Raw genomic sequence first — 54,619 nt, 5'->3', positions numbered from 1 at the left:
CGGTCTACCCAGACCACCCCCGCGCCAGTGCTAGCTTTGCGTACCGTCACTTATTGCACTGAAAACGAGGAGACCCCCTGTCCGCCCGAACACCTCCTTCTGCAGCGACACGGGCTGAGCGCTTAAGGTCACGATCCCCACTTCTACTGGGCCCGCTTTCTGTGGCGGTGGCGGCTCGCCGCAACCCGCAAGCACCACCCCTATGGCGATGAATGCACCGTATGGAAGAGCTAGCCGAGCCTGCGGCTCGGAAGGAGAAATTGGTGAATTGAGAACGATCATTCTCAATTATTATCATGAGCACATGAATAGCTCTGTAAGACAACAGGCAATGGCCTTAGACCCGGAACGGAAATCCTCGAAAAGCGATCGTTATGAGGAGCGTAGAAGCATGATCCTGCGCCAGGCGCGTGCGTGTGTGCTTGAGCATGGCTTTGCCGGCTTGACGATGTCGCGGCTGTCGGAACGCACGCGCCTGAGCGCTGGGCAGATTTACCGCTATTTCGACAACAAGGAAGCCATCGTTCACGCCATCATGGAAGGCATAGCAGCCTGGCGGTTAGAACGTATCGAGGAGACAGGTCTGCGGATGGATTGGGCGCATGTCTTCGCCTCTCGGATGGCGAATGCGGACACCGAGAGTGTGGAAAATCAGTTGCTCGTGCTTCACATGACTGCGGAAGCATTCCGCGATCCGGCAGTCGCCAAGATCGTCTCCCATTCGGACGCGCAAACCTATGCAGCCTGCATGAGGATTTTCAGGACAGCTTATCCAGACCTGGTCGACAGTGAGTTGGCTGCCCGCTACGAATTGATGACTGTGCTCGCGCAGGGCTCTGTGCAACGTCGCATTGCTCCAGAGCCCATGGATGTGAAGGCTTTTGAACACTGTCTGAGGACAACGCTTGCAGGGATTCTCCCAACGTAGCGCGTGCCTTTTCAAGAAGCCTGACGGCTTCGCCATTGCTCGATAGCTTTGTCCTCACACCGCGTTTCCAATTCGCTTCGTGTGATCGAGGCAACTGCGGCTTTGTATTTGGTCTCTAGTTCAGAAGTACTGCGCACGGAGAATTTCAAGTCCTTGATGAGCCCGTCCTTCAGACCGTAGCACCACCCGTGCACAGCAAGCGCTTGCCCTTGCTTCCACGCATCGAGTACTACGGTCGTCTGTGCAACGTTCATGACCTGCTCTACGACATTGAGCTCGCATAGTGCATCCAGGTGATGTTGGGGATCGAGTCTCTCGATCAACTCGTGGTGCCGATCTCGCACGTCTTTGACGTGGCGGATCCAGTTGTCTGCCAATCCAACGCGGATGTTCTGAAGAGCGGCCTGAACACCACCACAGCCATAGTGTCCAACCACCATGATGTGCTCAACGTGCAACTGATCTACAGCGAACTGAATGGTCGACAGGCTGTTCAGATCCGTTGGCACCACGACGTTGGCCACATTCCTGTGGACGAAGATCTGGCCTGGATCCAAACCCGTGATTTGATTCGCGGGAACCCGGCTGTCCGAGCAACCGACCCACATGAACTTCGGCTGTTGCTGCTTCATGAGGTCAGTGAAGAATCCCGGCCTCTCGCGCTCCATGCGACTGGCCCAGGTGCGGTTGTTGACGAAAAGATCGTCGATGGAAGCAGTCGACATATACGCCCTCATCAGTATTTGGACATCTTGCAGCCATGAGGCTGTTCGGCCTTGGCGGGAGCAATCTGGCGCACCACACGGAAGCCATAGCCCGAGCCTTCGACGTCGAACTTGACGCCGGGCGCGCCCTTCCTGTCCATCACGCCCACTACCAGCGCCTGCTGGAACTGGTGGTCCGCCGCGCGCATGCTGCCGCCCTGGCCCGAGAGCTGCACACTGGCCTTCTCCATCTGGCGCGCCACGGCCACCGGGTCGGTGCTGCCCGCGCGCTCGATGGATTGGGCCAGCGCTTCCACCATGAGCTGCATGCGCATGTGCACGTAGTCGTCCTGCGGCTTGGGAAAGCGCTCGCGGAAGGCCTGGTAGAAGACCTCGCTCTGGGCGCCCGGCACGTTGGGCAGCCAGTCGGCCACGGCCACCACCTTGCCGATGCCGGCGTCGCCGATGGCTGCCGGAGCGCCCAGCGCATTGCCGTAGAAGGTGTAGAAGCTGCCTTCGTAGCCCACCTCGCGCGCGGCCTTGACCAGGAGCGTGAGATCGTTCCCCCAGTTGCCCGTGACCACGGCCTGCGCGCCGCTGGCCTTGATCTTCACGGCGTAAGGCGCGAAGTCCTTCACGCGGCCCACGGGATGCAGTTCGTCGCCCACCACGGCCACGTCGGGACGCTGGGCCGCCAGCTGCTTTTTCGCCTCGCGCAGCACAGCCTGGCCGAAGCTGTAGTCCTGGCCGATCAGGTAGACACTCTTGAGCGCCTTGTCCTCGCGCATCACCTCCATCAGCGCGGCCATGCGCATGTCGGCATGGGCGTCGAAGCGGAAGTGCCAGAAGCTGCACTTCTCATTGGTGAGGATGGGGTCCACCGCCGAGTAGTTGAGAAAGAGCACGCGCTTGTTCGGCTCGCGCTCGTTGTGCTTGTTGATGGCCTCGATCAGCACCGCAGCCGTGGCCGAGGAATTGCCCTGCAGCACGATCTGCGCGCCATCGTCGATGGCCGCGCGCAGGGCCGACAGGGCCTCTTCGTTCTGGCCCTTGCTGTCGTAGCGCTCCAGCGCCAGCGGGCGCGGGCCGCCGGCGCTGGTGGGCAGCGCCACGCCGCCGCGCGCATTCACGCGCTCCATGGCCCAGTAGATGTTGCGGTAGACGGCCTCGCCGGTGTTGGCGAAGGTGCCCGAGAGGCTTTCGATCAGCGCCATCTTCACTGCTGGCGCAGTATTGCGTTCCGCTGTTGTTTGCTCAGCTGCATATGCCGCAGCTCCAAAATCTGTCAGTGCAATGCACGGAAGAGCAATCGCGAGAGCAATGCGGCGGCATGTCGTAATGCCATATAGAAGCACATCAATGAGTTTCAGCATACTTGTCTCTTTCTTACCTATGCAAAAGCTGGCTGCCCTGATCGATAGCCATCAACCAGAGGCGGGTTTCCGTGAATTACAATCCGTTTTGTACATATCTTCCATAGTGGTTTTCGATATGTCGATGCGGGCAATGACGACCGGCAGATTCGGGATTTCGAGGACTGCCGGCATAGTCGCCCCCCCGTAAAATTGACCAGCGCAACGCACGTCGACAACGTGCAGAGTTTGAATCTAGCTTCACAGCCCTTGGCTGTGGCCGCAGTTCTGCGGCATAGCCACTTAGGTTTACATGAGTACCAAGAAAAAAGCACTGCCCATGGCGGAGGATGATCAGGCGAGCATCGCCGATACAAGCCCAAGTTCCTCACGGAACAAGCGTAGCGAGCTTGGCGAACGTGCCGCCCAGCACCTGATAGATAGCCGCCGCCTCTTCTACTTTTCGCAAGTCGCCAAGATGGGGAGCTTCACCGCTGCAGAGGCGGCGCTGGACGTGGCACAGTCGACTCTCAGTCGCCAGATCCAGCAGTTGGAAGAGGAACTGGGCGCCCCGCTGCTTTTGCGAGCAAGCCGTGGAGTCACCTTGACGCACGCCGGCGAAGTTCTGCTGGGCCAGGCCGAACTGATCATTCGCGAGATGGAGTCTGCACGCGAACAGATCAGCATGACGAGGGGAACGACGCGAGGCCGAGTCACCATTGCGGCCCCGCGTCCTTTTTCCTCGCGATACTTTCCAGGTGTAATCCGCCGTTTCAGGGAGGAATTCCCCAAGACCAAGCTGACTGTGCTGGAGGCTTCAAGCGGCCATGTCCACCAGTATCTGGCGGACGGGGCCGTCGACTTGGCCGTGGTTCTCCACAATCCGAACTCGCAGAAGATTGCAACCCGCAAGATCATTGTTGAACCACTGGAGTTGACGATGAGAAACGACCATCCGTTGGTCGGCGAGAAGTTGATTGATCGATCAAGACTCAGCGCGATCCCGGACCTGCTGCTTCCTGCCGCCACCCACGGAACACGCTTTGTGATAGAGCGCTATCTGCAAGACGGCAACATCGAGCTTGACCCGATGGTCCGCATGGACAGTGTCTCGCTCATGCGAGGGATGATTTCTCAAGGCTTTGGCTGTGCAATTCTTCCTGCAATGGCCTGCCAGGAACAACTTGAATCCGGACAATTCGTTGCAAAGCCACTGCGTCCGGCACTCAGCCGGACGCTCTACATGGCAAGGCTTCGCGAAAGAAATCAATCCCCTGAAGCCAAAGCCATGGAGGACATCATTCTGGGGGAGGTGACCTCCCACGAGAATGAGCCCTGGATGATGAACGACGAATAGGCTCGACAACCAACTAGAAGCCGACGTTTGAACGCCCCTTCAACTGGAGCATCGATCGGACGTCATCGGGTGTTGCCACCTCGATGCCGAGCTCATCCAGCAAGCGTTTGATCTTGCCAACCTGTTGCTCGTTCGATTCGGCGAGGGTCCGGCGGGCGATGAAAAGACTGTCTTCCAATCCCACCCGCACACTGCCTCCCATCACTGCGCTCTGGGTTGCGAATGGGATTTGGTGGCGGCCGGCAGCCATGACCGAAAACACGTAGTCGTTTCCAAACAGCTTGTCCGCCGTGCGCTTCATGTGCGTCAGATGCGCGGGATCTGCGCCAATTCCACCGCGTACGCCGAAGATCATCTGCACGAAGAACGGCGGCTGGGCAATTTTCCGATCAGCGAAGTCCGCCAACGTGTAGAGGTGGCCGAGGTCGTAACATTCGAACTCGAACCGAGCGCCGTGCTGGTGGCCAAGTTGCCTCAGGATGCCGTCGATGTCTCGGAAGGTATTGCGGAAAATGACGTTGTCACTGCCCTCTACATAGTCCTTCTCCCAAGCATGCTTCCATGTGTCGTACTTGGACGCCATCTGAGAGAACACGAAGTTCATCGAACCCAGGTTCAGCGAGCACAACTCAGGCTTCGCCTGAAGCGGTGCAGCCAGACGTTCTTCGAGCGTCATGCGGGTGCTACCACCGGTGGTGATATTCAGAACTGCGTCCGTGCGCGCGCTTATCTCGGGAAGAAACTCCATGAAGACATCTGGCCGAGGGGTTGGGCGTCCATCGACCGGATCCCGCGCATGCAAGTGAATTACCGCTGCACCTGCCTTTGCGGCGGCCAGACTGGAGTCGACAATCTCTTTCGGGGTCACCGGCAGAGCCGGCGACATTGTCGGAGTGTGTACAGCGCCTGTGATGGCACACGTAATGATGGCCTTGCGGCTCACGGAGGTAGTCATGATGCGAAAGCCTCTTCGATGCGCCCAAGGATGTACTCGTCAGTCGGGTCTCTGCGCAGGGGGGTGACGGAGATAGCGCCTGAGCGAACGGACGCCAAGTCAGTGCCGGGCGTCGCGGGTACTTCGTGGGCATAGTCCACATGAACCCAGTACAGCGGAATGTTGCGCCCATCGCGGCTTTCCACAGGGAAGAACGGCCTTCGGACACGACGGCCTGCAGGGACTACATGAACGCCTGTCACTTCGCCGCCAGGATTGGCAGGAAAGTTCACGTTGAACACCAATCCATCCACGAACGGTTGCGAAATCAGCTTTCTAAGGACTGGTTCCAGGTGTCGCTCCGCGACGTCGAAGTTCGGCATCTGACCGAGTTCACGCACCTGGCTGAATGCGATAGCAGGGATGCCGAACTGCGCAGCCTCCATCGCCGCACCCGAAGTCCCCGAATATGCAAGATCATCGGCCAGGTTCTCACCATGATTGACGCCCGAAAGCACAAGCGTGGGCGGAGAGTCCTTCAGCAGGTGTCCGAGCGCAAACATCACGCAGTCCGCTGGCGAACCTTTGACGGCGAATCGACGCTCATCCAATTGCCGGACACGCAGTGGCAGGGAAAGGGAGATGGACTGCGAAGCGCCCGACCGCTCTTCGTCGGGAGCAACAACGAAGACTTCGCCGCCAAACTTCGCGGCGACCTTCTCAAGCAGGGCCAGGCCGCGGGCGTGCACGCCGTCGTCATTCACGACAACGATGCGGCGTGTCAAAGCTTCAATCGACTCATTGGAGGTCATACCGCTTGGCTCCCATAAAGCTCGAGTTCGATCTCACCAAATCGCAGTTGAGCGCTGGGCAGCTTCGTCGCCAGGATGAGTCGTGACACCTCTTCCAGCTCTGGGCTGGAGAAGAGCGGGTAGTCGCGTCGCACGGCGCCGGCGGCGCGCATGCGCACCAGGTCGGCTTCCGGAACAAGGGCCCGCAACAAGAGTTCGTCGTCGTCTTCCGTGCCGTGGCGCTTCCTCAGTTCCTGGATGGTCGGCTGTTCGGGAGGGTTGGCGACGACGTGCTTGGCACGCGGGTTCGACATGATCTTGTCGAGAACGTTTGGCTCGATGGGCGCAACCATCTCGCCGTAGTGACCTGCGGCGTATGCGATCACCTCATCCGAGACGATCGAGTAGCGCTTGCCAGTGACGATGTTCAGAACAGCCTGGATGCCCACGATCTGACTGAAGGGAGTCGCCATGCCGGGGTATGCAAGCTCGCGCCGCACAACCGCAGTTTCGCGGAGCACCTCGTCCAGCCTGTGCTCCATGCGGTGCGTGGCAAGATTCGCCTTCAACGTACCGACCATCCCCCCAGGGATCTGATGCTTCACAGCAAGCACGTCGTACTCGTTGTTCTGATTGATCAGATAGCCAGCGGCGCGTCCCACCCGTTCGAAGTGAGTGGCGACCGGCTCGAGAAGGTCAAGATTCAGGTCGTGGGTGTGCCCCATCACCTCCAGGTTGTGGGCAAACATCTGGACCGAAGGAACGGCAGGCCCATTGGCCAGCGGCCTAGAAGAGGTGTGAAGGATGGTGACTCCGAGCTCGACCGCATCCAGATAGGCCTTGCCCGATTGGCCCAGGATGTTGTTGGCGTGAAGCTCGATCGGCTTGCCGCGCGAGACCGCGAGGATTGCCGGGATCAACGTGCTCAGGCGCTCTTTTTCCAAGACACCTGCAGTGTCGTAGATGAGGATCGAGTCAATATCGTCGGAAGCCGCCAGCTTCTTTGCCTTGTCTGCGTAGTAGGCATCGGTATGCACAGGCGAAAGCGTGAACATCAGGGCTCCCGCGCAGGTCGATCCGAACTCCTTGGCGACCTTGGCGAGACGCAGCATCTTGTCGATGTTGAAAAGTACGTCGTAGACCCAGAAGCTGCGCAGCCCGTGCACGTTCAACTGGCGCATCCACGCGTCCATCAACGCGTCAGGCGTGATGGAGAAGGTGACCGCTGCGTTGGAGCGCATTCCCGCCCGCTTGGGTGTCCTTGGCATGGCTTCCACCAGCAGGTCCAGGCCTTCCCAGGGGTTCTCCTGGCAACTGCGCGCCAGTACCTCAAACAGAGAGGAAGCCGTTGTATCAATGACGCTGTAGCCGGTCCTGTCAATGATAGGAGCGACTGGGAGCGCCATTCCAGCCTTCATCCGCATACCCCACAGCGCTTGCTGTCCGTCGCGAATTGTCGTATCCAAGATGTGAATGTGTGCCATAGCAGTACTTATTGAGCTTGAAGAAATTGAGGCATGAGTACGCGCTCAGCCCATCGGGTATCGACGTCGTTTTTCAAGACGTCCGGGTGCGCAAGGAGGAAGCGCAGGAGTTCGACATTGCTTCGAATGCCAGCAATGCGGGCCCCCTGTACCACCGAAAGCATGGTTCGCATGGTCTCGTCTCGGTTGTTGCAGTGGACGAGAAGCTTTCCGATCATGCTGTCGTAGTACGGGGGAACAAGGGCACCAACATGCATCGCGCTATCCAGGCGGCGACCATCACTGTTCGTGTCGAAGTGCCATTCCGTGAGACGGCCAGGGCTTGGCTGAAAATCTCGGCGCGGGTCTTCCGCCAGGATTCGCAACTCCACGGCATGGCCATTGAAACGGATGTCTGATTGTTGAAGCGGAAGCTTTTCAAGGGCGGCGACTTGAAGCTGCAACTCGATCAGATCCACGCCGCAGATCATCTCGGAGACGGGATGTTCCACCTGGATTCGAGCATTCACCTCCATGAAGTAGAACTCGTCTCGATCCGGGTCGAACAGGAACTCCACCGTTCCAGCATTCCGGTACTTCAACGGCTTCAGCAGACCAATTGCAGCCGCATGAATGCGCTGTCTTGCACCTTCCGAAAGGGCAATTGCAGGCGCCTCTTCCATCATCTTCTGGTACCGACGCTGCAGGGTACAGTCACGCTCTCCAAAGTGAAGAACTTCACCGTGTCCATCGCCCAGTACCTGCACTTCAATGTGGCGCGCTCGTTCAACAAAACGCTCCAAATAGAGCGTTCCATCTCCGAATGCCTCAAGCGCTTCTTGCGATGAGCGGTCGAAAGAATCCCGCAGTTCGGATGCATTGCGCGCAACCCGCATGCCACGGCCGCCACCGCCAGCGGACGCCTTGGTGATTACTGGATAGCCGATTCGCTCAGCGGTACTGAGCGCTTCCTCAGTGGACGAGACCTTGCCAGTTCCCGACACCATTGGAATTCCGGCCGTCGTGGCCAAGCGACGCGCGGCAAGCTTGTCTCCAACTGCTTCAATGGTTTCGGATCGAGGTCCTACGAACAATATGCCCTGGTCCTCGCAAAGCTTGGCAAAGGATGCCCGCTCCGAGAGAAAGCCGTAACCTGGGTGCAACGCGTCGCACCCAGTTGTCACCGCAGCATGGACAAGAGCCGGCCCATTCAGGTAGGAGGAGCGTGCAGGAGCAGGTCCTACCACCACGACCTGGTCGGCCTCCTTTGCCGCCATGCTCTCGCGATCAGCAGTGGATACGGCCAGTACCGAGTGAATGCCAAGCTTTTTCGCAGCCCGCACCACACGAAGCGCGATTTCTCCGCGGTTGGCAATGAACAACTTCCGGATCACTGGAGGCCCTTTCAGGATTCGAGCTGCACAAGGAACAGCGGCTGATCGAACTCGACCAATGAGCCATCGCTCACATAGACCTCGCGAACGATGCCTTCTGTTCCTGCCACGAGGGGAGTGAAGAGCTTCATCACTTCGATGAGACAGACCTCAGTGTCTTTGGATACACGCGATCCGATCTCGACGTACTTCTCGGCACCTGGCTTTGGGGCGCGATAGAAGGTTCCCAGGTTCGCCGCACGGACGAAGACGTGCCCATCCGGGGCAGCACCAGACACTGCCGCTGCCGCTGCGGGGGCCGCTGCCTGCGTTGCCTTTTCAGCGGCGGGCGGTGTCGTGGTGGCGGTAGGAGCCGGAGTCGCTGGGGCAAGCGCTGCGGGAGCTTGCGACGGGACGTCAGAGCGTCCCTTCCAAATCTGCCGCACACCGTCAGCGTTCTTGGAAAGTTGAAGTTCGAGATTGCCCGCAGCGACGCGCATCTCTCGCGAGCTGCTGCGCTCGAAGGCCTCGATGAGAGCAGCGATATCTTGGGACTTGATGTTCAGCACGGAGTGTTCCTTGGGTAGAGGTGGATAGAAATGGAAGGATGGTTGGCGGCTCCGAGCCGCAAAATTCAGCGAAGGGCGCCGGCGACTGCGGCGACGAGAGGAGGAAGAACCGGATCTGCGACAACGAAGTCCAGGCCATGCCTGACAGCCGCGTGAATCCCTGCATCGGTGGCGATGGCACCGCCTTTTGCCCCCTTGTAGGAGCCGCCTTTCAGGAGCCGCGCGAGTGCTGCATCCACGGTGTCCGCGTCACAGGCTTCCTCATCCCCATCCAAATCCAGTACAGGCTGGGCAGTGGAGTCACCAATCCGCAAAACGCGAATTGGCGACCGCGCCGCAGCCCAAGACAACAGCTCACCAAGCACAGGATCGCTGCGTTCATCAGCGCGCTCAACTTGAAGAGCTTCGTCGTAGACGGTCCCGTTCTGGCCATCGACCGTAACAATGCGACCTGTTAGCTCCCGTAGCCTTCCAGCACCGCACCCGACGACACACGGGACACCGAGCGAACGGCTGACCACGGCCGCGTGAGAGGTGCTTCCTCCCTCCTCGGTCACGACCGCTGCCGCACCAATCATTCCGTGCAGATCGTTTGGACTGGTGGTGGGGCGAAATAGCACGACGCGCTCTCCGCGCTGAATGAGGACTTCAGCCTGATCCGCATCGTTGACAACGATGCCGATACCGACGCCAGGGCAAGCGCCTTCACCTTGGGCGACTGGCAGTTTTCCCTGAATGGACGAGGCGGGTATCTGAGGTGCAAGCAGCTGACGCAGTCGGTCAGGTGTGACACGCTTCAATGCTGCCTCCCGCGAGATCCGGCCTTCCTTCACAAAGTCAACGCTCGTCCGCGCCGCCGCCTGCGGAGCCAGCTTCGCAGATCGCGATTGAAGAATGAACAGCCGACCGTCCTCCACGGTGAACTCGATGTCCTGTACCTCTGACGCGGCTCGCTCCAAGGTCTCGGCGGCACTCAGCAGCTCTTGGTGCGCACTGCTTAGTCTCTGCTTCAGGTCATCCAAGGGCTGCGGCGTGAACCGGCCTGAGACCACATCCTCACCCTGCGCCTTGCTCAGGTACTCGCCGAATGGCTGACGCTCTCCGGTAAGTGGGTTACGGCTGAAGAGCACCCCAGTCCCGGAGCGCTCATTGAGATTGCCGAAGACCATTGCCTGGACAGTCACAGCCGTGCCTAGGTCGTGCGGGATGCCATGGTGCTCGCGGTACCGCTTTGCCCGCCTGGAGTTCCACGATGCGAACACAGCCTCGATTGCCGCATGCAATTGGGCATAGGGATCTTTCGGCACGCCCACGCTCCGGTTGATGAGGGCTTGGCGAATGGATTGCAGTTCTGTCGAGTGACCTTCCTCGATGTCCTCCTTCAACACCACGCTCGCAAACAGCTGCAGGAATCTCCTGTGCGTGTCATTTGCAAACGCCGGGTCGCCGCATTCCTTCGCAATCTCCGCCTGCACATCGTCGTTCATGCCGAGGTTGAGGACGGTATCCATCATGCCCGGCATTGACACAGCCGCTCCGGAGCGGACCGACACGAGAAGCGGCCTCGGGCCTCCTCCGAACACTCGCCCGCTTTGACGCTCCAAGTAGCCGATGCCCGCCTGGATTTCTTCGAGAAGCGAGGGCCATAGCCGACCCTCTTCGAGATACCTCGCATTGGATGGCGCAGTGATCACGAATGCTGGGGGCACCCTCAATCCAAGGTGCATCATGTGGGCGATAGACCACGCCTTTCCGCCCACAAGACTTCGCTCCGGCAGGTTCGATCCATCCAGCACCAATGTCGAAGGTGCCTCTGTAATGGCAATCATGGCTTCATTCCTTGCGTTGCTCGCCCAAGAGGCACAGGAGGTCTTCGTGGAGCTCGAACCAGACGGTGTGGTAGCTGTCGGTTTTTGCGTCACTGACCCAGGCCAAGTCTCCTGACTCGGCCTTGTCCAGTGCCTCTTCGAGCTTCTCGCTGTACACCTTCATGCGAGGCAAACTCTGAGCAAGTGCAGCGAGGATGCGCTTCGCATGCTCATGCAGCTTTGAGAGCCGTGACAGGATCTTGTCGTCATAGGCCTCGTCGCTGTGATCGTTGGGGACCAACTTTCCAGCGACTTTCATCGTCTGCCAGTCCGTGATCAAGGACTTGAGGTCGTGGTTGATCTTCTCGAAGTCCAGATGCGCGTCACGGAACGCTTTGTCGTTTCGCAGCGCTCCGTAGAACCGGCTGTAGTTGGCGTGAAGCGACAGGCGAGCCGCCGGCGAAACTGCGAACTTTCCACCGACGTCGATCACGGTCCCTTTGGCCACGCCCTCGTCGACGACCTGCTTCACACGCCCGGGAGGTAGATCCAAAAGCGATGCAATCGCATCGGGGTGCGCATACTTCTTGATGGCAAGGCCGTGAAGTACCAAGTGTTGTTCAGCGTTCATGGCTCATTCGAAAGTCTGTGCGTTGATCTCATCGCGCGTGACACGCGCTCCCTTGCCTTTGAGAGTCCTCGATTGCCGCTGCTCGAGCTTGTAGAGCTCATCGGCGAGAGGGCTATCGAAGTGGTACTTCACCCATGTGTCGTCCAGATACCGGAAAGGCTCCTTGCACAGGGCGGGCATGAACTCTTTGCAGCGCTTGTTCAACTCCTGCAGCGTGAGGTCACCCTGGGTCGTTCGGTATTTATCGACCTTCTCCGGCAGGTAGGTGACCCCCGGATGAATCCGGTTGCCAACCGTGGGAACACAGCCGTCGTCGACCGAAGCTGCAGCGGACAGCGGAGAGTAGGTACGCTTGGGCAGATTGGAGTGCTGCATCATCACGTAGGGACTGACCTGGTGACTTGGGCAGGACAACGGCACAAAGAGCGCACCCAGGATCTGGTTGCCGTACTCGTCGTTGAGCAGTGGACGGAAGCGATCCGCGCGTTCGTCGATCTTGTTCCAGTCGTCGGCCTCATAGCAGCCGGCAACATGCGCGAAATCCTTGATGATGTTGTAGTACGTCAGTGCGCCCGCATCCATCAGTTGCTCGCGGTGGTAGGAGGCGAAGCGTTTCCACAACTTGGCCGTCGTGTCTTTGAAGATGTTGGTGAGTTCCACCAGGGTCTTCGTGAGTTCTTCCTTGCTTCCCATGCCGATTGGGATCTGGGTCTCCGACAGTTCGTCAGAGGTATAGAGGCCTACCCCGCAAAGATTCTCAGCCTTGTACTCAGGCTTCGATTCGAAGCTCCCCCAGTCGTCGACAATGTAGAAGTGGGTGTCTTTCACCGCAGTGGTTACCGTGATCCGGCCATAGGGCACCTCGGTGGCGATGCCATCCAACCATGGCATGTCGCCTTCCGCCAGGTCGAAGAAGTCCCGCACCAGCATCTCGCGGCCATTGCCCAGGTTGTAGGGCCCGTGGTTGGTCATGCATACCCGGCTCTCGCAGGCCACCAGAACGGCGTACTGGGACAGTGCCGCGAGGAATTGGTCCGTTGCTGTATGGAGCTCGTCCCCATGGGCGCACTCATACATATCGGCGTGGTAGACCTGGATGCGGCGTTCTGCCAGGATTTGGGAACGGTGCCCGGCCTCCTTGCACGTCAGGCGTCCATCTTCCCGTCGACGCGCCAGTTGAAAGCGGCGCCAGAAGTTGAGCACGTAGGCAAGGTCTTCCGCAGCGTCGTGCGGGCGGATCACACCCATGTTGATGAGCATCTCCCGGCCCAGGAGATAGAAGTTGATCATGCACCAGTTGATGCCCATCGACTCCAATTTGGTGGTGCAGTTGCGGATGCGATCAGCAATGTCCTCCGGCGACATGTGCGATTCGATTTTTCGCAGCAGTGCCGGATAGCGGTAGAACGCATTGAGGTATCCCAGCATCACGTAAGCCGACACCGGGAAGAACTTGGACTCTTGGACGGTACGCGTGACGCCGAGGTAGTAGGTCTCCTCGCCGGCGGCACGCATGATGTTGTTTGTCTCCAGAATCTGGCTGTAGGTCAGGTTTGGACGGGGCATGGCTGTCTCCTTCAGTTTTGATTGATTGCGCTATCAGCGAGCGATCTTCCAAACTCGCACAGACATATCGGTGCCCGACTGGTAGGCCTCGGTTGTCTTTGCTGGAGCACTGACCTCAAGCTCCACCAGGTCGCCATTCCTGATCCCCTTGATCTTGGAGTTCATGAGGCAAGGTATGCCGTACTCACGCGTGAGAATTCCCAGATGGGAACGGACAGTGCCGCCTGCACAGATCACCCCGGCGAACTGCTCCAGAATGGGCGCGGTCAACGTGCCTCCGCTGTCGTCGATGACGGCAATGGTGTTCACAGGCACGCCGCCGGCGAGCGCATCTGCCACGTCCTTGATCGACCGGAAGTAACGCGCAGTACCTCGCACGTTCTTGGGGTGCTCGACCACGTTGTCGCCCTGGCCGCAAAGCTGTCGTCCGTCTTGGTCGGCCGCTGCGATGTTGGCCTCGCCGTGCTCGAACGAGAATTCGTCGGGATTGCCTTCCGCGCCTGGGATGGGCAGGTAGGCGTTCGGGCGTTCAAGCGCGGAAATCATGGCGGAGCTGGTGAACCGGTATCCGTTCGCCAGGACTTGCGCCTCGATCGACTTCATGTCTTCGGCCGTAATCAGCTCGTAGCTTGCGCCGAACACGAATTCAGCCCAGGTGCACTTTCGCTCCTCCAGCCTGCGCCTGATGAGGTCTTTGATTGCACTGTGGTACGCCTCGACGATAGGGGGGCCTTCGCCGTCGTCGTACTTGTTGGTGTCCATGAACAGGGTGGCCATTGCGTCTCCTCATTGAGTAGTTCAGCTACGTCACGGCCTATCCGCTGTTCGCGTCATTCAGCCGCTGGGGCCCATTGTAGTTGCAGTTTATACATATCTAATATTGGTGTTTACGATATGTTTGGCTGATCTGGTGTTGCCCGAGCCCATGGTGCTCCCTGCACTAGACCGTGTAGGTCCGCAGTACGCTGGCGGTGCGTCTTTTTCTCGCTTGATGTGTTTCGACTGGGTGTCGCGCTTCAGCAGATGTGGCGGAAGCACTGGCTCTCTCGCATGCCTGTTTGGCATGCGCACCCTGGCGGTGGGACCGGCATGCCTGGCCGGGGTGACGGTGTAACTTTGTGCTACCAACCATTGGACGCGGGAGGAAATCTGCACTGTTTCGCAAGGCCCGCAGGTGTGCGCCTGGTTAAGTGCTCAGTGGCTTGACTCAAGTGACTTGGCAACCCGTTCTCGCTCTTTGCGCCGGCCATTGCCGTCGACCATTGCGTGGAATTCAGCGAGGAAGCTGCGGTGTCTTCGCTTCGGATGTTGATGCCGCCTGCAGGGCGAGGATCGTCGATCTGCCCAACCTGCAGACGCTGCTCACGCGTAGCTCTTCGCGATGAGGCCCAATTGGATCTCTGCTGCTCCTCCAAAGATCGTGAAAGCCCGGCTGTTGCAATATTCAGGAACCAGGGACATGTTTTGAGGCTGGGTGGCGTCCGAGAAGGGCGATTCACTGTGCCATCGCAGCCCACTGCGACCTAGCGCTCGTTGTCCTAGAGCGCCGATTGCCTGCTTGAGGCGGCTCGCGCGCAGCTTCAGCACCGACGCCACGGGTCCTGGACTCGATCCGGGCGCCAACGAAGCCATGCTGCGCGCTTCAAGCCATTCGAAAGCGTCCAGATCAGCATTCAGATCTCCGAAGGCCTTGTGCAGAAGGCCATCGCCAGAGCCTGTCGACGGCAATACGCTGGCCACGCGCTTGAGCTGGGATCGCAGGCGCGGGCTGAAGATGCCTGCACCACGCTCGAACTCGAGCAGATACTTGGCATACTCCCACCCGGCGTTCTCTTCCCCAACACGTTGAGAGACAGGAACGCGCACATTGTCGAAGTGGACCTCATTCACATCGTGGTCTCCTCCGATGGTGTGAATCGGCCGCACGCCGACGCCAGGCAAGGACATGTCAATCAGCAGGAACGAGATACCGTCTTGCCGGCGTCCCGCATTGCTGGTGCGTACCAGAGCAAACATGCGGTTCGCGAAATGCGCGTGCGTAGTCCAGATCTTGGAGCCATTGAGCACATAATCTTCTCCATCCCGGTCCGCTCGAAGTTGCAGCGCCGCGAGGTCCGACCCTGCGTTGGGCTCAGAGAATCCCTGGCACCAGTAGTCTTGGCCAGACAGGATTCGCGGCAAATGCTCGCGCTTTTGGGCGTCAGTGCCGAACTTGAGCAACACGGGGCCGACCAGTCGAACACCCATCGGATGAACCAGCGGTGCACCCGCAAGCGCGCATTCTGTTTCGAAGATAAAGCGCTGGAATGCTGTCCAGCCGGTGCCACCCCATTCCACGGGCCAGAGCGGAACAAGCCACCCACGCTGATTGAGTAGATGTTGCCAAGGACCGGATACGTCGGGATCCGGATACATCGCTGTAGTGCGTAGCTGTCCAACACGCAAGGTGTCTGTGAGATGCGTCGACAAGAATTCCCGCACCTCCTGCCGGAACTTCTGGTCTTCAGGGCTCAGTTCCAAATCCATCACAGGTCTCCCAATGTCTGGCTGATCGCGTATCTTTGTGAGGTGTGAGCGTGCTCACCCAACCATTGCGCATGGGCATCGGCTGAACCGTCCTCAACTTCGAAAGCAAGCAGGTATCGAAAAGTGGCGGCAATGGGAAGTTCTTCGCAAACGCCCATGGCGCCGTGCAGCTGCACGCAGTCCTGCGAGACAATGGTTCCCGCACGCGCAACTTTGCTTCGGGCTCCGGCAGCTACGGCCCTCAGGCCCTCTCCCTGGATTCGGGTCATCCGCATGGAGGCAAGCTCGCACGCAGCTTGCGCTTCGAGGCAAAGCACTCCCATCTCCGCAAGGCGGTGCTGGACGACTTGGAACTGGGCCAAGGCCTGCCCAAACTGGTGTCGCTCAGCGGTGTAGCGCCGGGTCTGTTCCAATGCTGCCTGCATGGCGCCAGTCGCCTGCCAACAGGCAGTAACGATGCCCCAGCAAACCACAGACTCCAGCGCATTGGTACTTGTGTTGCCGTCACCCAGAACACTCGCCATTGGCACCAGCGCGCCATCAAAGTACAGATCCGCCGCACACGCCCCATCGCTCGTGCGGTACCCGTCTATACGGACGCCCTCCTGCTCTCTCGGCACGCGCAGCAGAAGTTGCTGACCGTTGTGTTTTAAAGTAGCCGATACAAGCCAGTGGGTAGCGCCTGCTGCCCCACGAACGCCCTGTTTGGCTCCCCTGATCAGTATTCCCCCCCCTGTGTGCTCTGCGGTGCAGGCTCGGGCGTCAAACGGGCTGACCTCACCAGGCTCCGCGTGGGCCCAGGCCAACCTCTGCTGTCCTGCTACCAGTGGTGGCAACCAGCTCAGGCGCTGTGCAGAGGTTGCGCAGCGGTCCATCGCCTGCATCGCCAACACAACATGTGCCACGTATGGCTCGACAACCAGATGCCGACCCAGAGCTTGAGCTACCAGTCCAACGGAGATCGCGTCGCCAGCCAATCCGCCAATGTCCTCCGCCAGAGGCAGGCCCAACCAGCCAAGGTCGGCGAGGGCTTGCCACACCTGCAAGTTGCCACCTTCGCAATGCACACTCGCCGCGCGCTGATGGAAATCGTAGTTGTCGCGCAGCCAATCAAGCGCGCTGTCCTGAATAAGCTGCTGCTGCTCGGTGAACGTGAAACGCATGAGACTCAGTCCGCTTTGATGTTGGCTTTTTTGATCACACGCGCCCACTGGTCCACATCGCGACGCAGAAAGGTCGTGAACTCGGCAGATGTGTTGCCGATGATGTCCAGCCCCCAGCCCTTGAAGCGCTCGCGGATGTCCGGCTCTTTGAGGATGGCGGCGATCTCCTTGTGCAGCCGCTCTACCACGGGTGCGGGCGTTCCGGCCGGCGCCACCAGGCCCAGCCAGGGCATGGCCTCGTAGCCCGGCACGCCGGACTCCGCCACGGTGGGCAGTTCGGGAATGGACTCGGAGCGCTTGGCGGTAGTTACGGCCAGGACGCGCAACTTGTCAGCCTTGATGAAAGGGCTTGAGGAACCCAATGCATCAAACATGACGTTCACCTCTCCCGCCACCAGGTCGGTCAGCGCCGGCCCGCTGCCTTTGTACGGAATGTGCACCATGTAGGCGTTGGCCATGCTCTTGAACAGTTCCCCTTCCAGATGGGTCGAAGTGCCAGTCCCGGTAGAGCTGTAGTTGAGCTTGCCTGGGTTTGCGCGCGCGTATTCGACCAGGTCCTTGACCGACTTCACAGGGAGCGCCGGGTTGACTACCAGCACGTGCACCACCGAGGCCACCTGGGTGACAGGGGTGAAGCTCTTGATTGCGTCGTAGTTCACCTTGCTGTAGATGAGTGGAGCGGTGCCCAATGAGGACGCAGCCAGCAGCAACGTATAGCCGTCTGCAGGCGCCCTCGCCACGATGTCGGATGCCAACACGGTGCCAGCGCCCGGCTTGTTGTCCACGATCACAGGCTGTCCCAGCCGCGGGGCCAGCTTGTCAGCCAGCGCCCGCGCCAGCAGGTCCGTGACGCCACCCGGGGGGAACGGCAGCACCATGCGAATGGGTTTGTTGGGGTAGCCGTCCTGAGCGATTGCAGGGGCCGCTACGCCCAACACGGCAGCAGCCACCAGTGCAGAAGCGAATTTTGTGAAGAGGTTTGCCATGCTTGTCTCCTTATGATCCTTGTGAAGTGGGAAATAGTCAGCCCTGGACGACGACCAGTGCATCCAGGGCGAATGCGCCTTGCCCCTGCGCTCGCACCTGCAGAGGATTGATCTCGATCTCCTGCACTTGAGGGCCCAAGGCAGCCTGGGCGCGTGATAGCGCGGCAATTCCTTCGCATGCACCGTCAACGTCAGCCAGGGGCCGCCCTCGAAAGCCGTCCAGCAGCGGCCAGGCGCGCAGCCCGCGCAGCATGGTCTGCACCATGGCGGCATCCACGGGCAGCAGCCGGTGGCTGGCGTCGCGGTACAGCTCGGTCAGCACGCCGCCCAGGCCCACGGTGAGCGCGGGGCCGAACACCGGGTCGTGCGTGATGCCAGCGATCAGCTCGGCCACGCCGCCGCTGGCCATGGGCTGCACGAGAAAGCCGTCGATGCGCGCCGCAGGGCTGTGCCGCTGCACGCTGGCCAGCATGTCGGCGCAGAGCGTGCGCAACGCGGCATCGTCGGCCACGTTCAGGCGCACGCCGCCGACCTCGGTCTTGTGGGCGATGTCGGCGCTCAGGATCTTCAGGGCCACGGGGTAGCCCAGCTGCCCGGCGGCCGCCACGGCCTCGTCGGCATCGCGGGCCGGCAGGCCCTGCAGCGAGGGCACGCCATAGCCCGCCAGCAGCAGCTTGGTGGCATGCTCGTTGAGCGCTGCGGGCAGCGCCGGTGCCGCGCCCTGCTGAACCACCGCCTGCGCCTGGCGCAGGGCCGCCCAGCGGGCCACGTCCTCGTGGCGCGCCAGCCACTGGCAAAACGGGGCCAGCGCCTGCGTGGCACGGCCGATGTCGTCGAACACCGGCACGCTTGCCTGGGCGAGCTGATCCCGGCACCGGGCGGCACCGGTGTCGATGGCCACGAAAAGCTTGTTCCACTGGCCGCAGACCTCGACCAGCGGCTCGGCCATGCGGTCGAGCAGGTAGCCCGGCGCATAGACCACCACGGTGTCCACCTGGTCCGACTGCGCCAGCGCCCCCAGGATGGTGCGCACGAACTGCGGCGAGTTGACCACGTTGCCCGTCACGTCCACGGGGTTGGAAACCATGCCGTAGTCCGGGATGCCCTCGCGCAGGGTGTGCTGCAGGTCCTCGCTCAGTGTGGGCACCTCCAACCCCGCGCCGATGAACTTGTCGGCCAGGATGGCGCCCAGCGCCCCCGACATGGTGACGATGGCCACGCGCGGCCCGCCCTGGCGCGCGCGAAAGCCGCTGAGGTAGGCCAGGTCGGCCATCTGGGCGAAGTCCGTGCCGCGGATCACGTTGAGCTGCTCGAAGGCCGCCTTGTACAGCGCCAGGTCGCCGGCCAGCGCGCTGGTGTGCGAGCGCACGGCCTCGGAGCCCTTGTCCGTTTCGCCCGCCTTGTACAGGATGAGCGGCTTGCGCTGGCGCGCAAAGGCCAGCGCCGCGTCGATGAAGCGCGGCCCGTCGCGCAGCTGCTCCACATAGCCGACCACGCACTCGGTGGACTCGTCCGCCGCCAGGTACTGCAGGTACTCGGAGAACTCCACGCAGGCTTCGTTGCCGGTGTTGATGAAGTGGCTCACCGGCACGCCCAGCCGGCGCGCCAGGGCGAACACGGCCGAGCAGACATTGCCGCTTTGCGTGACGATGCTGGCCCGCCCGGGGCCTGTCTGCGGCGGCACGTTCTTGAACACCGAGGCAAAGGCCGTGTAGGCGTGCAGGTTCAGGTTGGCAAAGCCCATGCAGTTGGGGCCGGCCACCACCATGCCGCTGCGCTGCACGAAAGCCTCCAGCGTGCGCTGCAGGGCCTCGCCCTCGCCCGGCGCTTCGGCAAAGCCGGCGGCGTAGACAATCCCGGCGGGGATGCCCCGGGCGTGGCAGCGCTCCAGCATGGCCGTGACCTCGGGCGCGGCAATCGCCAGCACCACCAGGTCGCAGGCCTCGGGCAGGGATTCGATGTCCGGGTAGCAGCGGTAGCCGAATACCTCCTGGTACTTGGGGTTGACCGGGTAGACCGCGCCTGCAAAGCCGAAGTGGCGCAGCAGATCGAGCGGCATGCCGCCGATGCGGCCCGGGTTGTCGCTGGCACCGATGAGGGCGATGGAGCGCGGGGCCAGCAGGGGTTGCAGGCGCTGCGGGTGGTGGGCGTTCGTTGTCATGCGCGGGCCCCCTTGGCGATGGCGCTGGCCAGGCCAGCTTCCTTGGTCTGGCGGTACTCTTCGCTAACATGGCTGAGCTGGTGCAGGTCGAAGTGGGCCGACAGCGCCTCGCGCAGGCCGCGCACATCCACCGAGCGGTTGAGCGACTTCTTGAGCACGCGCAGCGCAAAGGGCGGCGCCTGGGCGATGCGCTGGGCCAGCGCCAGGGTTTCGGCGTCCAGATCGGCCGTGGGCACCACGCGGTTCACGAAGCCGGCCTCGCGTGCCTGCTGCGCGCTCCAGCGCGCGCCGGTGAACAGGAACTCCTTGGCCTGGCGCAACCCCATCACCCAGGGGTGGATCAGCACCTCGGTGGCCGCCGCGCCCATGGTGTGGGTCACGGGGTCGGAGAAGAAGGCGTCCTCGGCCGCCACCACCAGGTCGCACATGTTGGCCAGCATGAAGCCCGCCGCCATGCAGGCGCCCTGCACCTGCACCACCGTGGGCTTGGGGAAGTCCCAGATGCGCAGGCAGTAGCCGTAGTAGTGCTTTTCTTCATAGGCCCAGCGCTGCTCCACAGTGAACTCGGCGCGCTCGGCCTGGGCCTGCTTGAGGTCATGGCCGGCCGAGAAATGCGCGCCCCGGGCGGCCAGCAGCACCACGCGGATGGCGGGGTCGTGCTCGGCCTGGGTGAAGGCCTGGTCCAGGGCCTCCAGCATCTGCTGGCTCTGCGCGTTGCGCGCCTCGGGCCGGTTCAGCCAGATGCGGCGCACGGCGCCCAGTGTTTCGGTGGAGATAGGTTCTGAGGATTGATGCATGTGGATGGTCCTTGGCAATGCATCGATGGTCCGGTAACAATGTCCACATGACAAACATCACTGCAAAGAAATCCCACATAGTGAGCAAACCTCTGGAAACCCCGGGGGCCCAGAACATGCGGCGGGCACTGCAGATCCTGCGCGTGCTGGGCGAGCACCATGAGCAAGGAATGTCGGTCAGCGAGGTTGTAGCTGCCACCGGGCTGGAACGCTCAACTGCTCATCGCCTGATGACCTGCTTGGTGGAAGAGCACTTCGCCGACCGCAACCCGCTCACGCGCCGCTACAGCTTGGGCCTGGAGGTCATGCGCCTGGGCTTTGCCTCGCTGAGCCGGGCACCACTTGTGGCTACCTACGGCGGCCTGATGCGCCGACTGGCACGCATCTCGGAAGACACTGTCTTTCTGCTGGTGCGTCAGGGTGACTACACGGTCTGTCTGCAACGCGAAGACGGTGCGTTTCCCGTCAAGATTTTCAGCACGCGCGTGGGCGACATCAGGCCTTTGGGCATTGGTGTGGGCGGTATGGCCTTGCTGGCCAGCGCGGGGGAACAGGACATTGCGCGCATACGCAAGCAGCATGCCGCAGCCTTCGACGCGGCAGGCTTAACGGCAGAGCGCTTTGGCAAGGTGGTATCCAAAACACAGAAGCAGGGGTATGCCGAGATGGTGGACACCGTCACGCAGGGGGTGGCGGGCGTAGGTGCCACAATCCCTGACCCAGGCGGCGTGCCATTCGCGGCGATCTCCATCGCGGCGATCAAGCCGCGCATGACACCATCGCGTAGGGCAGAGATCGGCCAAGTCCTTGTGGATCTTCTGAGCAAGCCCGAGTTTGGGATGTAGGTGCAGTCCACCTGCAAAAGCGCTGGGCCTGGCATGGTCGGGCATACCAGCGGCCTGCGTGATCCAATTGATCGCCGGTCTTCACTTGCGACGGCAATTCTTGAAGGCGATCCAGATGTTTATGCACGAGGTCTGGCGCGTACATGCGCGAGACCAAGGCATCCTTCCCGTCCGGGGAGGTGTTGACCATCTGGCGGATGGGGCGGAGGGGGTGCGAGGTGGGCACGAAATCGTCGCGCTTGCGGATGGAGCATGTCAGCGCGGCGATCTCGATTTCGCCAAGTTCGCCTCAGCTATTGAAGGCAGGGGCGATGCACTGAGGTCCGATCTCGCCTAGGTTGCGTACACCCAGCATCACCATGTCGCGGTCAATCTCGGCGGCCATCAGATCAACAGCCTTTTCCACCCCTGCCTGGCCTGCCGTGGCAGCCGCATATGCGAAGGGGCGTCCCAGGAAAACGAAACTCGCTCCCAGGGCCAGGGCTTTGAGCACGTCGGTGCCGCGGCGGATGCCCCCGTCGATCATCACAGGAAGACCGGGGCAGGCGGCCAGCACTGCGGGCAGCATGTCGAGCGGCGCCACGGCGTCGTCTAGCTGGCGGCCGCCGTGATTGGAGAGCACAACGCCATCGGCCCCCAGTTTGTGCGCCTGGGCCGCGTCTAGCGGGCTCAGCACGCCCTTGATCACCAGCCGGTATGGCCACATTTCGCGGATGCGCGCGAAATGGTCCCAGCTCAGGTTGCTGCGGTCTGTGAAGCTGCGCTCAACGTCGCGCGCGATGATGGCCACCCCGCGGGTGGCGTAGTTGTTCTCGAAATGCGGCATCCCATGCCGCAGAACGGTGCGGGCGAAGACGCCGCAGCTCCAGGTGGGATGCGTCAGTCCCTGCCACAGCAAGCGTGGCGTAACCTGCAGCGGACTGGTGAAGCCGGCGCGAAGATAGGCTTCCTTGTTGGGGTAGGCCGGAGTGTCCACCGTGATCACCAGAGTCCTGAAGCCGGCGCGCAGGATGCGCGCCACCAGGGCCTCCATCTTGACGCGGTCGCCCGGCACATAAGCCTGAAACCAGGCCTCGGGATTCAATGGCGGCACCTCCTCCATCGAAATGAGCGAAGATGAGCTCATCACCATAGGGATGCCGCGCTGCGCCGCCACCTTGGCCAGCATGCAGTCACCACGGTAAGCGAAAAGCGCGCTCAAGCCTACCGGAGCCATGCCGAACGGTTGCGAGCAGGCTTGGCCCATCAGCTCAGTGGCGGGACTGCGGCTAGTAGCGTCAACAAGCACCCGCGGCACAAGCCTGTGTTTGCGGAAGGAGCGGTAGTTTCCGTCGAAAGCCAGCCGGTCTTCCGCCGCGCCGTGGACATAGCCGAAGATCGGCCGCGGCAACACCGCCTCGGCCTCGCGCTCAAAATCGTGAAGGTTGTGGCAACGGTCAAGTCGTTGGGTCATGGAAGGCAGGATAGGCAGATGTTGCTGCGACCAAGTGCAGGCACGGAATCAGCAAGAGCAAGCCCGCGATATGGCGCGAGCACTGCCTCGCATCCGCAGTCCTTCTGCACTTGTAACGAGCAGTAGTTAAATCCGGATAAACGAGTACAAACGTTATGAAGGTCAGCCTGAAACTTTCAACGTCAGGTTGCCGGCGTACTGTTCTTCGGTGACATGTTCCATCCAATTCACGTAACTGCCGTTGACGCTTTCATGAACAGCTATGTGGGTCATTCCAGTAGTCGGGGAAGCCCCATGCCAGTGACGGACCCCGGGGGGGCACCACACAACATCCCCGGCCTGGATTTCTTCCACTTCGCCACCCTCGCACTGCGTCCATCCGCACCCGGAAACAACGATCAGTGTTTGCCCCAAAGGATGCGAATGCCAAGCAGTCCTCGCACCTGGCTCAAACGTCACGCTGACCGACGACGCTGTCGCTGGCTCGGGTGGTGAATTCAACGGATCCCAACAGACGGCGCCAGTAAACCACTCGGACGGGCCCGGCGAGGTCGGCCGAGTACCTGCACGTTTAACAAGCATAGAATTATTTCCTGACATACTTCACCTTGAACGGGCCACAGGCCTGAATTATTTGATGTCAGATTGTCTGGCAGCACTCATTGTTCATGGTCTAAATTTGCGCAACGTAGCGTTCCAAAATATCGCACACCTGCAGACACCGACCCCTTTCATGCTAACCAGCAAGCTCTTTTCCATAGAATTCACAGATCATTTCTATGAATTTCTCTGCAGCAGAGTGAAGGGTGCGGCCATTGCGTTTTGCAATAATTATTGATCCCGTGAAGTCCATCGCATCGGAAAGCGGCACAGCAACCAACTGACCTGCGTTTATCTCAGATCGAGCTGTAAGTGCCGATGCAAATGTGACGTAGTCACCGCTGGCAACGAGTGTTCGCAAAAGCCAAAAATTATTGGAGGATACAACTGGAAGAAGACGCAGCCCCACTGCATTAAGAGTCAAATCAAGAGATTGGCGTATACCGAAATCAACGTCAGGTATAACCACCTTTGCGCTGACGGCTTCTCGAAGTGGTACAAAGCTTCGCGTTGCAAAAGGATGGGACTTGCTTACGAGCAGTCCGATCGGAGCCTTAAATTTTTTTATAACATCAATGCTAGGGTGGCTTGCCATACTGTAAGCAACTCCGATGTGCGACCGAAAAGCTATCAGCGACTGCAAAACATCGTCAGAACTGCAGATGAGTGCACGAAAACCGACTCCCGGATGCATCTTCTGGAACTCTGTGATCAGTGCCGGCAGCGCAGATTCCGCACCACTTACCACGATTTCCCCACCCAGTGCCCCGGTGAGTTCTGCAATCCGGCTTTCAGCATCTCTCATCTGCTGGAGTACCCCTCCCAATTGATGGAAAAGAATTTCCCCAGCTGGGGTCAGCTTCATGCCGCTCGCGCGCCTCTCGAACAATGGTGTTTTGTACCGATGCTCAACTTGACGCACCATCCTGCTCACTGCGGAAGCCGAAACATGCAATTGCTCTGCGGCCAAACGCACCGAACCGGTGCGTACAACTGCGTAAAAGTATGACAAGCTGGTATCGAGGTGCATGCAACAAGTGATATGTACTATTTTGGGGCAGTGATAGCGCAAGGATCGGGCCTGTTGTGGTTTTGGCAACGCTGCGTGGATTAAATGTTGACCATGCAGCGTTTTATTTTATGCATACTGAAGCCACACCCACTACCGAGTTCATCATGTCTAAGACTAGCGTTATCCCTCAAAATTCCCCTGTACCTCTTGCACCTTATTCTCCCGGCACGCGCGCAACGGGTGAGGCAATTTACATTTCGGGAATGGTCCCCATCGACGATGATGGAAAGAGCTTCGGGATTGGTGATGCAGCGGCCCAAACGGTCAACGTACTCGAATCTATCAAGAGTGTCGTCGAGGCTGCTGGAGGAAAAATGGAGGATATTGCCTTCAGCATGATATTTCTCAAGAGCATGGATGACTATAAAAAAATGAACGAGGTGTACGCAAAATATTTTCCAAAAAATCCACCGGCGCGATACTGTATTCGTGCTGATTTGGTTCGTGACGAATTTTTGGTTGAAATTTCTTGTATTGCCCATGTTTAAAATCATGAAAACCACGCTTAACATCGCACTGCTTTCTGCGGCCACAGCCTTTTGTATTCCTGTGAACGCCCAAACCGAGTGGCCTACACGCCCGATCACTATCGTGGTCCCTGGAGGGCCAGGTTCCGTTGCCGATAGCCTCGCAAGAAAACTGGGAGAAAAAATATCTGGAGACGTGGGGCAGCCCATTGTTGTCGATAACAAAGCAGGTGCGGGCGGCATCTTGGCGTATGAATACGTCTCCCGTCAGAAGGCAGATGGGTACACTCTGTTGCTCGCAGTCGGCGGCCTGGCTACCGCACCGGCGATCTACAAGACGCTCAAATTTGATCCCATCAGAAGCTTTACCCCTATCGCACAAATATCGGTCACACCCATGATCATGGTGGTGGGCAAAGATTCAAGTCTCAGCTCGCTCGCAAACTTGGTCGCACATGCAAAATCCGAGCCTGAAAAGATGACGTATGGTTCATTTGGTTCCGGATCTACCGCTCACTTGGTAGGAGAGAGCCTGAACAAAATGGCCGGCGTCAAACTCGTACATGTTCCTTATAAGACGGGAAGTGCTTCGATTCCGGATTTGATCAGTGGTCAATTGGATATTGCTGTGTTGGATCCAATTACAGCCCTCCCGCTTGTCAAAAGCGGGCGATTGCGCGCACTTGCCATTGCCGGGCCATCGCGTGTGAGTGACATCCCGGATGTCCCAACGGTTGCGGAGGCAGGCTATGCGTTTCCTGCCACCGGTTGGCTCGGCCTTTTTGCTCCTGCTGGCCTTCCTGACCAGATCACGCTGAGGCTCAACACCTCGGTACAAAAGGAAGTTCAGCAAGCTGAAATCAAAGATTTTCTGACAAGGACCGGTTCAAGCATCCCGGAATCGCAAACACCTTTGCAGTGGAAAGAGAAGTTTCGCGGGTATGTAGTGAACTATGGAAAGATTGCACGCGACAGCGGAATGGTGGCGGACTGAGTTTTCAAATGAAATACGACGACTTTAAGAATCAGGTAAAAGTGACGCGCGACGTGATTTTTGGCGAAGCAGTGATTGATTATCACGGCATACCCAAGAAGCGTCCGCTTCTTCTGGATGTATACGAACCTGAGGCCAAAAACCGGAACGGCACTTGCTCTCCGGCGATTATCACAATATTCGGTGGCGCTTTTCACTTCGGAAACAAGGAGGATGACTCCTTTACCGCAGGAGAGACGTTTAATACATCGGCAAGCGCATATGCGTCGTATTGGGCTACGCGCGGCTTCGTAACATTCAGCGTCGGCTACCGCCTGACGTCAGAGGACCCCGCTCCAGGCTCAACTCCCGCACTTGCATCTCATGATTCCATAGCGCCAGATCGCATGCACCGCGCTCGAGAAGTTCTTGGCTTGCCTCCCGCCAGTCTGCATGAATTGGCTTGCGGCATTGAAGCCGCTGCGGACGATGTCGCCATGGCCACTCGCTTCGTTCAAGACAACGCTGATCGATGGAATGTGGACCCAACGCGTGTAGCATTGTTCGGCTGGTCAGCCGGCGGGCGTAGCGCGCTCAACGCAGTATTTGCCGAGGGTGTTGATGTTAAAGCGGTGGTGGCGGCTTCGGCATTCCTGCATTCAGATGACTTGCGAGCAAACGTCCCATTCATTCGCCAAAGCCCTAGTTTGATGGTGGTGACCGCCGAACGGGATTTACCACATATTGTCGAACAAGGTAGTATCGTTCCGGATTACCTAAGAAAAAGACTTCCGATTGTTGAGTCCGTGTCAGTTCCGGAAGTCGATCATTTTTACCCGGCTTCATCCGTCGTGTATCAGGATAAAAAGCAATCGACGCTCCTAGAAGTTATTACCCAATTCTTTGAACGCAACATTTAGTAGCATTCGGCCAATGCTCGCAAATGCATAAATAGATCATGTCCGGCGCACGCAGTCCATGGTCAGACGCATCCGGGACTTGTCCGCGAGAAGCACACACGGATCCCAACCATTCATCCCCTTTCAGGTAAAAGAAAGCAGAAGCGGCGGTCGATGCAGGCTCGGCCTGACGGTGCGTACCGCCGCTTGACGGCCAGAGGCACAGGAATCGTTTCGAGCGCATGCATTGCGGTCCTCCTGCGTGTCCGCCAGCGGGGCAAAGTTTGCTGTAAGAGCCGGATGGGAATAGGCGGTTGGTATTCACGCATACCAGCCTTGGTGGCATCACACCCGTGTCCCTGATGTAGGGGCTTGGCACAGGACAACTGGCATCCGGGTAAGACAAGGCCCACGCAAAGTGGTGAAGAAATGCTGCAAACCCACAATCACAGGGTTCGCAAAATCCGATAAGGCCATTCGTGTTGCGGCCACGGTCAGCACATCAGTCTTAAGGAGATTCCATGACTTCCCCAAACGATCCCACCCCCGCATCCAAAGCTGCGCAAGCAACCGTTCCTGAGCAGCATCCCGCCCAAGGCGGTCATCTGCAGGAAAGCATAGGGGAAGCGACTGTTTCGCCCCAGCCTGCGACCGACTCTGTGGGAAGCAGCGGTCACATTCCACAGCGGGAGGAGATACACCCCGCCGCTGGCAGCGATACAGGCAGCCCTGGCGCCGATGCGGACAGTCAAGCTGATCGCCAGGGCGATTGAAGCATTTTTCTCGCAGGCGCCGCCGATTTTCGTGCGCTCCGTTCGCATTGCTTGACGCGCGTGCGCCAGGAGGTATGAGCCAGGTCGTGCCCTGAGCAACTCCGGTGGCCCTCATTGCCCCGTTCGCCCGAGGCGCACACCAGGCCTTGGGTGGCCTTCCACCGCTTCCCATCGAAACCATGCTGCGCATCCCCTGCCTGCAGCTGTGGTGTAGCCTGAGCGATCGGGCCATGGAAGAAGAACTGCAGGAGCGGCCCCTGTACCGCCGCTTTGCAGGCCTTGATGGTGCAAAGTGGCGGGCGAAATTGACCGCATTCAGCAGCACGGACTGGCATTGGCAAGTTCAAAATTTCAAAAGGCCTGTTCGCGACGCAGTACATGCTGCGACATAGGGATTTCAGGGGCCGCGAAGAGGTCACATCAGATAAACCCTTATTAACTTGTTTGAGGTTTCTGCGAAATCGCACCTTTCCGTTGCCGTACATAGTATGTAATATCATGGTATGTAATACGGTACGAAAAAATCGGAGGATGCCATGGCCAGAGCCGGAATCTACAAGTCTGAGGTGTTGCGAGCCAGGGATAGGCTGATCAGCCAGGGCAGGTACCCGTCCATCGATGCGGTGCGCGTCGAGTTGGGCAATACCGGCTCCAAGGTGACCATCCACAGGTACCTCAAGGAAATCGAGGACGAGGAGGCCACCGCCACGGCACCGAAAATCAGCATCAGCGATGAGCTCGCCGAACTGGTAGGCCGCCTGTCTACCAGGTTGGAGTTCGATGCCAATGCGAGGGTCGTTGCACTGATGGAGGAGTTCAGCGCCAAGGAGGCGCAGTACAAGGCCAGCCTGGAGACCTCCAAGAGCGAAACAGCCGCGGCCAGGCGGCAGCTAGAGCAGACCCAACTGGAGTTGGCCAGGGAACGCGAATCCCACGAGCAAGCAGGCAGGCAACTGGCCGCCAAGGCGATCGAGCAGGCTCAGTTGGTCGAGCACGCAACCCAGTTGCAGACCCGGCTTGAGAGCGCACAAGCGCACAGCCAGTCCCTGGAAGAAAAGCACACCCATGCCAGAGAGGCGCTTGAGCACTTCCGCGAAGCGTCCAAGGAGCAGCGCGAGCGCGAGCTACGCCAGCACGAGCAGCAGCTGCAGTACCTGCAGACGGAGCTGACCAAGGCCAATGCGGCTGTTTCGGTCAACCAGCAGCAGATGCGCAACGACCACCAGCAGAACCAGGCGCTCGCGCGGGAGCTGGGCCAGGCCAGGTCGCAACTCCAGAGCTTGGAAACGCAGCTGCAGGCGGCGCAGCAAACTGCCCTCGGCCTTGCCGAATTGCCACAGCAACTGGAAGAATTGACTGCGAAGGCCCTGAGCCGCGAGCAAGAGCTCACCCGCCTGCAGACTGAACTGCATGGGGCCACACAGCGCAACCTGGAACTGGAGCGGCAGCTCGCCGCGGCCACCGCGGCCGACGCAGTGCGCCAACAGATGACTGAGGATCTGATGCGCCGCTTGGACACGTTTTCCGCCGGCTCAGGATCCAGTCGGAGTCTCTGACGAGATCCACCTGGCAGCAGCATCGCGTGTCGATCTGCGCGGTCTTCGCCGGCAACCTGCTGAAGCACAAAGAGCAAGGCCCACCGCATGGGTGGGCCCGAAAAAGGTGGGCGACATCGCCGCCCATAGATTAGCCGCTGCCTAATCGTCCCAAATTTTGCCCTTTACGAGCCGACCATGGGGGGTGCTACGCGGGCCTCTTCGTATGTTTAGGGAGCAGGGAGGCTCAAGCACGCTCGAGGCGAATCCTAGCAGAACCGCGACCCAGCATTGGTGTTGAGCCCGCTTGCACGTGGGCCACATGCATCAACGGTCGCGCGGCTTGAAGCCGCGAGCCGCAACAGCTTCGGCGACCAGGCCCCGGCCGGAAAACCCGCGAGGGGACAGCAACCCATCCTGAGGCGATGGGGATTCTCCAAGGCTCAAGCCATAGAAGAACGGAAACTCATCGAGGCTTAGAAGGTTGTTGGCAAGCGTGCCGTCAGGCATCGTGCGGAGATGCAGCAGTCCAGACGGCCCGTGCTCTGCAATGACATTGACGCGCTGCAGCCCGCGTTGCACATAGAACCGCACCTTGCCATCCCACTGCAACTGCGCCGCGCTGCGCATCTCCAGGTGCCACATGGAGGGCGAATGCCCACCCACGTACAAGATGGGATTGAAGGGATCGTAGCGGGGGTTCTTCTTGATGAAGCTGATTTCGATGCTGGGAGCCAATGACATGGATGCCTTTCCGCCCTGAGGGCACGCGTTAGCGAAGAAAGGCAACTCGAAACACAGGAACTCAACGATCTGCTGGTCTTGCCTGGCGGGGACTATATATGGTGTTCCTGCATTCACCAAAACACCATAGGTAGCGTTGACATAATTTGCAAACCGTGAAACCTGTTGATAAAATCAGTGGTTTCGGTGAAGCATTGTGGTCCGGCAGTGTGGAAGGCAAGGCGGACTGGGGAATGCGTATCCATGGAGGATGGCCAATGAGAATCTATGCATCGGGCGAGGCGCAGCGCCTGAATGTCCCTGGGGAGTTTTTGTCCCCGAATCCGTTCGGGCGCGTGGTCGGTTTGATCGACCTCGGCGACAACAATGGCGCCAATGACTTTGGCTGGACCGGCTTGAAGGCTGTCATTGACGTCGAAGGAGAGGAGTTCGTCTTGGACTTCCCCGAGTTCAGCCGCGTAGAAACGGATGACGGGATCGAAATTGCCAGCGGCGATGCGGGCTCCATTCTGAGCTGGTGGCCATCGCGAGAAGATGCCCAGCGCTACGACTTGCGCATGGTCCCCGCATAAAGCGGCAGGTCCCGGAGCACGGCCGGTCTTCGCTACCGTCACCATCGCACCCTCGGGCAGTGGGACTTGATCTCGCGGTCCGTCCATTGCGCTCAAACATGGGCGTGTTAGCTAGCACGCCCATGTTTGAGCGCCAATGCCGCAGCCCTCAATCCATCCCATCCGAGTCGTTTCGGCAGTGTCAGGAAGAACTCGATGCGGGTTCGCTCAACGCGCGAAACCATAGTGAATTTCTGAACCCAGACCTGACGACCGAAGGGTGATCGAACCCTCGTCGCCGTGCGCCCCGGTGGCTGCGGAAAAAAAAGGGCCCGAAGGCCCTTCTTCGGATCCTCCCAACGAAAGATCCTTACGAGGCTCTGTTACCCCTGCGGATATGCAGGACCTGGTCACACCAGGCAGCAGGCCCGTATCACACTCGCTCTCGGGCCGTCTTGCATTCATTTTAGCGCTGCCAAAGCGTGCGTTCAGATCCCCATTGGCAACAGACAGCAATGCAATGACCATAGAGGAAGGGCACGATGGCCAGCCCGCTGCCGAACACGAAGGTGCCGGCATAGGTGAAGTAGGCCGCAATCTGCCCAAGCTTGGTCCAATCCATCTGCTCCAGCCCTAGCGAGGCGGTCAGCGGCGAGGCCCAGGCCAGGCTGTGAAGCCGTCTGCCGGTGCGCTTGAGCGGCCCACGGACGGCCCATACCAGCAGGCCAGCCCCCAGGAACACCCAGATGACTTCGGATTGCATGGCGATGGTCACACCCGCGCTGACCAGGTAGATCGCCCACAGCAGCCGGTCCTTGCCAATGCTCTTGGTGGTGAGCTTGTAGGCGCTCAGGGCGATGATGCCGATCACCGAGGCGCCGACGCCGTAGAACACGGCCTGCATCCAGGAGATGCCGCCGTAGGCCTTGTAGGCAACGCCCAGGGCAACCACCATCACGAACGATGGCAGCACGAACGCCAGGCCCACCAGGGTGGCGCCCCAGAGCCTGAAATGCACGTAGCCCAGGTAGATCGCCAGTTGCGCGGCCAGGGGGCCGGGCATGAGCTGGGCCAGTGCCATGCCCTCCTTGTAGTCGGCGTCCGAGATCCAGTGGCGCTCTTCCACCAGGTCGCGGTACATGTAGCCCACCAGCGCCACGGGCCCGCCGAAGCCGAGCGTGCCCAGGCGCAGCATGTAGCGCACCATCTGCCACAGCGTGTAGCCGGGCAAGGTCGCTTGCTGCTCGATGGAGGAAAGAGAGGGGGGCGAATTCAAGTCGAGCTCCTAACTGGGTGCAGTGACCCATGATCAGGAGCAGTACTTGGGACCGCGAGTGTCCTGGTGTCCGGTGCGGTGATTCTGACCACGGTTTGCACCGCGCCAGCACAGCGAATTCCGACAGGCAAAACACCGCGCTCCCGAACGGGTAATTGCGTCGTTTGTGATTTGTATCTTGGGCGTTACATTTCGCGCTTTCCGGCCTGCGTGCCACGGTGTTCAACCTTCAGCGATTTGCTTGCCCATGACTTCTCGACTCCAACTACAGTGGCTTTTTGCCGCTGCCAGTCTCGCTCCCGCATTGGCACTGGGCCACTCGGGCGGTACGGATGCCAACGGCTGCCATGTGGACAGCAAGACCGGCATTCGCCATTGCCACACCCCGCCACCTCCGCCCGCTCCGCGGCCTCCACCTCCTCCCGCCCCGGTGCCGGCGCCTGCTCCCGTTCCAGTACCCGCCCCGGTTCCTGTGCCTGCCCCTGTGCCTGTTCCCGCACTTGCGCCAATTCCGGCACCCGCACCCACTCCCGCGCAATGCGTCGGGGCAACTGTCGCGTACGTCATCGATGGCGACACGCTGCAAGTGAACACCCCCACGGGCCCAGAGCGCGTGCGCATCAGCCAGATTGACGCACCCGAGCGCAGCCAGCCCTACGGCATCGAAGCCACCCTGTGCCTGGCAAACCTGGTGCAGAACCAGCCCGTTGCGATGTGCCGCGAGGGTGTTGATCGATACGGCCGGACCATCGCGGCCGTCGCAACTGCTGCAGGCCATGTCGGCACGGCCCTGGCAACGCAAGGATGCGCGTGGGCCTACGCTCCTTACCTTGCAGCGGGCAGCACCTTGCCGCAGGCGCAGGCTGCCGCCCAGTCGGCTGGGAGGGGCTTGTGGTCACTGCCCACTCCAGGCCAGCCCTGGCAATACCGTCCAGCTCTGGGCCCAGTGCCAGCAGCCAACGGGGTCCCGGCCGTGAACATCGGCGGTGCTACGACGGCCGCCGTACATGACCGCATCTTCGACTGGGTGGAGCACAAGTTCCCAGAGCACGCGATTGGTGGGACTTCCACAGTCGTCACTGGAACCACTTTCTTCAGATGCTATGCCGGTAACCTGTGCGTTCGCATCGAGGCTGGGCAACTGCAGTTGGTCAGCCCTGGTGGCGGTGTCACGAACTTTGGCTTCCATGGGGATTTCCTCCCCATGATCGAGGCAGATGGCTTCTAAGGCCTAAGATCGGTGCCGCCGCGCAAGACCGCGCAGCGGCACCCGCAGGGTGGGCGGTGGCTCCAACCATGGCATGTCCAGACCGCCTCCCGAGCGGTGCACTCACTCGATACCGGTAGGCTTGATCAGCTTCTGGTGGCTGATCGGTGCGCTGACCGTTGACCTAGAAACCGGCTCGGCTCGGCTGGGCGCAGTTCGTTCCGTTCAGGTCTGCACGCTCTTGGTGGCCCCCCAGGACACTCTCAGCGATACATCAACGGGCTTGTACCGGATTTTGCCGATCGGGGTCTTTTTCGCAAGCTGGTGAAGCCAGAATTCCTGTTCCTGCTGCGTCATCTTGCCGAACAACGCCCGCTCGCTCTCGTTCAGCAGATGGCCAAACCGTTCGAGGCGGGTGCGTTTCTTGGCCGGCTGTACCTTGACGCCAGGCGCCGCAGAGTCCCCCCGTTGACCATCGGAGCCTTCACTGAAGTCGATGAACTTTCCGCTGAGCCACAGGTGGGTCGGCGGAAAGAAGGACAACTTTTGGATACGGTCATGGGCCTCTTTCAAGGTCGGAATGACTGCACCGAGATAGCGATAAAGGCGGTAGTTCTGCATGTCATCCAGTGCAGTTCTTACCAGGTCTTCGGGAGCCTGTATGTCGGCGAGTACGGTACCGGTTTCTTCGTCCCGATGGTAGGCCAGCGCCTGCCATAGGTCCCCGGCCGCGAGATACCACCCATCCTCACATTCAGCGTAGTCGGTGCCCAGAGAAAGTTCTTGCGCATCCTTCACGTCCATCGCGAACACAAACCCGTGGGCAAATGCCGTCTGTGATGCGACCGACGCTGGCTGACGCTCGGCAGCTCGATCCAGAACGCTATGAAGGGCCGCTGGAAGCGGCTTCTTTTGAGAAAGGGCAACCGTTTGAGCCCGGCAATCGGTCACATGCTTCCAATGCGCATAGCCGTTGTGTTGGGCGACGATGGTTTGGGCGGCGCGCAGTGGTGTGCCGGTGGCTTTGCTGAGCGTCTTGGCCTGGCGCTGGAGCTTTTCGACGGCAGTCGCCGTGGTGGAAATGAATTCCATGGTGCATTCCTTCATGTTGCCGCGGATCTTCCCGGTGCTCACTGCCGTGCTCCGCGAAACATTAGGAAGCTTGGATGAAGGTCTTCACGTCTTTCCGGCGAACCGGATGGGCCATGGTGAGCAGCAGGCGTCGACGAACGCACATGCACAGTTTATCGGACCGCAAGCCAGCTGAGAAGTCCTGCACGCCGTCTCGGGCCAAAGCAGTCGCCCCGAAATCGGTGCTGCCCGTCTCGGATGCCAAATTTAAGTTGCTTGGCCGCACTACGCATCGCCAGCAGCGAGCGCTCGCGGGCATGGGCATCCAGGGCCTCGCCGCGTGCCGCAAGGGCCGCGAACCGGGCCTGCAGTTCGGTGGCCAGGGCCTGCGACTGCACGGTCTTGCCCATGAGCCGCAGGGCCTGGGCGCGGCGCAACAGCACGGCGTCGCTGGTGGGCTGGGCCTTGAGCACATCCAAGGCGGCGGCCGGGCGTCCCAGGCGCAGCAGCAGGTCGGCATGGGCCAGGGCGGTGTACCCGTCGGGCGCCGCAGCCAGGCTGCTGAGGTAGGCGGCATCGGCCGCATCGTCGCGGCCGGCGCGTTCCTCGCTCTCAGCCAGCAGCGACAGCAGCCAGGCACGGCCAGCCGGATCCGCTGCCTGCCCGATGAGTGCGGTGAAGCCACTGCGTGCCGCGTCGCTCTGGCCCTGCAGCGAGCGGCTTTCGAGCAGGCAGGCCGTGGCGTGCAGCGCCGCCCCATTGCGCGCGACGTTGCGGCAGGCGGTCTCGGATTCGGCATAGCGGGCGGCCACCCGCTCCAGCGTGGCCAGGGTCAGCCAGCCCTGCACCTGTGCAGAGTCGACCTGCAGGGCGCGCTTCAATGTCGTGCGCGCGGCATCGAATTCATGGCGGCCTTGCTCCACCGTGGCCTGCAGCACCGCCAGTTCGGGCGGCGCGTCGGGCTTGCCCCACCACAGGGCCAGCACGGCCTGGGTGAAGCCGCGAGCTGCGACGGCCTCGGCTGACGAAGTCCACCCGGCCGGGACTGCCGAAGGACGGGGCCATCAAGAGAATACTGCACTCTCTCCCGTACTCTCCCAGGCGCTCGGCCACCCCCAGACGAGCTTTCAGACGACGAAACCTAATGGGACGATTTGCACGAAGAAAGAGTTGACTGTTTTTTTGGTAAGTTGCTAAGTTGTTGATTTTATTAATATTTAGGCAACGCTAACGGGACGATCTGCACGCAAAAAGAGCTGGAGTTTTGACGGATCTCAGTCCTAACCCGTTGAATTGGTAAGCCCGAATCGCTCATTTCAGGACCGCCGCACGCGTCTTGGGCTGCCGCTGAATGAGCGCATCGGTGTACGAATCGAACTTGAAATCGATCGACCCCCTGAAGTTCACGTGCTCAAAACGGCCGGGGCTGATATGACGAATCCAGTTGTCGTCAATCGGGAATTTGAGCGCTTTCCACCGGTCCACAACCTCCTGCATCTTCATAGTGTTCCAACTGATAACGACATTGGTAAGCAAGGTATGAGCCGTCGAGATCGCGCGCAATTCATCAAGTCGACGACCACGTGACACCCCGACGCGTCCGTGATACACCGCGCGCTGAAGCAGATGAACAGACTCACCGCGATTCAAGAGTGCATGCATTTCGCGGCGGAACTGGGGGTTCGTGAAGTAGTCGCACAGAAAAATCGTACGCAGGAGCTTGCCCAGTTCATCTGCAGCCGCATGCACTGGATCGCCCTTGGCAGCGCTACCGAGCCGGGCGATGGCCTCAGCGGCAGTCAACCGGCCCTGGCGTATGGACGCGATCAAGCGGAGCAAGTCCATCCAGCCGGCGCGAATTTTCCGCAGCGAGACCTTGCCAATGGCAAGCCGCTCCAAGGTTTCGGGCGGATTCGTGCCGCGGGCTAAGAACATTTTGCGTTCTGACAACTTGCGCAAGCGCACACAGAGATCGAAGCCCAGCAGCTTTGCGATCGCCATCCCAGCGTTCGTGTAGCCGTGAGTGTCGACGGCAAGAAGAGACAGTCGAATCTGATCTTCTCGTCGCGTGCAATTGTGGGCTTCGACACCATGCACGGCCGGCGCTGCTTGGCGATCGTTAATCACGATGGGTTGGTCGTGAAAAAGAGCCCAGGTATCGAGCATGTGCACGTAGATGCCCACTCCAGGTTGCTTGCGACGGTGTTCCATGCGCGCTGCGTGCAGGTGCCGAGAGGTGTCGAGGGTCATCGAATCCGAGGATGCCTTGTCCCCGTGGCCCCAAAGCTTGGCGATCGGCATGCTTTGCTGGAAATCTACGATGCGCGTATTGGCCTCTCGCAGGCGACCATTGGCTTCGATTGCACGCAAAGCCACGGTGATCTGGGAGACCTGCATACCGGGGACCATCGCGCAAACCCCTTTGGCGTTGTTCTCTGTCCCGTGCACGTACAGCGCACAGTAGACCGCCTTGAGCTCGCTCACATCCTTGGCCGCCCGGCCAAGCAGCGCTTGGCTAAAGCGGGTCTTGGCGTCGATTTCGACCAGCATGTTGCCGAATTGCGCATTGCCGATCTTCGCGAACATCATCTCGCTCGTTTTGCTGACCTGGGGTGCAACCTCCAACGCATGGATTGGGGCAATGTGAATATGCCCTTGGGCATCAATGGTTAGGACACCTTCCTCGACCGCTTCCGCAAGTTGGGCCATGCCAGCGTCCACACTCGCCAACAGCCTTTGCAGGAACTTCTCCGGATCGTCGGTAAGACTGAGGGCCCGGATAAGCGACTTGCTCTTTTCGGCCCACTCGTTTTTGGGTATCAACTGGTCTGCACGACTGCGGTGACGACTACTGTGCTCCAACCACAGCCTCCCGCCTTTGATAGCTTTTCGCAGTGATGAGGCTGCACTGGCCTTGAGGGCTGCGAATGCGAGCTTACGGTCCTTGCACTGCAGCAACGAGTGCCAGCCCGGGTCTGCCATAGAGACATCGAAGCCTTCTGGCAACATGTTTGCGCCTTGCTTGATCAGGTCTCGCAGCGTCTCCAGTTGCTTCAGCGCTTTGTCCGATTCCTCTCCCTTGATCTCCAATACGCCCAATGAATTAAGGAGCGCGGTCACGCGCGGGGCTTGGTCTTTGGCCATCGCTTCGCGGACGAGTTGTGCGCGTGTTCCCCCAAAGTCCGTTTCGTCTCGGGGCATCAGCTCGCGCATCGCAGCCACAATCTCTCGATCTGTCATGCTACCGTCGTAGAGAACTTCCCTGAGCTTCGAACGCTCGGCGCGAAGATCGACGGAGCTGTCGGCCTGCTTTTTGAGCACCTTGCCCGAGGCCTTTTGATACAGGTCTGTCAGGCGACGTGCTCCGATCTCAGCGGCGAGATCAGTCTGCTCGAGCAGAGTCACATGCAGGAACGAGACCACCTGCAATTCACGCTGTTCGTCGGCAAGAATTCTGGTCGCGGATGGCGGCCGATGGACTACCTCCTGGCTGTAGGCCTTCAGGCGGTTTAGAGCAATCGCGGACAGATTCCATTTATGAACGTGAAGTGCCTTCAGGCACTCGACCTTCTTGCAGACCTCGCTCAGGGTAAACTGGCCGTGCTTTCCTGGTGGCGTTCGCAGCCATTCCAACACGGTGTGCCCTCCAGGCCCTGACCGTTTGGAAAATGCATGTGTCACTGCAGCATGAATCTGCCTTCTGGGCACGCTGGTTCGAATTGTCTCTATGGCCGCCCGTTCCTGTTCGGCAAACGCCCCGCGCGCCATGTCCCTTAACAGCCGATCACCGGGCAGTACGAGGCGGCGGTCGAAACACCATTGTTCCGACTGTTGGACCAAGTCATCCACAGAGATAGCAGATCGAGAGAGCTCACCCAGGGCATCGGCGAGCAGTGCTTTGGCTTCCTCATCCACGGGCTCAAAGCCCGCTTGTTGCCGCGCCCAAAGCTGATGCTCATACTTGGTCTTTCTGTCCTTGTACAGCGACTCGATGGAGGCGATGTCTGTCGGGTTCATGCCCAACGTAGACGTCAGGTGCCGCAACAATACAGATGGAAGGCCCGTGAATGCATCGGGATGTCGCCCGGTGGCTCGCAACATTACCAATTGCACAGCGGCGCCAAGGCGGGCAGAGCCCCGAAATCGAGGCGGTCGCAACTCCTGAATGTCCTCAGCGCTCAGCCCAAAACACTCTTCGGCCTCGCGCGTTGACAGCGACTTGGGAAGCGTATTTGAACCGACGAACCGCAAGTAAAAGCTTGGCACGCTGGATCCTTCCATGGCCTGGAGACTGCCAAGCCGTGCCAAAGTCTACGAACTGTCCTCGCGGACTCCAAGCAGAATGTCGATTTGCGGGTTAACCCTAATCTGCTAACGGGACGTTTTACAGGGAAAGCGAGATCACCCCAATGGACCGCGCTATGCGGCTCATCCGCGAAGTGTTTGATGATCGGCACATTGCCGTTTTGGCGTACAGCGGGGGCAAGGATTCGAGCGCGACGGCTTGCTTGTTGCTCACAGTTGCTGCGGACTATCGGCGTAGGGGGCTCAGCCTCCCGCCGATCTATGTGACTCACAGCTCTACCGGGGTTGAAAATCCTGTTGTCGCAACCCTGGCGATGGCCGAACTCACAAAGATGAAAGCCTTTGCTGCAAAGCACGACTTCACACTCATTGTGCTAACGGGCGAGCCGGATCTGAACTCAAGCTGGGCTGGGCGCGTACTCACGGGGCGAGCCCTTCCAACCTATCCGTCATCACCCACGATGGACTGTAGTCAGTCATGGAAAGTTGACGTGGGCCAGCGATTGCTTAAAGAGGCAATGACCAAGGCTGACGGCCACAAGGGCTGGAATCGACCAGTCGTGATGACTGGGGTTCGTTCTGGCGAATCTGCAGCGCGCGACGTGCGAATTGCCGCACGGCGCGAGCATGGGGATGGGATCTGGTCAAACGCTGATGGAGATCTTCGATTGACGCCCATCTTCTCGTTCAGCACGGACGATGTGTGGGAAACCCTTGGCTATGCTGCTGCAGGTCTACTGGAGTCCTACTCGGACTTTTCTGAGGTGATTGAGTTTTACCGAGACGCCGGCGGCGGCTGCGTGGTGCTCTCTGCTGATGCAGTACGGGGCTCTTCGACTCCCTGCAGCACCCGCACGGCTGCTGGTCATGCACTCGGGCTGGGAAGACTGATCGTTCTGCAGAGCAATTGGTCGAGTCGAACCCAACCAAGTACGGTCAACTGAAGCCGTTGAATCGGCTTAGAACTTACCTGGTGAACATTCAATACGACTGGTCGCTACGGAATCATCTTGGGCGCACCATTGCCAAGGATGGTCACATTGAAGTGGTTGCCGACGCCTTCTCACCGGAAACGTTACGCAAACTACTGATTTACACCTTGACTGCTGAGAGGCTGTCAGGTGTACCGATCATCTCGGCTGCTCAGCTGATCCTGATTGACGCCAAATGGTCTGCCAGTGCATTTTTCCCCCCCTTCACGGCCATCAAGACCTACTTTGATGTTGTGGATCGGGGGATGTACGAGCAGGCGCCTGAAGTGCCTTATATGCCACCATCACCAGTACCAAGAGTCGGCCGCATTTTCGTCGGCGAGGATTGGTATCAAGTGACGGGTATCAACAGCATGGCTGGAATGCGAGATCCGCTCATGGAGTTGCATCACGAGTCTTGTGACATCAAGCTGAAGGCGTTGAAGAACGGGGCTCTTGTCTGCGACTATGAGGAGGGGCGTAAGCTCGCCGTGGACGAAGATGGAGCCATGGACTTCCTGGCCTTTCTTGCGGAGGACTACATTCGGGATTACTGTCGTGACGACAACCCGGATTGGACAGAGGGGTACCGCATTTACCAGCGGCTAGGCATCCTCACCAATGGGCTTGGCCACAGCCGCATGATGGACGAGATCCTGAGGCGTAGCCAATGGCTGCAGTCTAAGGATCTTCATGGCCAGCGTAGCGTGGATGAACTCAAGGCTCGCTGCACTGTGCTTTATGAGTCCCAAGCAGCTCTTTTCGATTGCGTATAAGCTATCGAATGTTGCTTTTACTACCAATATAAAACCGGCGCACCACTTACGTGGGCGCCGGTTTTTTTTCGTCTGTACAAGTAATAAGAAATTTGGATTACATGCACCGGCCATTCCCGGCGTTAAATAGGTCGTCAGTTGTAGGGACTTACAACTAAATCAAAGCATTGATCGCAATAGGGGCATTGCACAACACCCGCAATTGCGTGCAATCTTACAGGTCAATTGAGGCTCTTACCCAAAGCGCTTTTGCAGTAGCGGGTGGGCCCTCTGTCGTGTTCTCGCAATTGCTCCTAGCACAATAAGTCACGACAATTCAGTTGATCATGAATTCCAAAGTCGAATTGAGCGCAGATGAGTTTTTCGAGCAATGGCTAGAGCATTGCTCGAATGATGACCAGAGGGCCATCAACGACTTTGTTTTCTACAGGTACTTTTGGATATCGTGGACCAAGTTTTTGACAACCGGTGGGGACAAGGAAAACCCCAGGTGGGTTCACTGGACTGATGCAGACCCCGTACTGGTCAAGGGTTATCTCGCTTCCGGTATCGAGTCTCGCGCCAACGGCGACACCAAAATCAGCGTGATCACCGAGCGTCGGTACTGGCGCCTGCTGGAGCGGGTGTATGACTACGCTGTGGAGCGCGGGTTGGTTGCAGAAAATCCTGCTGCTGGCATTGCCGACAAGGAAAAGCCTCCTTCTGAAGATCCCAAGGGGGCCATCTTGTCGCCCGTTGTCTGGGAGCAGTGCTTCAAGATCCTTCGAGATGGCTCCGAAGATGCTGCGGGCCTGAAGGCCATCGACATCCGCAACCGAGCGCTTTTGCTGGTGCTCTTTGAGTTGGGGCTCACCTCGGCTGAAATCCGCGCGCTCACAGTCGAGTCCTTCGTAGACGGCGGGGCAGGGAAGGGCGCCTCGATCCGCATCACCTCGGGGGGCGTCAACCAACTGCGCACGATGGTCGTGTCCGACGAAGTGCGCTCGGCCATCAAATCCTGGCTGCAGGTGAAGGCGACAGCGGGCAAGCACGCTTTGGCACCAGCACTTTTCAGCTCGCAGACGGGCAAGCCGATGACCGACGAAAACCTCCTGGTGCTCGTGCGCGCGCACCTGCTTGCTGCCAGTCGAGCTGCTGGCCAAGATGACCCGGTTCGCGCTGGGCCGCAGATCGTCAGGAACACCAGGCTGGTGCAATGGATGCTGTCTGGCATGCCCCAGCCGGAAGTGGCACTTCGCGCTGGTCTCAAAAACGTCCGGGGGCTCCTGCATCTTCGCCTGCATCTGCCTGACGGTCCCCGCCTGGAACTCGCACGCGCGTCCAGCCGAAAAGACGACGAACCGCTGCGCCCCGTTCTCCAGCGGTTGGCCTGAGCAACCCGCTGGGGCTCAGATACTGGTCTTCATCTTGTCCACCGCCCTGATGCGCTCTCCCATGCCGGCCTTCACATAGATGGCGGTGGTGTTGATGTTCTTGTGCCCGAGCAACTCCTGCACCACACTGAGGTTTCCACCAGCCGCCTCCAGCGCTTTGTGCGCGTAGGTGTGGCGCAGCCAGTGGGTCGAAGCCCGCATGAAGGGCGCCTTCCCTTCACCCGCCATCTCGTGGGCATTGTCGGAGCAGATTTTGAAGAAGCTCTTGAGGATGGTGTACAGCATGTGACTGGACAAGGCCCCATGCTCATTGACCGTGTACTTGATCTTGCCCACCTCGGCCTCGCGTTCGATCTCGATGGTGGGCAGCGCCTTGTTGGAGCGCAAAGCCATCTGCGCGCGTTCAATGGCCAATCCCTTGTCTCTGGTGGAGATCCATCGATCATCCAGCACTCCGATCAGAGGCTGGTCTTCAGGTTTGACCTGGGTGAATAGCGCGAGCTTGCCCTGAGCCATCAGCTCTTCGCGGTCCTTGCGGTGCTCACGCAGCGCTTGCATCGTGGCCGCGTTCAGGGGGACCGTGCGTTTGCGCATGCCTTTGCCCAAGACTTCCAACACGCGGGACTCCACGCCACGTTCCAGGGCTCGGTCGGTTTGCACATGGGCCCACCGCGCTTGCGCCACTTCCGCCCGTCGCAGCCCAGCGTTCTCGATCAGCCGAAACAGGGCGCGCAGTCTGCGCTTGGCGGGTCCATCCGGTAGATCTGCGAACGTGTCACCCACAACCTGCAGGTCAGCCTCCGTGAAGGATCGGAACACATCCATCGTCACCTCATCGCGCTTTTGCCCGTCCACCGCCAGGGCTGCGTTGGCACTGATGTACCCTGATTTCTTCCAGTGCGTGTACATGGCCCGCACGGCGGAAAAAGTCACGTTCAGACTCTGGGCGTTGAGGGGGCCACGCAGAGGTCTCCATCCGTCGGTGTACTTCTGCTTTGTGCCTTTGGCCACTTGCACCCAATGCTCTGGCGGGTTGATGAGGAATTTCTTGAACGCAAAGAAATCGTCTTCCGTGAGGGACGACAGCGCCCGCTTGCGTTCATGAATGGCCCAGAGGATCAAGCGTTCTATGGCCCGTTGATAGGCTTCTTGGGTGTGGGGTGACTTTTGCTGGATCTTTCTGAACCACGCCTGTACCGCTTCAACATCATTCGACGCTTCCATCGTATTGGCGGTGAGTGCCCGGAACTTTCCGTCGCTCCCGTCCAATTCTTCTGGCCACAGCATCGATGTCAACGGCTGCATCTCGTAGGGCGAAGAGACCTGCAGTTCACGGCTGTTGGCCAGCGCGGGGAGTCGCGAAAGACCTGGTGCCGGCGTCAGCGTCCAGCGATGCAGCCACGCCAGCAGGTTTTCTGCCCGCCTGACGCCGTAGCCAGGCAGTTCGTCGTACCAGCGGTCGCCCTTCAACGAGATCCAGTCCACCAGGTTTCCCAGCGTGATCACGCCCGCCTTGCCCAGTGCCTCCTTCTGACTACCGGACATTACAACCCACTGTTCGACGCGGTGAGCGCGCTCGGGCTTGGTGCCCAGGTGTTCATCCAGCCAGTTGATCGCATGCAAGACATCCGCCATCCGCTCGGCCGCACTGCGGCCTGCCTGAAGCACCTGCACAGCCCCGGTCTGTATTGAGGGTTCTGTCTCGGGCGCGAGGGGGATCTCTACCTGACTCGGGGAGGGCGCCAGGTCGGGAGCAGGTTCGGCCCTTGCTTCTGCCAGGGCCTCCTCGTACCGCTCGATCAGCTCAGCCTCCGAGAACATGTCCGGGTCGAACTGGGCCGCGAACTCTTCCAAGCTGAGCACCTTGGGTGCCTGCACCGTCACGGGTTGGGCCTGCACGGCGATGTCCACTTGTCCACTGGTGGGCGCTGGAGGCTCGGTGTTGCTACCGGGTGACCCAACCGGCACTGCGCTCACTATGGTCTGGTGGTCCCTGAGGACCCTCACCATAGCGCGGGCCTCTTGGGACTGCTCGATGCCGTTGGCTGCAGCCTCGATCCGGTCCAAAAGTTCCTGGTACTTCTTGACGAGCGCTGGACGCTCGGGCGCACGACCCGGCCACAGCATGTACTGGCGAGCTGCTACAGTGAGATCCACACCTTGGGCGATGGCGCGCAGCATCGCGAACTCGTCGGCCGTCGCATTGTTGTGGGCGATCCGGGTCTGCGAACCTGGTGGGCGTCCGCGTCGGCGAGCCGGTTTGACGCGCTGCGCGGGCTCCAGCGGCTGGCCACCGTCCAGATCCACCACCGCCAGTTTTCCGGGCTCGGCGAGGGCGCCGGATTCGGCGGGCGGTTGCGCATCAGGAATTTCGGGCGTAGAGTGGGTCATGACCTTGAAAGACGAATTGTCCTCGTGCACTGGCGGCTTGGCCAACTGGCCCCAGCGCCAGCCCAGCCGGAACAACTAAGCGAAAAAGGAGCGGGATGTCCCCTCCTCTTTTTTTGAGCCTCGTTTAATGCTCCATAATGGATATTATGGGACAGTACACATTAAATGTAAAACGATTCCGAAGCGCCAAAAAATTAACGAAGTTAACGGATTGATCAGATGTACTCAATTCAACGTAGCTATCTAATCTTGCGAAGTTTTCAGGAGCGATGTACATTTCCCCATGGAAGCACGGCCTGGCCGATGGATGTCGGCCGCGTGACCACAGGAGATCGAAATGCTTGTTTGTATAGACGGCCCGAGTCTGCCCAGAGCGCCTTCAGCGCTAGATCACTACGCGATCATTCGCCGCAACGGCTGCGTGGTTCCGTTCGAACCGCAGAGGATTGCGGTAGCCATGATGAAAGCGTTCCTGGCCGTGCATCAGACGATGCGGAGGTCATGCACATGGCACCCCTTTTCCTACCCGATGAGCACTCTGTCGAGTCGCGTCTCGCAGTGGTACAGCCACGAACGCCTGGAAGTCCGCTTCCCGAAGATGGGCGGTGGTGTGCGCCTGAGCGCACGGTGCCGCAACAACACCGACCTTCGCGACGGATCTACTTCTGGCTTCTTCTCGGCGGCAAAGCCCAACCTGCGCAACGCGCCATAAGCGCACCACGGTTTGAAATCCCCATGAACACCCTGTCCATTTCCTCACCGTTTGCCCACCGCAATGCCCCAGACCTCTCGCAGGCGTCTCCTGATCCCTACGCGACAGCGGCCCAGTCTGCCGCTGTCTTGCGCTCGGGGGCGCAGTACCGCCGCGAGCGCATGGAAGCCGACGACATGATCACGACCGACGACGCTGCACTGCTGGCGGGCGCCAGCCGGGTGACCATCAACGCCTGGATCAAGTCGCGCCGCTGCATCGGGGTTTCCCACCTGCGCCGGGGTTTCAAATTGCCACGCTGGCAGTTCGAACCCAACCTGTGGCCCATCCTGCAGCCCTTGGCATCGGCCCTTGGCGCGTCCGATGGCTGGCAGGTGCTCACCTTCCTGGAGACGCCGGCATCGGCGCTGGACGGCCAGACACCGCGCGCCGCTCTTGAGCAGGGCGTCCCAGCGAAACACATCCTGGCATTGGCAACGGCTGAGGCTCACTGAATGACCTCGCCCCATGAACCTGACAGACCTCAATCCGCCATTCATTGAACTTCCCGACCGCCAAACTTGGCACCGCATCCAGCGCACCAGCTGGCGCAAAGACAGCGTGCGCACGCGCGGGTTCATCCTCCCGCCCTTCGGTGTTCCCACCGGCCGCTTCGATCTGTCCGACGAACCCACCGCCTACCTCGCCGATAGCGAGTTGACCTCGTGCTACGAGGCGCTTTTTAGGCGGGACACGCGCAGCTACACCCTGGATCAACTCCGGCAACGCTCACTGGTCGCCTTTCGCACGGCTGCAGGCATGCGCCTTGCCGATCTGCGCGGGCTGGAGGAGAACTACCCTGTGCTGCAATCTCTGCGTTACGAGACCACGCAGGCCTTTGCCGCCGACGCCCGGAAGGCCGGTGCCCATGGTGTCATGTACGCATCCGCCCAACACCCGTACCACGCCTGCATCTGCCTGTTCGAACGCGGCGTGGCCAGCATGACCAAGGTATCAAGCACACCGCTCGTGCAACCCGGCAGTGATCGCCTCCACCTCAGTGTTCTGCGCGCAGCTCTGGGCTCTCAAGTAGCCATCGTCTCGTGAATCAGGAGTGCAACCCATGCCCATGACCCCGCGTCCATCAGTAGTGCGAACCGATGCCGATGGCCTCGCCGCCTTCCAGGGTGACGCGCTGCTGGTGCTGGAGATCTCCAAGCGCGAGATTGAAACCGGAAACATCGCGAGCGCGCTGGAGCGCCTGCACGCAATCGCCGAGTCCCGAGAGACGGCCCTTCGCTACCAAGAGTGCCTGGTCATCCAGGTGGTGGGTTACGACTCTGACCACCGTGAACTGGCGGAAATCCCCGAGGTGCGCGCCTTCTTTGCCCGACTCGCCCAAGAGTGGCCCCACTGGATGTGGTTCCTGCACAGGCATGTAGGGGCGATCCATTTGCTGTTGGCACTGCTGTGCAAGGTCAAGATCCATCGCCGGGGGAGCAGTACAGGGACCGAGTTTCTTGACCGCCATGAGCTTGCTGCCCAGATGGCTGACCTGTTTCAGCGCGGCAACGCCATGTTCGAGGCGTTCGGAATCAGCGAAAGCGAGGCCGAAGCTTCATGCGAGAGCGCGTGCGCTGAGCTGGTTCCATAGCCACCGTCATCCGGGGCCGTGGACGAGCCGATGGGATGCTGGATCACCCCCTCAGGGTGCATGGGCCACGACAAGAAACACCTAACGGATGGGAAATCTGGGCGGAAAGAAGATTCCTGTCGCCCGAACCCACGACAGGCTCACCCGAGCGAAAAGGTCAGTCCTGGTAGACGGACACACGCCGCAGCGTCTTTCCCAAAACGACCACCTCCACACTGCCGACCGTGTAGCCACCGAGCTGCCATCGGCGGCTTCCATCTGACGCCCGCTGCTGCTCCCCAAAGGCACCTGCCATCCGCTGCTCGAACGCAGACATGTCCTCGGCCGTGACGCTGCAGGTGACACCCACCATGCCCCGGCGCGGCTGGAAGTCGAATTGCACGGGCCGATCCACTGAGCAGGGAATGAAGCCGTCGCTCAAGCGGATCGGCGGCTGCATGCCGGCCTGGTAGCCCATGCCACACCCGATACCGCCTCCAAACGAATAGGCACTGCAGTTGCGGACATCGAAGCCATAGAGATCGCCAGCATCTCTGGGCGACATCCCCAGCGGAGCTGCGACCGACACGCCACCCTCATCACCAGGCTTGGCGATGTAGACCATCTGGGCCGAACCGCAGCCAGGGTACAGCCGCACCTTGTAGCTGGTACCGTCCTTGAGCTGGCTGGACACGTCGAAGAACCCCTCCTTCGAAAACGAGGTCTTTACGTTCCACGGACCCTCATGTTCCAGCACCTTGCTGATGGCCTCGATCAGGCTGGACTCACGGCAGGAGCCGCTTTGGGTCGCGGCGAACCAGGTTGCCTTGGCCTGCGCCGATTTCGTCACGTCATCGGCGCAGCGCAGCCAAGACTTGTCCGAGTTGGCGGCGGCATAGGGCCCCCAGCACCACCCACGGGATTCAGCCATCTCCTCCGCAAGGTTCGCGCGGCTGCACGGAGATCCTGGCTTGTCCGAATCCTGTGTCGCCGCGCGGCACTCTACCCGCTGGTGCAGGGCCTCGGCCTGCAGCTTTTCATCGCTCATGGCGCCGTAGGCCTTGCGCACGTCTTCGACGGTCGTTTCACCGCAACCGGTCAGCGCCAAAGTTGCGGCCGACACCAAAGGCATGAGGACAAGAAGTTTCATTGGGATGGACGGTAAGGGGGAAGTGGCGAGCTTAGCCCGGAGCGTGCTCAACTGGCCCCGCTGGCGTCCAGTTCGGTGAAGTCGTTCACGCTGCACGTCCAAAAACAAAGGGCTGACCACCGGTCAGCCCTTTGGCAAAGAATCGAGCGTAATGTGAGAGCGCTGTTCTTCGCAAAACCCGATCAAAGGATCAGAACGCTCATCCTACCCGCGCACTTCACTCAAAATAAACGTCGGTGGATACTCGTAACCCCTTTTCAAAAGGTACGCCTGTACTGCGGTGAATCTGACCTTGGCCAGATCCAGGTCCGTGAATAGTTCCTGTCTGCGCCCATGACGGCGATTTGTCTCGCCGTACCAATGGCGGTTGATTACACAGGCATCGAACAGATCAACATCCAGGCTCAGGATGTACCGGCGTTTTCCACGAACAAACTCTTGACGCATACGCGCTCCGCAGAAACAGGCCTGTCTACGACGACTTGGCGCGCTTGCTGGCGAGTCCCACGGCCAGGTCTGTCAAGACCGCAGCTTGCAGGTTCTGCAATAAATCCTCAGGCACTCTGGTCCAGGCCAGAATGGAATTGGGATATGCGCCTACTGGCATTCCGTGTTCATTGAGGATGCAGGTGGTATTCCCCTGAGTGAAAACACTGCCATAAATGACGGTAACCGATGGCTTCATCATCATTTCCAGCCCGAGGGACTCAAGGTACATCGAAGGGTCGTGGGCAATCACCTCCACATACCGCTCTTGGTGAATACCGCACCACTTACGGCAAGCCATGGCGACTCGGACTCCCTCTGGGGGTATGCCCACAGTCCAGGAGCCAACACTTGCGGACTGAGTGTTTTTCAGATCTTCATTCATTCAATTAACCCAAAGAACGTGCAAAGCTTCGAACGCCTTTGCCAACCCTGTTACTAGCGTCGGTCGTGGACGATGCAACCGGAGGCAACTCGGTACTGCTTGGACTACCTGCAATCTCCTTTACCGGGTCAACAGGCTTCGGAAGAGACTCCACGTCAGTTGCATTCGTCGGTAGCGCAGGTTGTCTTGAGCGCGGGCTGTCCGACGAAATCTGAGATCTAGGTTCAGCCGCCATAGAAGCTTGTATTTCCGGCTTACTCCCGTCCACTACGAGTTTCCCCGTCTCTGAATAGAGCGCCAAAAGTGCCAATATCCTCAAACGTGCGGCTCTAGCGCGCTTAGAGATACTGCTCAACTGATTCAGCAACTTGGGTTGAGTTTCGCCAATAAACACTGCGAACTGGATCGGTTCGAGGTGCCCGTCAACACCCCCCATGTTGACCGGAATGCCCCTGAAAGTTTCTGATCCGCCTTCAAGGTACAAATCGAAGTGGCCGTGACAGACGAAATTTTTTCACCTGCCTTCTTGAGGAAAGGAGCAAGTTCGACACGCTCACCCATTAGCAAGATTCTTTCCTTGATGGAGCGAATTGCATTTTCAAGCGTTTCGACACTCACTTTTGCTCCATGCTCTTCGGCAATAAAAATACCTGCCTGCTCCAGCAAAACAGAAGACGCTTTGATGCTCGTACCGCTTGATTGCCGCTGCAATTGACCGTTGCTTACCAATACCCAATCCAGCGAGTAGAAGCCAGGATCAACTACGAGGATTCGATGCTCATCCGTAATGCGTTGATCTTCAGGCCCTTCTTCCACTTCATTGACGTAATCGAGAAGGCCACCAATTGGCTGCGCGACGACCTTGACCTTCTTCACGTTAACAGTGCGCTTCTTGGTCACCTGATGCTCACCTGAAAACCGAGCTTCCAGATCTGCACGCAGCGACTCATCTTGAAACTGCGAAACTGGAAGGCCGGTGACAAGCAGATCAATCTCCTTCATTTCAGTAAGGAGAAGACCAGTATTGAAAAGTGCTTTATACGAGTCAGTTTTTGCGTAATCAGCATGAAGGGAGCGTTCCCACATTTCCGCGCGATCTGTAGAGACGCCAGCAAAAAACTCATGTCCATTTACCTGAACATGCAAGAAGTCATCTTGCGAGCGACCGTCAAAACGACTCCCGAAATGCTCTTTGGGTGCTGCACCAGCGGGGCGAATTACGGTTTTCAACGCACCGTCAGCCGGACCATACGCAAGCTTCAGATTCGAATACCCGACATCAATGCCAACAACATTCATTACATGATCCCTTAAAGTAATTGCAATTGAATTGCACACGTAATGCAATTGTGTGCAATTCTTGTAGAAGTTCAACCGCAGCGTAGTCGCAGCCCAGTCGCCTTGCATCGGACGGCCTCGTAGCAGTACAGAGTGACTAATGGCCTACCCCAGGGCACATTGCACGGTCAAAACGACGTGTAAATCGTTGAATGCGCCTTCATCCTAATAGGATGAATTCACCCCCTATTTTTTGCAGTAACCTTCAACATCGGCATCACTGCCAGATTGAGCTAGTACATCCATCCTATTAGGATAGAGTCCTGCATATGCTTTTGCCGACCGATACGGCCTCCTCAGTTCTCCGGCATGTGAAAAGCCTTGAAAGTTGTCCATCCTATTAGGATGGATTGGCACCCTGAATCCATCCTATTAGGATTGACACTTTTTCTAGCCTCCTACCCCGGATGCTATAGAACGGGTAGATTCATCCTACTAAGATGGACTAGACCGGCACCTCCATCCTGGAAAAAGTGTGTTTTGAGCAGTACGGCCCCGTGGATGGATGTACCGGGTATCTCCATACACGGTAAAAAGATGGATCTACCCCCGAAATGAACAAAGACGAACTAGCCCTCTATGAAGATGCAATCCAAGGCCTTGAGCGATGCATCGAGGTGCTCTATGGCCAAGCCATGGTCGCAGCAGACGAGTACATGAGCTTTGTGGATGGGGTTGAGGCGAAGGCGACAGGCTGGGAGTCCAGGTCAACACTGCAACTGTCGTGTACCAGAAAGGGCAACCACTTGGATCTCAAATGGACGGGAATCCGTTGGTTTGGTCAGAAGAACAACCGACAGTCCATTCGAGTGAGGATTGCGATCAATGAAGAATCAATGACCTATGCAAAGGACCGGTTGAATACCTTTGCCAAAGAATGGGAAATTGATGAAGTGATGAAGACAGAGAAAAAGCTTCAATCCATCAGACGAAAGTCAAAACACATTGTCAAAGCCATCATCAATACTCGTAATGCCATTCGTGTGTTGAAAGCGCAGAAGGGGGATGAGGTTGAGGCCGAGGAAGAGGCGGTCGGCTAGGGCCTATGTAAAAGCAATAGAACCCGCAGCTTGACCCACAATCGTCTTTTTCATTTGCACTTAAACCTGGGCCCTATGTAGATGCACATGGGGCCTTTGACATCTCAGATGGGGATGGATGTGCTCGCTGTGTATTTCCCTCGTGGTGTTTGTGCTCTACCGGCTCCGTGCTTTGTCCCCCGCCTTCTTTTCCCCGAAGAAATCTACGCTCCGTAGTTTGATTCCCTGCATCGCGGGGTTAAGCGCTCCCACAGTCTTCTCCTCTATACCCATTGCGGGCTTCCGTGGCTTATAGTGAAGTGACGAATCTCCCCTCGCGGAATCGTCGCAATCGCGGCGATAGCTGAGGCCCTATGCAGATGCATTTCTATGTAGTTGCGCATCGATTTTGAAGACGGCCCATGTCGCCCCATTAGACCGACAGCGTTTAGTGCTCTCCCCTCATTTCCGCAGCTTCAATTTCCCCCTGAACCGGTATCTGCACCTATTGGTGCTCGGTATTTGTCCTGTTTCTAGGCCTCGCCTTTCAGCTCCCTGGCTCCCCGTTCGGAATTCGCATACGAATTCGCTGGCCGCACTTACGAACACCGTAGGATTGCGATAGAGGGTTTTCGATACGACGAGCTACGCGTAAGCTATTGGTCCTGTAGCGACTCTGGCGGTTTGTCCCGCGTCAGGTTTTGATTCGGTGGTAGCCCAAGAAGAAATCGGCTCTCTGGGCCTGGTGAGGCGCGGCGGCGCTCAAATCGCCCTTGCGACTTTTTTCACCGACAAGCCGCCTTTTGCCGGTCTTAGTGGCGCAGCCCCCCCCCCCGCGCGACCATATAAGGCGGGAATGGCTCACCGCTGCTCTCTGGAATATCTGCGGGCCGAGGGTTTTCCGTCTCTCGTTCTAGATCTGCGGCTATGACTTGCCCATACGAGGAGCACCCCGGCCCGCAGTCGTATTCGACCAAATTAAGCCTTTTCATGCATTCATCCCCTGCGAAAGATTCAATAGAAGCCCAATAGTCATTATCTGTTTTCACCGGATAAGGCACCAATACAAACTAGAGATTAAGCCGCAAGTCATTTCAACAATGCGGCATATAAATGCAGGATTACTTCTCAATACGAGCTATCTAGAGACAATAGCCCCCAGCAAACGCCCGCCCAGCCGCGAAATGGCTTCTCTGACCGAGGCTATTACCTTGCTGGTGCGCCTATGCGCGAGCGACTGGGATAGCTGCCTGGTTTCCTCTCTGCGTCCTTGGAGACGTGGTTCGCGAGCTTGGCCAACGTTTTCGTCGGCCTGATGCCCACACCGCACTGCAGCCTGATCCATTGGCGAATACGGGCCCGGACCTTGAATGCCCTCTCGGTCAAGTCACCGGGGATACCGTCGCAGCAGCTAAAGGCCTCATCAATCGAATACACCTCAGTGCGATAGCCAAAACCCGCTATGAGACTCATCAGGCGCGAGGACATATCGCTGTACAGGGTGAAGTTGGCAGAGAGCCCCAGCAGGCCGTGGGACTCGCTCAAATGGGAAATCTTGAACCAGGGAGCCCCCATCTTGATCCCCAGTGCTTTTGCCTCTTGGCTTCGGGCAATTGCACAGCCGTCATTGTTCGAAAGAACGACGAGCGGTCGGCCGTGCAGATAGGGGCGAAAGTTCTGTTCTACCGAAGCGTAGAAGTTCGATGCGTCGAAAAGAGCGAACATGGCCACCTCACCTGCCGCCCCCGCGAAAGCGCTTGATCGAAGCTGTCACGACGCCCCAGATTTCGACTGTCTGCCCGTCTTTCGGGACGATTTCAGGGTACGTTGGGTTCGCGGCCACCAGCTTCATGCGCCCGAACTTGAGCCACAGCGACTTGCAGGTGAACTCTCCGTCCACCACGGCGACCACCACATCCTGGTGCACGGGCTTGAGGGCGCGGTTCACCACCAGCAGATCCCCGTCGAAGAGCCCCGCGTCCTTCATCGAGACCCCCCGCGCAGCCGGAGCAGGAACGTCGCCTGGGGATGCGTCACAAGGATGGCCGTCAGATCCAGGCGATCAACATGGAAATCCTCGGCGGGTGATGGAAAGCCCGCACGCACCACGTCACCCGCCACCGGCAGCACCAGGGGCTGGTCGGAGATAAGGATGGGTTTGGCGAAATTAATACTGTGATTTTATAAGGGGTATCTATTTAGCTCCAGCAGCGCCAGAATAGCTGGATGGAAACCCAGATGCTAACGCCGACTCCCGGGCAGGACTACCCTCGCACCTGGAACGAATTTCTTGACTGGTTTGCCACCGAAGAGGCCTGCCAAGCGTTCCTGGAGAAGCTTCGCTGGCCCCAAGGCTTCGTCTGCCCGCGTTGTGGCAACGCAGGCCCGTCGCGGGCTGAATCCAGTCCTGAGGGATTTGGTTCTGCTCGTCTATGAACTCTACTGGCGATTCAACGAAGGGGTCGGCTGACGACACGAAGTGAAGAGGTGTCATGTGCTTGGGACACCACATCTGGCCAGGTGTCTGAAGATCCCTGCGCCAGTAGCTGGCTCCGTGAAAGTGGATGTCAGCCTTCACGCAGTCCTTGCAAAAGAAGGCCGCCGGATACTTGCGCAGAGTCCCGCTTATGCACAAGAGACTTTTTCGTTCTTCACTGCCATGGATGAGGTCAGGAAAGTAGGAAGTAATCCCCCTGCGCAGCGGCATAGTCGTGTGACGCTGTGCGAATTGCTCGGTAGTCATTCCAGCCATCCGACTGAGAAGCTCGTGCGTTGTGACTTCACGGCGTGACCGCCCTTCCTCGCCAAAGTGCGTAGCAATCGCCTCCACCGCGTCCTTCGGAGTGCGGTATCCATTGATCCGCATGATCCGCCCCAAGTAACCACGATCCATCTCTTCTGGAAATGGAGCTGGTTGCACAAGCATGTTCATCAGCTGTCTCCGTATCAGATCAAGCGGGTTTGAGAATTGCCAAGGATCGAATCACGGCAGCCAATGCCTTGGCATGCGAAGCAGAACCATCCCAAGTGGCTTGAAGCGCCTCAATCAACTCCCGATTACTGCGGACGGTATCGGCGCTGATGCCACCCTCGAAGCGCTCCACAAAAAGGCACACCTCTTCAAACAGACGTGAGGCTCTGACGCCCTCTCCTTTGAGAATGCGGCTGACTTGAGATTGACTGGCCCCTACGTGGGCGGCGATGTCCGCTTGGGCTATTCCATGGGTCAAACAAATACGACGAGCGTTTGCTGCACGTGCTTTGACTTCCGATTCAATCATGTACAAAGCATAACCTATTGCATATATGCATATCAAGTACGAAAAGAATCCGACAATGGATGTGCCTCAGCGAAAAAGATCTGGGGACGGAAGATGGGCACTCAGAGCGGCTTTGATGGCTTCAAGAGTGCGCGGCAATCGGGGCAGTTGGGCCTGCTTTGCCCGCAGTGTTGGCGCCGATTCAAAATTGAGCCACCGTGCCGATTGAATTTTGAGCCAGGGCTAATGGCCAACCTGTGAAGGTC

Annotated in this window: 46 protein-coding genes and 7 pseudogenes; 21 read left to right on the top strand and 32 right to left on the bottom strand. The window is 59.2% G+C overall.

The window, feature by feature from the left end:
* Positions 1 to 202 precede the first annotated feature (202 nt).
* Positions 203 to 928, top strand: a complete 726-nt coding sequence (locus AC1Q64_RS23160) for a TetR/AcrR family transcriptional regulator (RefSeq protein ID WP_082176364.1) — start codon at positions 203 to 205, stop codon at positions 926 to 928.
* A gap of 11 nt (positions 929 to 939) precedes the next feature.
* On the opposite strand, the gene can is transcribed toward AC1Q64_RS23160, so the two are convergent.
* Both can and AC1Q64_RS23150 read right to left on the bottom strand, forming a co-directional pair.
* Complete coding sequence (can, locus tag AC1Q64_RS23155; RefSeq protein WP_024000937.1) at positions 940 to 1,653, bottom strand: carbonate dehydratase; 714 nt, start codon at positions 1,651 to 1,653, stop codon at positions 940 to 942.
* An 11-nt stretch (positions 1,654 to 1,664) separates the two neighbouring features.
* Positions 1,665 to 2,921, bottom strand: a complete 1,257-nt coding sequence (locus AC1Q64_RS23150; RefSeq protein WP_049696848.1) for a branched-chain amino acid ABC transporter substrate-binding protein — start codon at positions 2,919 to 2,921, stop codon at positions 1,665 to 1,667.
* Between the two features lie 376 nt (positions 2,922 to 3,297).
* Here AC1Q64_RS23150 and AC1Q64_RS23145 point away from each other — a divergent pair, with 376 nt between their 5' ends.
* Positions 3,298 to 4,341, top strand: a complete 1,044-nt coding sequence (locus AC1Q64_RS23145; RefSeq protein ID WP_024000938.1) for a LysR family transcriptional regulator — start codon at positions 3,298 to 3,300, stop codon at positions 4,339 to 4,341.
* Positions 4,342 to 4,354: 13 nt separating this feature from the next.
* On the opposite strand, the gene kce is transcribed toward AC1Q64_RS23145, so the two are convergent.
* From kce to AC1Q64_RS23075, 14 genes are all read right to left on the bottom strand, one after another.
* Complete coding sequence (kce, locus tag AC1Q64_RS23140; protein WP_024000939.1) at positions 4,355 to 5,296, bottom strand: 3,5-dioxohexanoate:acetyl-CoA acetone transferase; 942 nt, start codon at positions 5,294 to 5,296, stop codon at positions 4,355 to 4,357.
* Complete coding sequence (surE, locus tag AC1Q64_RS23135; protein WP_020227207.1) at positions 5,293 to 6,087, bottom strand: 5'/3'-nucleotidase SurE; 795 nt, start codon at positions 6,085 to 6,087, stop codon at positions 5,293 to 5,295. Before surE ends, kce begins: the two co-directional genes overlap by 4 nt.
* Entirely contained in the window at positions 6,084 to 7,550 is a 1,467-nt protein-coding gene (locus AC1Q64_RS23130; RefSeq protein WP_020227208.1) for a hypothetical protein, read from the bottom strand. Before AC1Q64_RS23130 ends, surE begins: the two co-directional genes overlap by 4 nt.
* An 8-nt stretch (positions 7,551 to 7,558) precedes the next feature.
* Positions 7,559 to 8,911, bottom strand: a complete 1,353-nt coding sequence (locus AC1Q64_RS23125) for an acetyl-CoA carboxylase biotin carboxylase subunit (protein WP_492252948.1) — start codon at positions 8,909 to 8,911, stop codon at positions 7,559 to 7,561.
* Between the two features lie 23 nt (positions 8,912 to 8,934).
* Positions 8,935 to 9,471 (bottom strand): biotin/lipoyl-containing protein, encoded by a 537-nt coding sequence (locus tag AC1Q64_RS23120; RefSeq protein WP_020227211.1) that lies wholly within the window; start codon positions 9,469 to 9,471, stop codon positions 8,935 to 8,937.
* Positions 9,472 to 9,536: 65 nt separating this feature from the next.
* The gene (locus tag AC1Q64_RS23115; RefSeq protein WP_020227212.1) at positions 9,537 to 11,300 is read right to left on the bottom strand and encodes a pyruvate, phosphate dikinase; all 1,764 of its coding nucleotides are present in this window, start codon (positions 11,298 to 11,300) and stop codon (positions 9,537 to 9,539) included.
* Between the two features lie 4 nt (positions 11,301 to 11,304).
* Entirely contained in the window at positions 11,305 to 11,910 is a 606-nt protein-coding gene (locus AC1Q64_RS23110; RefSeq protein WP_020227213.1) for a hypothetical protein, read from the bottom strand.
* A gap of 3 nt (positions 11,911 to 11,913) precedes the next feature.
* The gene (locus AC1Q64_RS23105; RefSeq protein ID WP_492252947.1) at positions 11,914 to 13,476 is read right to left on the bottom strand and encodes a hypothetical protein; all 1,563 of its coding nucleotides are present in this window, start codon (positions 13,474 to 13,476) and stop codon (positions 11,914 to 11,916) included.
* Positions 13,477 to 13,509: 33 nt separating this feature from the next.
* Positions 13,510 to 14,253, bottom strand: coding sequence for a PEP-utilizing enzyme (locus AC1Q64_RS23100; protein WP_020227215.1), 744 nt, complete (start codon positions 14,251 to 14,253; stop codon positions 13,510 to 13,512).
* Between the two features lie 585 nt (positions 14,254 to 14,838).
* Complete coding sequence (locus tag AC1Q64_RS23095) at positions 14,839 to 16,002, bottom strand: acyl-CoA dehydrogenase family protein (protein WP_024000943.1); 1,164 nt, start codon at positions 16,000 to 16,002, stop codon at positions 14,839 to 14,841.
* Positions 16,002 to 17,165 (bottom strand): acyl-CoA dehydrogenase family protein, encoded by a 1,164-nt coding sequence (locus AC1Q64_RS23090; protein WP_020227217.1) that lies wholly within the window; start codon positions 17,163 to 17,165, stop codon positions 16,002 to 16,004. The genes AC1Q64_RS23095 and AC1Q64_RS23090 overlap by 1 nt, the downstream gene beginning before the upstream one ends.
* 5 nt (positions 17,166 to 17,170) lie before the next feature.
* Positions 17,171 to 18,151 carry a tripartite tricarboxylate transporter substrate binding protein gene (locus tag AC1Q64_RS23085; RefSeq protein WP_020227218.1) on the bottom strand — a complete coding sequence of 327 codons (981 nt, stop codon included), beginning with the start codon at positions 18,149 to 18,151 and terminating at the stop codon, positions 17,171 to 17,173.
* Between the two features lie 37 nt (positions 18,152 to 18,188).
* Positions 18,189 to 20,312 (bottom strand): acetate--CoA ligase family protein, encoded by a 2,124-nt coding sequence (locus AC1Q64_RS23080; protein WP_020227219.1) that lies wholly within the window; start codon positions 20,310 to 20,312, stop codon positions 18,189 to 18,191.
* The gene (locus AC1Q64_RS23075) at positions 20,309 to 21,109 is read right to left on the bottom strand and encodes an enoyl-CoA hydratase (protein WP_020227220.1); all 801 of its coding nucleotides are present in this window, start codon (positions 21,107 to 21,109) and stop codon (positions 20,309 to 20,311) included. The genes AC1Q64_RS23080 and AC1Q64_RS23075 overlap by 4 nt, the downstream gene beginning before the upstream one ends.
* Before the next feature lie 80 nt (positions 21,110 to 21,189).
* Here AC1Q64_RS23075 and AC1Q64_RS23070 point away from each other — a divergent pair, with 80 nt between their 5' ends.
* The gene (locus AC1Q64_RS23070; protein WP_492252946.1) at positions 21,190 to 21,954 is read left to right on the top strand and encodes an IclR family transcriptional regulator; all 765 of its coding nucleotides are present in this window, start codon (positions 21,190 to 21,192) and stop codon (positions 21,952 to 21,954) included.
* A gap of 289 nt (positions 21,955 to 22,243) precedes the next feature.
* On the opposite strand, the gene AC1Q64_RS23065 is transcribed toward AC1Q64_RS23070, so the two are convergent.
* From AC1Q64_RS23065 to AC1Q64_RS23055, 3 genes are all read right to left on the bottom strand, one after another.
* On the bottom strand, positions 22,244 to 23,407 hold the full coding sequence (locus AC1Q64_RS23065; protein WP_492252945.1) for an alpha-hydroxy acid oxidase: 1,164 nt from the start codon (positions 23,405 to 23,407) through the stop codon (positions 22,244 to 22,246).
* Between the two features lie 162 nt (positions 23,408 to 23,569).
* Positions 23,570 to 23,989, bottom strand: a complete 420-nt coding sequence (locus tag AC1Q64_RS23060; RefSeq protein WP_492252944.1) for a (R)-mandelonitrile lyase — start codon at positions 23,987 to 23,989, stop codon at positions 23,570 to 23,572.
* Between the two features lie 154 nt (positions 23,990 to 24,143).
* A complete protein-coding gene (locus tag AC1Q64_RS23055; RefSeq protein WP_492252943.1) occupies positions 24,144 to 25,037 on the bottom strand; it encodes a LysR family transcriptional regulator in 894 nt (297 codons plus the stop codon).
* Between the two features lie 146 nt (positions 25,038 to 25,183).
* Between AC1Q64_RS23055 and AC1Q64_RS23050 the strand changes: the two genes are divergently transcribed.
* The 5 genes and pseudogenes from AC1Q64_RS23050 (at position 25,184) to AC1Q64_RS23030 (ending at position 29,747) form a co-directional block, all read left to right on the top strand.
* On the top strand, positions 25,184 to 25,567 hold the full coding sequence (locus AC1Q64_RS23050; protein ID WP_492252942.1) for a Rid family hydrolase: 384 nt from the start codon (positions 25,184 to 25,186) through the stop codon (positions 25,565 to 25,567).
* 4 nt (positions 25,568 to 25,571) lie between these two features.
* Positions 25,572 to 26,540, top strand: a complete 969-nt coding sequence (locus tag AC1Q64_RS23045) for a Bug family tripartite tricarboxylate transporter substrate binding protein (RefSeq protein ID WP_492252941.1) — start codon at positions 25,572 to 25,574, stop codon at positions 26,538 to 26,540.
* Positions 26,541 to 26,548: 8 nt separating this feature from the next.
* On the top strand, positions 26,549 to 27,439 hold the full coding sequence (locus AC1Q64_RS23040; protein ID WP_492252940.1) for an alpha/beta hydrolase: 891 nt from the start codon (positions 26,549 to 26,551) through the stop codon (positions 27,437 to 27,439).
* 910 nt (positions 27,440 to 28,349) lie between these two features.
* Positions 28,350 to 28,499, top strand: a pseudogene (locus AC1Q64_RS23035) (transposase); the annotation flags it as partial.
* A 228-nt stretch (positions 28,500 to 28,727) separates the two neighbouring features.
* On the top strand, positions 28,728 to 29,747 hold the full coding sequence (locus AC1Q64_RS23030) for a DNA-binding protein (protein ID WP_492252939.1): 1,020 nt from the start codon (positions 28,728 to 28,730) through the stop codon (positions 29,745 to 29,747).
* Between the two features lie 306 nt (positions 29,748 to 30,053).
* Here the strand turns inward: AC1Q64_RS23030 and AC1Q64_RS23025 are convergent, their stop codons facing one another.
* Positions 30,054 to 30,470, bottom strand: coding sequence for a DUF3892 domain-containing protein (locus AC1Q64_RS23025; RefSeq protein WP_492252938.1), 417 nt, complete (start codon positions 30,468 to 30,470; stop codon positions 30,054 to 30,056).
* A 155-nt stretch (positions 30,471 to 30,625) separates the two neighbouring features.
* Here AC1Q64_RS23025 and AC1Q64_RS23020 point away from each other — a divergent pair, with 155 nt between their 5' ends.
* Complete coding sequence (locus tag AC1Q64_RS23020; protein ID WP_492252937.1) at positions 30,626 to 31,042, top strand: hypothetical protein; 417 nt, start codon at positions 30,626 to 30,628, stop codon at positions 31,040 to 31,042.
* Between the two features lie 502 nt (positions 31,043 to 31,544).
* On the opposite strand, the pseudogene chrA reads toward AC1Q64_RS23020, so the two are convergent.
* Positions 31,545 to 32,228, bottom strand: a pseudogene (gene chrA, locus AC1Q64_RS23015) (chromate efflux transporter); the annotation flags it as partial.
* Positions 32,229 to 32,544: 316 nt separating this feature from the next.
* Between chrA and AC1Q64_RS23010 the strand changes: the two are divergent.
* Positions 32,545 to 32,670, top strand: a pseudogene (locus AC1Q64_RS23010) (YHYH domain-containing protein); the annotation flags it as partial.
* A gap of 213 nt (positions 32,671 to 32,883) precedes the next feature.
* Positions 32,884 to 33,525 (top strand): thermonuclease family protein, encoded by a 642-nt coding sequence (locus tag AC1Q64_RS23005; protein WP_492252949.1) that lies wholly within the window; start codon positions 32,884 to 32,886, stop codon positions 33,523 to 33,525.
* 204 nt (positions 33,526 to 33,729) lie between these two features.
* On the opposite strand, the gene AC1Q64_RS23000 is transcribed toward AC1Q64_RS23005, so the two are convergent.
* A complete protein-coding gene (locus tag AC1Q64_RS23000; RefSeq protein WP_492252936.1) occupies positions 33,730 to 34,596 on the bottom strand; it encodes a hypothetical protein in 867 nt (288 codons plus the stop codon).
* On the opposite strand from AC1Q64_RS23000, the gene AC1Q64_RS22995 reads away from it, so the two are divergent.
* On the top strand, positions 34,595 to 34,771 hold the full coding sequence (locus tag AC1Q64_RS22995; protein ID WP_492252935.1) for a hypothetical protein: 177 nt from the start codon (positions 34,595 to 34,597) through the stop codon (positions 34,769 to 34,771). The genes AC1Q64_RS23000 and AC1Q64_RS22995 overlap by 2 nt on opposite strands.
* Here the strand turns inward: AC1Q64_RS22995 and AC1Q64_RS22990 are convergent.
* Positions 34,749 to 35,561: a tetratricopeptide repeat protein gene (locus tag AC1Q64_RS22990; RefSeq protein WP_492252934.1), complete on the bottom strand. Its 813-nt coding sequence runs from the start codon at positions 35,559 to 35,561 to the stop codon at positions 34,749 to 34,751. The two genes, AC1Q64_RS22995 and AC1Q64_RS22990, sit on opposite strands and share 23 nt — an antisense overlap.
* A gap of 325 nt (positions 35,562 to 35,886) precedes the next feature.
* Entirely contained in the window at positions 35,887 to 38,856 is a 2,970-nt protein-coding gene (locus AC1Q64_RS22985) for a Tn3 family transposase (RefSeq protein ID WP_492252933.1), read from the bottom strand.
* 140 nt (positions 38,857 to 38,996) lie between these two features.
* Between AC1Q64_RS22985 and AC1Q64_RS22980 the strand changes: the two genes are divergently transcribed.
* From AC1Q64_RS22980 to AC1Q64_RS22970, 3 genes are all read left to right on the top strand, one after another.
* On the top strand, positions 38,997 to 39,824 hold the full coding sequence (locus AC1Q64_RS22980; RefSeq protein WP_492252932.1) for a hypothetical protein: 828 nt from the start codon (positions 38,997 to 38,999) through the stop codon (positions 39,822 to 39,824).
* Positions 39,825 to 39,853: 29 nt separating this feature from the next.
* Positions 39,854 to 40,627 (top strand): hypothetical protein, encoded by a 774-nt coding sequence (locus AC1Q64_RS22975; RefSeq protein WP_492252931.1) that lies wholly within the window; start codon positions 39,854 to 39,856, stop codon positions 40,625 to 40,627.
* A gap of 326 nt (positions 40,628 to 40,953) precedes the next feature.
* Positions 40,954 to 42,000, top strand: a complete 1,047-nt coding sequence (locus AC1Q64_RS22970; RefSeq protein WP_492252930.1) for a tyrosine-type recombinase/integrase — start codon at positions 40,954 to 40,956, stop codon at positions 41,998 to 42,000.
* 15 nt (positions 42,001 to 42,015) lie between these two features.
* Here the strand turns inward: AC1Q64_RS22970 and AC1Q64_RS22965 are convergent, their stop codons facing one another.
* Positions 42,016 to 44,436, bottom strand: a complete 2,421-nt coding sequence (locus tag AC1Q64_RS22965) for a site-specific integrase (protein WP_492252929.1) — start codon at positions 44,434 to 44,436, stop codon at positions 42,016 to 42,018.
* A 484-nt stretch (positions 44,437 to 44,920) separates the two neighbouring features.
* On the opposite strand from AC1Q64_RS22965, the gene AC1Q64_RS22960 reads away from it, so the two are divergent.
* The 4 genes from AC1Q64_RS22960 to AC1Q64_RS22945 are packed head-to-tail and all read left to right on the top strand — an operon-like array spanning position 44,921 to position 46,736.
* The gene (locus AC1Q64_RS22960; protein ID WP_492252950.1) at positions 44,921 to 45,103 is read left to right on the top strand and encodes a hypothetical protein; all 183 of its coding nucleotides are present in this window, start codon (positions 44,921 to 44,923) and stop codon (positions 45,101 to 45,103) included.
* 23 nt (positions 45,104 to 45,126) lie between these two features.
* Complete coding sequence (locus AC1Q64_RS22955) at positions 45,127 to 45,597, top strand: hypothetical protein (RefSeq protein WP_060985853.1); 471 nt, start codon at positions 45,127 to 45,129, stop codon at positions 45,595 to 45,597.
* Between the two features lie 13 nt (positions 45,598 to 45,610).
* A complete protein-coding gene (locus AC1Q64_RS22950; RefSeq protein ID WP_492252928.1) occupies positions 45,611 to 46,189 on the top strand; it encodes an RES family NAD+ phosphorylase in 579 nt (192 codons plus the stop codon).
* A 16-nt stretch (positions 46,190 to 46,205) separates the two neighbouring features.
* The gene (locus AC1Q64_RS22945; protein WP_492252927.1) at positions 46,206 to 46,736 is read left to right on the top strand and encodes a chlororespiratory reduction 6 domain-containing protein; all 531 of its coding nucleotides are present in this window, start codon (positions 46,206 to 46,208) and stop codon (positions 46,734 to 46,736) included.
* 157 nt (positions 46,737 to 46,893) lie between these two features.
* Here the strand turns inward: AC1Q64_RS22945 and AC1Q64_RS22940 are convergent, their stop codons facing one another.
* The 3 genes from AC1Q64_RS22940 to AC1Q64_RS22930 all read right to left on the bottom strand — a co-directional run bounded on the left by AC1Q64_RS22940 (position 46,894) and on the right by AC1Q64_RS22930 (position 50,035).
* Positions 46,894 to 47,865, bottom strand: a complete 972-nt coding sequence (locus tag AC1Q64_RS22940) for a hypothetical protein (protein ID WP_492252926.1) — start codon at positions 47,863 to 47,865, stop codon at positions 46,894 to 46,896.
* A 472-nt stretch (positions 47,866 to 48,337) separates the two neighbouring features.
* Positions 48,338 to 48,736: a hypothetical protein gene (locus AC1Q64_RS22935; RefSeq protein ID WP_492252925.1), complete on the bottom strand. Its 399-nt coding sequence runs from the start codon at positions 48,734 to 48,736 to the stop codon at positions 48,338 to 48,340.
* Positions 48,737 to 49,096: 360 nt separating this feature from the next.
* Positions 49,097 to 50,035 carry a ParM/StbA family protein gene (locus tag AC1Q64_RS22930; RefSeq protein ID WP_492252924.1) on the bottom strand — a complete coding sequence of 313 codons (939 nt, stop codon included), beginning with the start codon at positions 50,033 to 50,035 and terminating at the stop codon, positions 49,097 to 49,099.
* A 593-nt stretch (positions 50,036 to 50,628) separates the two neighbouring features.
* Between AC1Q64_RS22930 and mobI the strand changes: the two genes are divergently transcribed.
* A complete protein-coding gene (gene mobI / locus AC1Q64_RS22925) occupies positions 50,629 to 51,114 on the top strand; it encodes a conjugative transfer protein MobI(A/C) (RefSeq protein WP_492252923.1) in 486 nt (161 codons plus the stop codon).
* Between the two features lie 1,215 nt (positions 51,115 to 52,329).
* Here the strand turns inward: mobI and AC1Q64_RS22920 are convergent.
* Together AC1Q64_RS22920 and AC1Q64_RS22915 are read right to left on the bottom strand one after the other, a co-directional pair.
* Positions 52,330 to 52,818: pseudogene (locus tag AC1Q64_RS22920) on the bottom strand (Y-family DNA polymerase); the annotation flags it as partial.
* 7 nt (positions 52,819 to 52,825) lie between these two features.
* Positions 52,826 to 53,247: pseudogene (locus AC1Q64_RS22915) on the bottom strand (LexA family protein).
* A gap of 72 nt (positions 53,248 to 53,319) precedes the next feature.
* Here AC1Q64_RS22915 and AC1Q64_RS22910 point away from each other — a divergent pair.
* Positions 53,320 to 53,478: pseudogene (locus tag AC1Q64_RS22910) on the top strand (transposase family protein); the annotation flags it as partial.
* A 109-nt stretch (positions 53,479 to 53,587) separates the two neighbouring features.
* On the opposite strand, the pseudogene AC1Q64_RS22905 reads toward AC1Q64_RS22910, so the two are convergent.
* Positions 53,588 to 54,019: pseudogene (locus AC1Q64_RS22905) on the bottom strand (TniQ family protein); the annotation flags it as partial.
* A 25-nt stretch (positions 54,020 to 54,044) separates the two neighbouring features.
* A complete protein-coding gene (locus AC1Q64_RS22900; RefSeq protein ID WP_492252922.1) occupies positions 54,045 to 54,374 on the bottom strand; it encodes a hypothetical protein in 330 nt (109 codons plus the stop codon).
* Between the last annotated feature and the right edge of the window lie 245 nt (positions 54,375 to 54,619).

Source organism: Acidovorax sp. GW835-FHT14G06 (assembly GCF_058793595.1).
Note: the sequence above shows the minus strand (reverse complement) of the source record. Positions and strands in the feature narration are given on the sequence as shown.

Excerpts from the sequence above, each read along its gene's own strand:
- AC1Q64_RS23160 (WP_082176364.1), top strand. The coding sequence starts at position 203 with ATGGCGATGAATGCACCGTATGGAAGAGCTAGCCGAGCCTGCGGCTCG.
- can (WP_024000937.1), bottom strand. The coding sequence starts at position 1,653 with ATGTCGACTGCTTCCATCGACGATCTTTTCGTCAACAACCGCACCTGG.
- AC1Q64_RS23145 (WP_024000938.1), top strand. The coding sequence starts at position 3,298 with ATGAGTACCAAGAAAAAAGCACTGCCCATGGCGGAGGATGATCAGGCG.
- kce (WP_024000939.1), bottom strand. The coding sequence starts at position 5,296 with ATGACTACCTCCGTGAGCCGCAAGGCCATCATTACGTGTGCCATCACA.
- surE (WP_020227207.1), bottom strand. The coding sequence starts at position 6,087 with ATGACCTCCAATGAGTCGATTGAAGCTTTGACACGCCGCATCGTTGTC.
- AC1Q64_RS23130 (WP_020227208.1), bottom strand. The coding sequence starts at position 7,550 with ATGGCACACATTCACATCTTGGATACGACAATTCGCGACGGACAGCAA.
- AC1Q64_RS23115 (WP_020227212.1), bottom strand. The coding sequence starts at position 11,300 with ATGATTGCCATTACAGAGGCACCTTCGACATTGGTGCTGGATGGATCG.
- AC1Q64_RS23110 (WP_020227213.1), bottom strand. The coding sequence starts at position 11,910 with ATGAACGCTGAACAACACTTGGTACTTCACGGCCTTGCCATCAAGAAG.
- AC1Q64_RS23105 (WP_492252947.1), bottom strand. The coding sequence starts at position 13,476 with ATGCCCCGTCCAAACCTGACCTACAGCCAGATTCTGGAGACAAACAAC.
- AC1Q64_RS23100 (WP_020227215.1), bottom strand. The coding sequence starts at position 14,253 with ATGGCCACCCTGTTCATGGACACCAACAAGTACGACGACGGCGAAGGC.
- AC1Q64_RS23095 (WP_024000943.1), bottom strand. The coding sequence starts at position 16,002 with ATGGATTTGGAACTGAGCCCTGAAGACCAGAAGTTCCGGCAGGAGGTG.
- AC1Q64_RS23090 (WP_020227217.1), bottom strand. The coding sequence starts at position 17,165 with ATGCGTTTCACGTTCACCGAGCAGCAGCAGCTTATTCAGGACAGCGCG.
- AC1Q64_RS23085 (WP_020227218.1), bottom strand. The coding sequence starts at position 18,151 with ATGGCAAACCTCTTCACAAAATTCGCTTCTGCACTGGTGGCTGCTGCC.
- AC1Q64_RS23080 (WP_020227219.1), bottom strand. The coding sequence starts at position 20,312 with ATGACAACGAACGCCCACCACCCGCAGCGCCTGCAACCCCTGCTGGCC.
- AC1Q64_RS23075 (WP_020227220.1), bottom strand. The coding sequence starts at position 21,109 with ATGCATCAATCCTCAGAACCTATCTCCACCGAAACACTGGGCGCCGTG.
- AC1Q64_RS23065 (WP_492252945.1), bottom strand. The coding sequence starts at position 23,407 with ATGACCCAACGACTTGACCGTTGCCACAACCTTCACGATTTTGAGCGC.
- AC1Q64_RS23060 (WP_492252944.1), bottom strand. The coding sequence starts at position 23,989 with ATGCTTGTTAAACGTGCAGGTACTCGGCCGACCTCGCCGGGCCCGTCC.
- AC1Q64_RS23055 (WP_492252943.1), bottom strand. The coding sequence starts at position 25,037 with ATGCACCTCGATACCAGCTTGTCATACTTTTACGCAGTTGTACGCACC.
- AC1Q64_RS23050 (WP_492252942.1), top strand. The coding sequence starts at position 25,184 with ATGTCTAAGACTAGCGTTATCCCTCAAAATTCCCCTGTACCTCTTGCA.
- AC1Q64_RS23045 (WP_492252941.1), top strand. The coding sequence starts at position 25,572 with ATGAAAACCACGCTTAACATCGCACTGCTTTCTGCGGCCACAGCCTTT.
- AC1Q64_RS23040 (WP_492252940.1), top strand. The coding sequence starts at position 26,549 with ATGAAATACGACGACTTTAAGAATCAGGTAAAAGTGACGCGCGACGTG.
- AC1Q64_RS23030 (WP_492252939.1), top strand. The coding sequence starts at position 28,728 with ATGGCCAGAGCCGGAATCTACAAGTCTGAGGTGTTGCGAGCCAGGGAT.
- AC1Q64_RS23025 (WP_492252938.1), bottom strand. The coding sequence starts at position 30,470 with ATGTCATTGGCTCCCAGCATCGAAATCAGCTTCATCAAGAAGAACCCC.
- AC1Q64_RS22995 (WP_492252935.1), top strand. The coding sequence starts at position 34,595 with ATGGTGCATTCCTTCATGTTGCCGCGGATCTTCCCGGTGCTCACTGCC.
- AC1Q64_RS23000 (WP_492252936.1), bottom strand. The coding sequence starts at position 34,596 with ATGGAATTCATTTCCACCACGGCGACTGCCGTCGAAAAGCTCCAGCGC.
- AC1Q64_RS22985 (WP_492252933.1), bottom strand. The coding sequence starts at position 38,856 with ATGGAAGGATCCAGCGTGCCAAGCTTTTACTTGCGGTTCGTCGGTTCA.
- AC1Q64_RS22980 (WP_492252932.1), top strand. The coding sequence starts at position 38,997 with ATGCGGCTCATCCGCGAAGTGTTTGATGATCGGCACATTGCCGTTTTG.
- AC1Q64_RS22970 (WP_492252930.1), top strand. The coding sequence starts at position 40,954 with ATGAATTCCAAAGTCGAATTGAGCGCAGATGAGTTTTTCGAGCAATGG.
- AC1Q64_RS22960 (WP_492252950.1), top strand. The coding sequence starts at position 44,921 with ATGAGCACTCTGTCGAGTCGCGTCTCGCAGTGGTACAGCCACGAACGC.
- AC1Q64_RS22955 (WP_060985853.1), top strand. The coding sequence starts at position 45,127 with ATGAACACCCTGTCCATTTCCTCACCGTTTGCCCACCGCAATGCCCCA.
- AC1Q64_RS22950 (WP_492252928.1), top strand. The coding sequence starts at position 45,611 with ATGAACCTGACAGACCTCAATCCGCCATTCATTGAACTTCCCGACCGC.
- AC1Q64_RS22945 (WP_492252927.1), top strand. The coding sequence starts at position 46,206 with ATGCCCATGACCCCGCGTCCATCAGTAGTGCGAACCGATGCCGATGGC.
- AC1Q64_RS22940 (WP_492252926.1), bottom strand. The coding sequence starts at position 47,865 with ATGAAACTTCTTGTCCTCATGCCTTTGGTGTCGGCCGCAACTTTGGCG.
- AC1Q64_RS22935 (WP_492252925.1), bottom strand. The coding sequence starts at position 48,736 with ATGAATGAAGATCTGAAAAACACTCAGTCCGCAAGTGTTGGCTCCTGG.
- AC1Q64_RS22930 (WP_492252924.1), bottom strand. The coding sequence starts at position 50,035 with ATGAATGTTGTTGGCATTGATGTCGGGTATTCGAATCTGAAGCTTGCG.
- mobI (WP_492252923.1), top strand. The coding sequence starts at position 50,629 with ATGAACAAAGACGAACTAGCCCTCTATGAAGATGCAATCCAAGGCCTT.
- AC1Q64_RS22900 (WP_492252922.1), bottom strand. The coding sequence starts at position 54,374 with ATGATTGAATCGGAAGTCAAAGCACGTGCAGCAAACGCTCGTCGTATT.